The following is a 55,242-nucleotide window of genomic DNA, read 5'->3' as shown; positions in this document are numbered from 1 at the left end:
GTTACTCTCGGTCTCTGACCTTCGGACGCAGTTTTCGACCGACAGAGGCCAGGTGAAGGCAGTCGACGGCGTCGACCTCGAAGTTCGAGAGGGCGAAACCGTCGGCCTCGTCGGCGAGTCCGGGTCGGGCAAGAGCGTCACCGCGCTCTCGACGATGGGGCTCGTAGACGACCCGGGTGAGATAGTCTCCGGCTCCGTCGAACTGACCGACAGCGACCTCGCGGCGACCTTCCGCGAGCGGTACGACTCCCCCTCGTTCGTCGACGGCGACACGGTCGATCTGACCGACGCGCCGGAGGAAGCGTTGCGGTTCATCCGCGGTCAGGAGATCAGCATGATCTTCCAGGACCCGATGACGTCGCTGAACCCGTCGGTGACCGTCGGCGAACAGGTCGCAGAGAGTCTCCGGCTTCACCAGTACGGCGGCCGTCGGAAGGACTCGTGGTTCAACGCCGTCCGCGAGATTCTCCCGAAGATAAGTCGCGACATCGACGAGGACGTTCGAGAGCGGACGATAGAGGTGTTAGAGGACGTCGGCATCCCCGAACCGGGCGCTCGAATCGACGAGTATCCGCACGAGTTCTCCGGCGGGATGCGCCAGCGCGTCCTCATCGCTATCGCGCTGGCGTGCCAGCCGGACCTGCTCGTCGCCGACGAACCGACGACGGCGCTCGACGTGACGATTCAAGCGCAGATTCTCGACCTCATCGACGGCCTCCAAGAGGACCTCGGGATGTCCGTCCTGATGATCACTCACGACCTCGGCGTCGTCGCCGAGACGTGCGACCGCGTCGCGGTGATGTACGCGGGCGAGATAGTCGAGGAGGGACCGGTCGAGGAGATATTCGGCAACCCCTCGCACCCGTACACGTACACGCTGTTGGAGTCGCTCCCGTCCGAGGAGAAAGACCGGCTCACCCCCATCGAGGGGAACGTCCCGGACCTCGTCGACATGCCCGACGGCTGCCACTTCGCGCCGCGGTGTCCGTGGGCCACCGAGGAGTGCACGAGCGGCGAGATTCCGTTCCTCCAACACGGGGGGGACGACGTCGACCACCGGGCGAAATGTATCCTCGAAGACTTCGACGAGAGCGAGTACGGCTCCGAAGGGCTGGCCGCGGACGCCGACCACCGCCTGCGGGACGAACCGCTCGTCGAACTCGACGGTCTCCGGAAGTACTACGATCAAGAGGACGGGATACTCGACAGGTTCCTCGGCGGGAACGGCCGGAGCGTGAAAGCGGTCGACGGCGTCGATTTCACGGTGTACAGAGGGGAGACGCTCGGGCTGGTCGGCGAATCCGGCTGCGGGAAGTCCACCGCCGGGCGCGCGCTACTGCATCTCACCGAACCGACCGGGGGGCGCGTCCTGTTCGCCGGGACGGACCTCACCGAACTCGACGGTTCGGCGCTCCGAGACACCCGAAAGGACCTGCAGATGATCTTCCAGGACCCGCTGTCCTCGCTGGACCCGCGCCAGACGGTGGGGGCGACGGTCCGCGAACCGCTGGATATCCACGACCTGCCCGAGAGCGACCCGAGCGTCGGCACCGAAGCCGAGGTGACCGTCTCGGGAATCGCCCGCGATCGGGTCGACGTCACCGTCGGCGACGAAATCGACGCCGTCGTCGGGTCGGGCGGCGGCGTCGCCACGGCGCACGTGACGGTCACCGTCGTCGACGACGAGGTGGACGTAGAGGTGCGCGAGCATCTCGGCGTGGACGCGAGCGTCGACCGGACCGACCGCGGGGAGATAGAGCGCGTGTCGGTCACGCTGTCCGCGGGCGATACCGACCGTCTGCGTCGTCGCCGTCGCGTCCGTCAACTGCTCGAAGCGGTGGGGCTCGAAGTCGGTCAGTACGACCGCTACCCCCACGAGATGTCGGGCGGGCAGAGACAGCGGGTCGGAATCGCCCGCGCCCTCGCGGTCGACCCCGAGTTCATCGTCGCCGACGAACCGGTGTCGGCGCTCGACGTGAGCGTCCAAGCGCAGATTCTCAACCTGATGGAGGAGCTACAGGACCGGTTCGACCTGACGTACCTGTTCATCGCTCACGACCTCTCGGTCGTCCGGCACATCTCCGACCGGGTCGCGGTCATGTATCTCGGCGAAATCGTCGAGGTGGCACCGACGGACGAACTGTTCGCAGACCCCATGCATCCGTACACGCAGGCGCTTCTGTCGGCCATCCCCGAACCCGACCCGACCGCCGACACGGACGACCGAATCATCCTCGAAGGCGACGTTCCGTCGCCGACGAACCCGCCGTCGGGCTGTCACTTCCGGACGCGGTGCCCGAAGGTCATCCCCCCCGAGGAGATGGATATCGACCAGGAGGCGTACCGCGAGGTCATGGACTTCCGGCAACGGGTCGAGCGACGGTCGATAGACGTCGACACCGCGCGGGAGACGGCGGCCGGTGACGGGCGTCGGGTCGCCGAGGACGGACGAACCGCGACGACGGACGGCGGCGCGGCGTCGACGGACGCCGTCGCGGCCGCACTCCGCGAATCCCAGTTCGACCGGTTCCCCGAGGGGAAGCCCGGTGAAACCGTCGACCGCGCCCTGCGACTGGTGGCCGAGGGCGACTGGGAGGGCGCGGAGTCGCTTCTCGCCGACCGATTCACCAGCATCTGCGAGCGAGAACCGCCGACGCTCGACGGCGAGAAACACCCTGCGGCGTGCCATCTCGTCGAGTAGTTCGCCGCCGACCCTCGTGCAATTAGTTCGGCAAATTTATTTACTTTACTGAATAGCCAATATCTATGGGATCCTCTGACAATACAGTTTCGCGACGGCGGTTCCTCGCTGCCGCAGGCGGCGCGTCGGTCAGCGTCGGGCTGGCCGGTTGTACCGACGACTCCGGAAACGGCGACGGCACCGGAGACGGCGGTGCCGCGACGGAAGACGGAAGCGGGACCGAAGACGGCGGCGACGGCGAGTCGAGTCTCCTCCGCTACGGTCGCGGGAGCCACTCCTCGACGGTGGACTTCCAGAACAGCACGAGCGGCGAAGTCGCGAAGGTCACAGAACAGATCTACGACACGCTCATCAACTTCGAGCCGGGCGAGTCGACGCTGACCGAGGGGCTCGCGTCGGACTACTCGCTCGACGGCGAGACGGCGACGCTCACCCTGAAGGAGGGCGTCACGTTCCACAACGGCGAGGAGTTCACCGCACAGGACTTCGTCGCGACGTACCGTCGCTTCGTCGACTCCGACTACGAGCACTACGCCGGCGACGACTACGTCTCGGCGTACGGCCCGTTCACGCTCGGGTCGTGGATCGACGAGATTCAGGTCGACGGCGACTACGAGATGACGATTCAGCTCACGCAGACGTACGCGCCGTTCCTCCGGAACCTCGCGATGTTCGCGGCCGCGGTCCACTCCGAGGCGGCGATCGAAGAGTACGGAACCGACCTCTCTTCGAACGCGGTCGGTACCGGTCCGTTCGAACTCGATACCCTCGACGACTCCAACGAGCAGATTCGACTCAGAGCCTACGACGACTACTGGGGCGAGGGGCCGAACGTCGACGAAGTCGTGTTCGTCACGGTCGGCGAGAACTCCACGCGGGCGCAGTCGCTCGCCAGCGGCGAACTCGACATCATCGACGGCCTCGGCGCGCAGTCGTCCCAACAGGTCGAGGGCGCCGGAAACGCCGAACTCGTCCGAACCGAGGGAATCAACATCGGCTACATGGCGTTCAACATCGCCCAAGTCGAGGAGTTCCAGGACCGCCGCGTCCGGCAGGCGATCAGCCACGCGATAAACACCGAGGCGATCGTAAACGAGATATACGCCGGGTTCGCGACGCAGGCGAGCCAGCCGCTGCCCCCGAACGTGCTGGGGCACAACGAAGACCTCGACCCGTACCCGTACGACCCCGAACAGGCCCAGAGCCTCCTCGAAGAGGCCGGCTACGGCGACGGGTTCTCGTTCGAGTTGGCGACGTTCCAGAACCCGCGCGGGTACAACCCCTCGCCGATCCAGACCGCAGAGACCGTCGCGTCCAACCTCTCTGAGATCGGTATCGACGTCGAGATCAACCAGCAGTCGTTCTCGCCGTTCCTCGAATACACGGCACAGGGGCGACACGACGCGTGTTTCCTTGGCTGGTACACCGACAACGCCGACCCCGACAACTTCGCGTACGTCCTCTTGCACCCGCAGGTCGAAGAGGGCGAACTCACCGAGGGCGAAGACTGGGTTAGCTTCGACGCCGAAGGATACAACACGAGCAACCGGTCTGGCTGGGCGAATCGCGACTACATGGACGCCGTCGAAACCGGTCAGCGGACGACCGGCGAGAGCGAACGTGCCGAACTGTACAACGAGGCGATGCAGATCGCTCACGACGAGGCGCCGTGGGTCTATCTGGACTACGCCGAGGAGCTTCGGGGCGTCGCGAACCGCGTGAGCGGCTTCCAGATCGCCGCGATCAGCGGTCCGTACCTCAACCTCGTCTCGCTGGAGTAGACGAGCCACCCCACCTCTCTCCCGATGTTTCCAAAACGATTCGTACTCAAGCGGTTGCTGTTGCTGGTCCCGGTGTTGACCGGAGTGGCGACGCTGGTGTTCGCGATTCTCCACCTCTCTCCGGGGGATCCGGCGCTCACCATCGCGGGCGAGCGTGCGAGCCAGGAGTTCGTCGAACGGATCAGGGCCGACCTCGGGTTGAACCAGCCCCTCTGGCGTCAGTATCTCGACTTCCTCGTCAACGTCGCGCAGTTCGACTTCGGCGAGTCGTACATCATAAACCGGAACACGACCGTCCGGCAGGTGCTCGCCAACAAGCTTCCCGTCACGCTCGAACTCGCGATGTTCGGGCAGTTCTTCGGCATCGTGTTCGGGATTCCCCTCGGCGTGTTGAGCGCCGTCAAACAGGACACGATCACCGACCACGCCACTCGCGTCGGCGCGCTGACCGGAATCAGCGTGCCCATCTTCTGGAGCGGCCCGCTTCTCATCTTGCTGTTTGCGCAGATACTCGGGGTGCTCCCGACGAGCGGTCGGATCTCCGCGATATACAACGTCTCCGCGGTTCGCGTGACCGGACTGGTGACGGTCGACACGCTACTCGCGGGCGACTGGGAGATGTTCAAGTCGGCCGTCCGGCACATGCTGTTGCCGTCGCTCGTCATCGGCGTCTACTCGATGGCGCTCATCTCCCGGATGATGCGCTCGTCGATGCTCGAAGTCATCCGCCAAGACTACATGCGAACCGCCCGCGCGAAGGGGCAGGGAGCGAAGATCACCGTGTTGAAACACGGCTTCCGTAACGCGTTGATTCCCGTGGTCACGATCATCGGAATCCAGTTCGGGAGCCTGCTCGGCGGTGCGGTCCTGACCGAGACGGTCTTTGCCATCGGCGGAATCGGCACGCTGTTGGTCGAGGCGATCGAGGTCGGCGACTACCCCATCGTCCAAGGGACGGTCCTGACGTTCGCGTTCCTGTTCACCCTCGTGAATCTCGGCGTTGACATCACCTACTCGTATCTCGATCCGAGGATCGAACAATGAGCACCGAAACCATCTCCGAGAGCGAGACGGAGAGCCGGGGGATAGCCGCCCGCGTCCGCGCCTCGCCGTTCCTCTCACAACTGTTGTCGAACCGCCTCGCAATCGTGGGTATCGTCATCATCGTGACGATGCTCGTCGTCGCGCTGTACGCGCGGCTAACGCTCGACTTGGACGTTATCGCCCGGTCGCAGTTGGGGACGAACCCGAATCGGGCGTCGCCGAGTCTGGCGTACCCCTTCGGAACCGACGGACAGGCGCGTAACCTCCTGCCCCGCGTCGCGTACGGCGCGTGGTACGCGATGCTGTTCGGAACGGTCACGGTCGGCGCTTCGACGGTGCTCGGCGTCGGACTCGGCATCGTCGCGGCCTACTACGGAGACGTCACCGACAACGTCATCATGCGCACGATGGACGTGCTGTTGGCGTTCCCGTCGCTTCTGTTGGCGCTGGCTCTCGTCTCCATCTTCCCCGACGAACTCGGACTGTGGCGGGCGGTGGCGGCGCTGACGCTCGTGTACACGCCGCGGTTCGCCCGCGTCGTGCGCGGTGCGGCGCTGACCGTCCTCGAAAACGAGTACATCGACGCGACGGTCGCACTCGGCGCGACCAACCCGAGAGTGCTCGTCAGGCACGTCCTCCCGAACTGTCTGGCACCGATCACGGTCCAGTCGACGCTGAACTTCGGGCTCGCGATCATCGACTTGGCCGCGCTGTCGTTCCTCGGATTCGGTGCCTCGGCCGGGACGCCGTCGTGGGGGCTGATGCTCTCGAACGGCGTGAGTCAGGGGCTTCTCACCGGCGTGTGGTGGTGGTCGTTCTTCCCCGGTCTGTTCCTCGCGTTGACCGTCCTCGGGTTCAACCTGCTCGGTGACGGGATGCGCGACGCCCTCGACCCCCGGATGCGGGAGGCCGTCGACTGAGGGATGGCGTCGATACCGACGTGGCTACGCGCCCGTACCCGACTCGTCTGCGGCGCGGGCATCGTCGGTCTCCTCGCGGCACCGCTCATCGTCGCAGCGCTCGTGTTGCTCGCAGGCGCCGACCCCTTCGCCGGAGCTGAAACGGGATTCGCGTTCGGCGCGCTTTGGTTCGGGTTCGGGCTGCTCGGGTGGGCCGGGTCCGTCGCCGTCGGCGACGCCGTCGAGGCCGCACAGCGACGACTCGACACCGGAACCCGGTGGACCGAGCGCAGTTCGCGGCGCGCGATGGCGCGCGTCGGCGGGTTCGGTGCCGGACTGATGGTCGGTACGGCGACTATCGGAACGCTGATCGGAACTCTCTGAGACCGACCGCCCGACTACGGTTTCAACCGACGGAGAATCGGTATCTCGTTCATCCGTTCCTCGGTCAGAACGTCCCACTCGATCCCTTCCGGCTTGCTCGCCGGAGCGTCCGTCCGAACGCTCCGTTCGGGCGTGAACACCCACTCTATCGGTATGTCGTGCGGCGTCGTCGGAATCTCCTCGTCGACGAACTGCGTCTCGTGGAGCGTCGTCACCGTCGCCGTCTCGTCGTCGACGAGTCCGAACTCCCGGAGGATGGCGAACTCTAGGTCGCTGTACCCTTCGCCCTTTCCGACCCGCGCGCCCTCGCTGTTCACCGCGACGCTTCCCGAGACGATCAGATCGATCGATTCCATCTCCTCGGGGCCGACCTGTACGCCGACCTCCGAGGACCCGCCGATAGTCGTCGCGTGGTCGATGTCCTCGATTTCGTCGGGGTCCAATCGGAGGAAACAGTTCTCGTCCCGTAATCGAGGCACCGCCATGTAGATGGTTTTGCCCGCTCGCAACGCGGCGCGTCGCACCGGGAGTTGCGGCGAGTCCGGATTGGACTTGATCACGTCCGCTTCCCGCCACGTCTCGTTCGCCGCCAATCGCTCCGCCGCCTCGTCTGCACCGTCGAAATTGGGAATTCTCCCGTGAGGTGGATACGGAAAGCGTGCCTCTCCGCTCTCCTCTAACTCGTCCCATACCCGTTCGCGGAGGTCCTGTTTCTCCATGCCGTCAGTTGCGACGCCCCCTACTAGTACGTCGGTATCTCCGAGGCGGGAACTCGGAGGCTCCTTGCCCCCTGCGCGGCGTTTGCAGGCCCAATGCACAAGTCCACGCCCTGATACCCCTCGGTGAGGTGTGCTAGTTAATGTCCGTACAGCGAACACATCGAGAGAAGCGGCGAACCGCGGTCGAACGTCGAACGCGCGGCGGTCGAACGCGTCGTTCGACGAGAGGGAACGCCGGACGGTTCTCGCCATGATCGCTCGAATCCGGGACGCGCTGGACCGGGAGTCGGACGCCGAGACGCCGATTCCGGCCGACTTGGCCGCCGGAGACGACGTGGGGCGCGGGACGCGAATCGCCTCCGCAGTCGTCGGCGGCGCGCTTCTCGTGTTCGGCGTCAGGCGGCGGACGCTCCCGGGGACGTTCGCCGCGTTGGTCGGCGGGTGGTTGCTCCACCGAAGCGTCCCCGGTCGAAGCCCCCTCCCGGACGCGTTCGACGACGGCGACGACGCCGAAGACGGAGAAGACGAGAGCGAGGCCGCCCCCGTCGAGACGGACGTAAAACGGACCATCACCGTCGGGAAACCCGCCGACGAACTGTACGAGATGTGGCGCGACCCCGAGCAGTTGAGTCGGGTGATGGGGCACTTCGCGGACGTGTCGCCGGTGGACGAGGACCGCTTCCACTGGACCGTTTCCGGCCCGTTCGGCCGCGATATGGAGTGGAAGACTCGCTTCGTCGAGAGTCACTCGGGCGAGTTCCTGCGGTGGGAGTCGCTCGAAGACGCCGCGGTGGCCAACGAGGGGTCGGTTCGCTTCGAGTCGGCGCCGGGCGACCAGGGGACGGAAGTGACGCTCCGCCTCCGATTCGACCCGCCCGGCGGGCGACTCGGACGCGCGGCGATGGAGTTTGCGGGGTTCGTCCCCGCCGTCCTCGCGAAGAAGGCGCTGCACCGGTTCAAGAGCCTCGCGGAGACGGGCGAGATACCGACGCTCGAGAGCAATCCATCCGCTCGCGGACGCGGAGACCTGATATAGGAGCGTACGACAATGAGAGCACTCTGCTGGAACGACGTCAACGACCTGAGCGTAGAGACCGTCCCCGACCCCGAACTGGTCAACCCGCGCGACGTGGTCCTCCGCGTGACGATGACGACGGCGTGCGGTTCGGACCTCCACTTCATCGACGGCTACCTCCCGACGATGCAGGAGGGCGACGTCATCGGCCACGAGTTCATGGGCGAAGTCGCGAAGGTGGGGCGTAAAGTGGAACACCTCGAAGAGGGCGACCGGGTGGTCGTCCCCTCGTTCGTCGGGTGCGGCAGTTGCGGCTACTGTCAGGACGACCTGTGGTCGCTCTGCGACAACACGAACCCGAACGCGGAGTTACAAGAGCCCCTGCTCGGCGATTCGACCGCGGGCATCTACGGCTACACCCACGCGTTCGGCGGATACGCGGGGTCGCACGCAGAGTACGTCCGCGTGCCGCACGCCGAGGAGAACTGTTTTCACGTTCCCGACGGTCTGAGCGACGAACAGGCGCTTTTCGCCTCCGACGCGTGGCCCACCGGCTACATGGGCGCGGACTTCTGCGACATCGAACCCGGCGATATCGTCGCCGTCTGGGGCTGCGGCGGCGTCGGCCTGATGGCCCAACAGAGCGCCGCGCTGATGGGCGCGGAACGAGTCATCGGCATCGACCGCTTCCCCGAACGACTGCGGATGGCGCGGAACGAAGCGGGCTCGGAGACCATCGACTACACCGAGGTAGACAGCGTCGTCCGGACGCTGAAAGAGATGACAGGCGGGCGCGGACCGGACGCCTGCATCGACGCGGTTGGGATGGAGGCGCACGGCACCGGCGTCGCCCACGCGTACGACCGCGCGAAACAACAGTTGAAACTCCACACCGACCGCGGCGACGCGCTTCGACAGGCGGTACGCGCCTGTCGGAAGGGCGGCACGCTGTCGGTTCTCGGCGTCTACGGCGTGATGGACAAGTTCCCGATGGGCGTCGTGATGAACAAGGGCCTCACCGTCCGCACCGCACAACAGCACGGCCAGCGGTACGTGCCGCAACTGCTCGAACACGTCGAGGAAGGCGAGATGGACCCCTCGTATCTGGCGACGCACGAGTTCTCGCTTGAGGACTCGCCGCGGGGGTACGAGATGTTCAAACAGAAAGCCGACGGCTGCGTCAGACCGGTGTTCACGCCGTGAGACGGTAGACGCCGCGGCGGCGAGAACTCGCGTCGCTCCGACTACTCACCGAGACGCGCGGGTTCCTCGATGCTTCCGAGTATCTCCGCGGTGCACTCGAGCACCTTCTCCGGGTCGGCGTTGGCCGCCTCGGCGACCTGTTGGACGTGGACCGCAAGCGGCGAGAAGAGGTCGTACACCTTCCGGTCGAGGTGGTCGTCGTTGGTGTCGGCGTGGGCGTGGACGTAGTCCGTCCCGTTGCCGTACTGCATCGCCACGAAGAACGACTGCGGCCGTTCGACGTCGTCGTTCAAGAGAGCGGTCGCGTCGCGAAGCGCCTGCCGGAGTTCCTCCGGGGAGTCGCCCGGCTGAGGTCCGTTCGAGGGCTGGTCGGAAGTCCGTTGCATGTGACTCTGTCTCAGCCTACACAGCAACCGTAATAAGATTGTTGCTTAGGAAAGAGTGTTTGAAGATAGAGATGTTCTCTGTGGAGTGTCAGTTAGCAGTTTCGGGCGCGGTTCGAGAGAGCACTCCACGGAGTCGTCAACGTCAGCATTAACCGCCGCGGCGGCGTCCGTTCACACATGTTCGAAGACCGCCCGGACCGACAGGAAGTCGTCCTCGTCGGGCGTTCAAACGTCGGCAAGTCGACGCTGATGCGAGAGTTGACGGGCCACAGCAAGTTCACGACGGGCAAGAAACCCGGCGTGACGCGCAAGCCGAACCACTACGACTGGGCCCCCGAGAGTTTCATGTTCACCGACCTGCCCGGCTTCGGGTTCATGTCCGGCGTCGAGGAGAGCCGAAGCGAACAGATCGCGACGGACATCGTCCGGTACGTCGAGGCCAACGCCGACGACATCCTCGCGGGCGTCCTCGTCGTCGACGGCAAGAGCGTCGTCGACATCATCGACCGACACTCCGGTCCCGACGAGATACCGCACGACGTGGAACTGTTCCACTTTCTCCGCGAACTGGAGATTCCCACCGTCGTCGCGGTGAACAAGATGGACAAGGTAGACGACGAGGACGAACGTCTCGACGACCTGTGCGACCGACTCGGACTGCTACCGCCGTGGAGACAGTGGCAGGACACCATCGCGCCCATCTCCGCGAAGCGCGGGAACGTCGAACCGCTACTCTCGGCGCTGAAAACGCACTTTCACGACCAAAAGCGCGACGACCTGTTGAAGTTCGTCAGCTGAATCGGGCGCGGAACGCCGAGCGTCTCGCTACGGGCGGAATCAGACCGAGAACCGCAGTCGCGCGTCGTCTGTAGACGGTGGCTCGGGAGTGGTCCTCGTCACAAGGGGCTCGGAGGGGGTAACTGTCTTCACTGCCACCGAGTCGAGAGTGAGGCCGGAGCGTCAAGAATCCACTCCTCTCGGTTCCGGGCGCTTCTCGCGCCGCGACGGTCCGACGCTACCCTCCCGCGTCGTCCCACGCGGCGTTTTCGGCGTGTTCCTCGGCGATATCGCGGACGTCCGCTTCGTCAGCGAAGCCCGCTTCCGTCACGACGCCGTCGAGGAGGGTCGGGGCCGTCGCCTCGAACGTCGGCGCGAACACCGACAGCGACGCCTCGCCGTCGTAGACGTCCGCCCACCCCGACGATTCGTCGCCCACGCCGTCCTCGCCCGTCGGTCTGACCTTGTCGCACGTCGCGACGGCGTAGACGGGGACGCCCGCCTCCCGTGCGGCGAGTGCGAGTCCCGTCGTTCCGGTCTTGTTGACGACGCCTCCGTCCGGGAGGACGGCGTCCGCGCCGACGACGGCGGCGTCGACGTCGAGTCGCGAGAACGCGGCCGGAAGCGCGGCTTCGGTCGTCAGCGTGACTCGCGCGTCCGTCTCTGTCGCCGCCCACTCGGCGACGCCGACGCCCTCGCGTTCCGGGCGCGACTCGGCGACGACCACGGCGTCCGGGTCCGACTCTCGGAGCACCCGTCGGACGGTTCCGGACCGCGAGATGGTGGCGACGGCCGTCGCGTCCGAATCTGCGAGTCGATTTGTCGCCGCCGTCGTGACGCCGTCGGCGGCGTCGAACGACGCTCGGAGGAGGTCGATACACCGCTCTCGGACCGACTCGGGCGTCCGGTCGGCCGTCGCCATCGCGCGATTCACGCGGTTCGACACGGCGGCCATGCTGGGCCGGGCGTCGCGGAGTTTGCGGGCCGTTCGAGCGACCGAGTCCCAGTCGTCGGCGTCGGCGGCGTCGTCGCGCAGCACTTCGAGTGCGCGCGCCGCTATCCACGCCGACCCGTGGGTCTCGTCCTCGCGGACGTCCGCGACGGTGGGGGCGACGTGCCTCCACGCGTCCCACAGTCGAGGCACCGTCTCGCGCTCTCTCATCTCGGTCGGGTCGGCCCACGTCACCGCGGCGAGTTCCTCGTTCGTCGTCGTCGACGGACCCCGTTCGTCGGCCCGCCGGACCTCGTCCGGCGATGTCGCTCTGGTCTCCGTCTCGAACAGGAACGGGTGGACGGTGAACTCGCCCTCATCGTGGGAGACGTCCAACGGCGCGCCGACGCGGACGAGGCGCAGGTCGGACTCGGAGAGTCCGACTTCCTCTCTGAGTTCGCGCCGCGCGTCGTCGTCGGCGTCTGAGGGGTCGCCCTCTACGTACCCCGAAACGCCCGCCCACTGGTCGGCGAACGTTCCGACGCTATCGCTTCGGCGCGTCAGGAGAATCGCACCGCGGTTCCGAACGAAGCAGGTCACGACGTGGGCCATACGCCCGGTACGTCCCCCGAGACAACGGGTCTTGCGCCCGCTTTCGCCCGGGACGAACGGACGATACCGCCGTCCGAATACCGGCCGCATTCTCCAACATCTCCTCGCTTTTTACTGGCCCGTCCCCACGTCGCAGTATGGAACTATTCGCCGTCCCCGACGTGCCGGAAATCCGTCCGGGGGACGACCTGGCGGCCATCGTCCGAGACAGGGTGGACCTCCGCGAGGACGACGTCGTCTGCGTCGCCTCCACCGTCGTCTCGAAGGCCGAGGGCAGACAGGCCGACCTCTCCGAGTTCCCGGCGGGCCCGCGAGCGACGGAGATAGCCTCGACCATCGGCGCGGCGACGGGCGAGGAGAAAGACCCGCGCTTCGCACAGGCGGTCCTCGAAGAGAGCGTCGACCTGTTGATGGAGTCGCCGTTTCTCCTGACCGAGACGCGGTTCGGTCACGTCGGCGTCAACGCGGGTATCGACCGCTCGAACGTCCCCGACCACGACCTGCTTCTCCTGCCGGAGCGACCCGCAGAGAGCGCGGAGCGACTCCGTCGGGAACTACCCGCCGACCGCGTCGTCGTCACCGACACCTGCGGGCGACCGTTCCGCCACGGGCAACGCGGCGTCGCACTCGGGTGGGCCGGGTTGCAGGCGTCCCGAGACTGGCGCGGCGAGTCCGACCGCGACGGCCGAGAACTCGGCGTGACCGTAGAGAGCGTCGTCGACGAACTCGCGGCGGCCGCAAACCTCGTGGCCGGTGAGGGGGCGGGCGGCACGCCGGTCGTCGTCGTCCGCGACTTCGAGTGGGGCGACCACGGGGGAAGCGACGCCCACTTCCGCGACGTGGAGGGCGACTTCGTCCGGCAGGCCCTCAGGGGGTGGGAGTATGACGGATGAGGGGTTCTTGGGCGTCGAACTGACGCCGGAACATCCCGTTCCGGAGGTTGTCGAACGCGGCGTCCGCGCCGAGTCCGCGGGCTACGACGCGGCGTTCGTCTCCTGTCACTACAACAACCGCGACCCGTTCGCCGTCCTCGCGCGACTGGCCACAGAGACGACGGACATCCGCATCGGTCCGGGCGTCGCCAACCCCTACGAACTCCACCCGGTGACGCTGGCGTCGAAGACGGCCACCGTCGCGGAACTGTCGGCGGGCCGCGCCGTCTTCGGCATCGGCCCGGGCGACCCCTCGACGCTCCGGAATCTCGGACTCGAAGACGAACGCGGCCTGCGCTCCGTGTTGGAGTCGTTCAAAGTCGCACAGAGACTGTGGGCGGGCGAACGCGTCTCTCACGACGGGACGTTCGAGGCGACGGACGCCGGACTCAACTTCGAGGTGCCGGGCGAGATTCCCGTCTACGTCGGCGGCGAGGGGCCGCACATGTGTCGGATGGCGGGAAAGCACGCGGACGGATTGCTGTTCAACGGGTCGCACCCCGACGACGTGGCGTGGGCGCGCGAACGCGCCGCGGAGGGCGTCTCGGACCGCCCCGACGAACGCGGCGACTTCGAACTGCTCGCGTACGCGAGCGTCAGTGTCGCGAAGGACCGAGAGGCCGCCCGCGAGGCGGCCCGTCCCCCGGTGGCGTTCATCGCCGCGGGCGCGGCGCCGCCGGTACTCGACAGACACGGACTCGACCGGTCGCTGGCGGGCGATATCGGCGAGAAGATAAGCTCGGGCGCGTTCTCGGAGGCGTTCGAACTCGTGACGCCCGCGATGGTGGACGCCTTCGCGATGGCCGGAACCGAAGAAGAGGTCGCAGACCGCATGGCCGCCGTCTCGGACCACGCCGACGGCATCGTCGTCGGGTCTCCGTTGGGCCCCGACCCCGACGAGGCGATTACTCTCGCGGCCGAGGCGTACGACTCGGCGCGCTAGCCCCGAGACCGGTCGCCCAGTTCACTATCCCGCCGAGGGCGAGGAAGCCGAAGACGACGGCGGAGAACGCTATCAACGCCCCGCCGACGAGGAACGACAGTATCGTGAGGGGGTCGCCGGTGCCGAGAATCCGCAGTCCACCGGTGACGAGCAGTTCGACGGCGCTTTCGAGCAGCATCACGACGAAGTCCAGTACCGTGACCATGCGGGACCGTTCGGGTTCCCCGTATTTGTGTGTTGATGGATACCTCCCCACCGCCGGGAATCCGCTGACCGCCACCCCGAGACGGCGGTTCCCGGACCGCCCGAGAGCGGTCCTCGTTCGACGCGTCGCCTCGGAGCGATTCGAAACGGAGCGGTGACCCCAGATGGCCGTCGGACGAGATGAGACGAGGTTAAAGGCTGGCCCCCGTGGACTCGACTATGACCGAGGACCGGTCGCTCGAAGAGTTCACCGGGGAGCGTTCCGCGGACGACAACGCGGAGACCGAGGAGAGAGACGCCGAACCGTCCGACGCCGCCGACGGCGACGCGTCCGCGGCCGTCGCCACGTACCGGTGGGACCCCGAGGGCGTCGACTGCGCCGCCTGCGGGGAGTCCGTCGAACGCCTCTGGAACGCCGACGGCGGGTTCGTCTGCGAGGCGTGCAAGGAGTGGTAGGTCCGGCGGGGGCCGGGCACCAGTTCTATGCCGGTCCCACCTCACAGTTCGTTTATATGCCTGATATCGGAAACCCCGCCGGATTCGACGTCGCGACGGTCCTGACCGGGTCGGGAATCACGCTCTTGCTGTCGGCGGCGATCATGAGATACGGCGAGCGGTTTCAGTACACCGCCGCTGAACTCTACGCGGTCGGCGGCGTCGCCCTCATCACGGTCGGCTTGATCTTCGGAATCGCCCTCATCATAGCCGGGTACCGCTGAGTCGCCGATTCGGGTTCGCCGTTCCCTCCCGGTTACCCCATCCGCGTCGCCCGCCGACCGAACCCGCGCACCAACGTCTCCTCGTCGATGGTGAGGACCGTCGGACGGCCGTGCGGGCAGGCGTAGGGCCGTTCGCACTCGCCGAGCCGTTCGACCAACGCCGCCGCGTCCTCGTCTGAGAGTTCCTCGCCAGCCTTCAGCGACGGGTGACACGCGAGGTCCTTCAGCATCTCCTCGCGCCCGGCGTCGGGCGTCTCGCCGTTCGCGAGAGCGTCGAGTGCGTCGCGGACGCTCTCGGGCGACGCGGCGCGACCCATCGGCGCGGGCACCGCGGCGACGCGCACCGTCCCGCCGCCGAACGGGTCGATATCGTATCCGAGTGCCGCCAGTTCCTCGCGCCTCTCGGCCGCCGTCGCGGCGAGTGCGGGCGACAGCGACACCGTCGCCGGTGGGTCCACCGCCGCGGAGTCGGGCGCTCCCTCCGTCGCGGCCCGGAGTCGCTCGTAGTTGACCCGTTCGTGCGCGGCGTGTTGGTCCACGACGAGCAACTCGCCGTCGGACTCACAGAGCAGGTAGAGACCGCGGTACTGCCCGATGACGGTCGCGTCCTCGAACTCGGACTCCGTCTCCGAGAGCGGTTCGAGCGACCGTTCGAGGTCCAAGTCGAGTTCGCCGCTTCTCCTGAGGTCCGCCGTCGCAAGCGCCTCCGCGACGGCGTCGCGCACCGCCTCGGTAACCGCCGCTCCGGCCCGCAGTCGCACCTCGCGCTTCGCCGGGTGGACGTTGTGGTCCGCCCACGACGGCGGAAGCGAGACGCGGACGACGGCGACGGGTGCGCGGCCGTCCGGCAACAGGTCGCCGTACCCCTCGACGACGGCGCGACGAAGCGCGTTCGAGGGGAACGCCCGGCCGTTGACGGCCGTGTAGACGTGGTCGCGGCGCGCCCGCGTCACGGAGGGGTACGCGAGCAGTCCATCGACCGTAACCGTCACCGACTCCCCGTCGTCTTCGACGGTTCGTTCCGCCTCGAACGTCGTGCTCTGTCCGGCCACGTCGCGGTCGTAGACGCCGAGGACGGCGTCGGCGTCGGCCCCCGACCCGGGGGTGGTGAACACCTCGCTGCCGTCGTGAACGAGCGTGAAGGCCACCTCCGGGTGGACGAGAGCGTACCGGGAGACGGCGTCGGAGACGCGTGCGAACTCCGCGCGAGAGGAGGCGAGCGACCGCCGCCGGGCGGGCATCTCGGCGAACAGGTCGCGGACTTCGACGGTGGTGCCCCGCGCCCGCCCCGCGGCGGTGACCGTCTTCTCTCCGCCCTCGACGCGGACGCGGGTTCCGCGCGGGCCGCCGTCGTTCGTCACGAGTTCGAGCGTTCCGGCGGCGGCGATGCTCGGGAGCGCTTCGCCCCGAAATCCGAGCGTTTCGACCGTTTCGAGGGCGTCTGCGGGGTCCGACGACGCTCGGTCCGCCCCGCCGAGTTTGCTCGTCGTGTGGCGTTCGACGGCGAGGGCGGCGTCCGATTCGCTCATCCCGCGCCCGTCGTCGCGGACGCGGAGCAGGTCGGTCCCGTCGCCCTCGACGGTCACCGTCACTCGCGTCGAACCGGCGTCGATGGCGTTCTCCAGGAGTTCTACGACCGCGTCTTCGGGTCGGGTGACGACTTCGCCCGCGGCTATCCGTGCCACCGTCTCGTCGTCGAGTCGTCGGACCCCCGCTTCGGTTCCGGTCGAATCCTCAGTCATCCAGTCTTCGTTTGAGTTCGTTCAGGGTGTTCAGGGCCTCAAGCGGCGTCGTCCCCGCGACGTCGAGTTCGCGTATCTCCGCGACGACGTCGCGTTCTGCGGGCGTCGCGTCCGCGTCGTCGTCCGACGCGTCCAACCCGTCCACGTATGCGGCGAGCGTCTCGTCCGCGGGCGGTTCGTCGTCTGCGCCGGTGTCGCCGTTCGCGGACGGGCCGTCGCCGAACGCGCCGTCTTCTGCTCGGCCGTTCGTCGTCTCTTCCTCTTGGCGTTCGGCGGGGTTTTGGCTTTCGCCGGGCGACTCCGACTCCGCGCCCCGTTCTGCCTCTCGGACGTACTCTCTGGCCCGTTCGACGACGGTGTCCGGAACGCCTGCCATCTTCGCCACCTCGACGCCGTAGGACGACGAGGACGCGCCCGCCGCGACGCGGTGGAGGAACGTCACGTCGGGGCCGTCGGCGTCGTCGAGTGGTCCGCCGTCGTCGCGTTTGCTCACGGTGAAGTGGAGGTTGAACGCGTCCGGCAACTCCTCGGCGAGGGCGGTCAGGTCGTGGTAGTGCGTCGCAAACAGCGTCGTCGCGCCCACCTCGTCGTGGACGAACTCCGTCGTCGCGCGGGCGATGGCCAGACCGTCCGCCGTCGAGGTGCCGCGGCCGACTTCGTCGAGAAGGATCAGAGAGTCCTCCGTGGCGTCGTGGAGGATGTCGGTCAACTCGGCCATCTCGCGCATGAACGTGGACTGCCCGCCCGCGATGTCGTCGGACGCGCCGACGCGGGTGAACACCCGGTCGAGTATCGGCAGTTCGGCGGCGTCGGCGGGGACGAAACTCCCCGCCTGCGCGAGGATGGAGACGAGAGCTACCTGCCGCATGTACGTCGATTTCCCGGACATGTTGGGGCCGGTGATGACCGCGAGGCGGCCGTCCGTGAAGTCCGCGTCGTTCGGGACGAACTCCTCCTGTGTGCGTTCGACCACCGGGTGGCGACCCCCCTCGATTCGAACGTCCGCGGCGCCCATCTCCGGGCGGACGTAGCCGTGTCCGGCGGCGACGGCGGCGAAGGACGTCAGTACGTCCAACTCCGCGAGCGAATCCGCGAGGGCCTGCACCCTGTTCGCCTCCGCGGCGACGGCGTCCCGAACCTCGCAGAACACCTCGTACTCCAACGCGTCGGCTTTCTCCGCCGCGCCGAGAATCTCGTCTTCGCGTCGCTTCAGTTCGGGCGTGTAGAACCGCTCTGAGTTCTTCAGCGTCTGTCGTCGCGTGTAGTCGTCCGGAACCCTGTCGAGGTTCGGGTTCGTCACCTCGATGTAGTAGCCGTGGACCTGGTTGTACCCCACGTCTAAGGAGTCGATTCCGGTCCGCTCTCGTTCGCGTTCCTCCAAGTCGGCCACCCACTCGCGGCCCTCCCGTTCGGTCCCGCGTAAGTCGTCGAGTTCGTCGTCGAACCCCTCGCAGATGACGCCGCCCTCGGTTATCTCCTGTGGGGGGTCGGGTCGGACGGCGTCGCCGACGAGGCTTCGGACGTCTTCGAGTTCGTCCAGCGAGTCGCGCAGGGAGACGAGCGCGTCGCTCTCTACGTCCGACATGGCCGCTTTCACCTCGGGCACCACGTCCAGCGTCGCCTTCAGAGAGCGCAGGTCGCGGGCGTTCGCTCTGCCGCGGGAGACGCGCGCGACGAGGCGTTCGATGTCGTACACGTCCGCAAGCGCGTCTCGGACCGTCTCCCGGGCCATCGGCCGGTCCACCCACTCCGCGACGGCGTCGTGGCGGCGTTCGATGGCCGACCTTTCGACGAGGGGACGGCGAAGCCACGAGACGAGTCGCCGCCGACCCAGCGCACAGGCCGTCTCGTCTACCGCGTCCGCGAGGGTGTCTCCGCTGCGGTGACTCCGCGACTCGAACAGTTCGAGGCTTCTCAGCGCCGTCGCGTCGAGTTGAAGCGTTTTGCGCGGGTCGTACCGGCGGACCCGAGAGACGTAGTCGAGAGCGCCGTCGTTGCCCTGCGTGTACTCCGCGTAATCGAGCAGTGCGCCGCAGGCGCGCCGTTCCGTCGCGTCGGCGACGACCGCCTCGGGATTCGCGAGGTACGCGGAGAGCGTCTCAGCGGCCGCCTCGGCGTCGAACGCCGCGGGGTCGTGGTCCGTGACCATCGTCTCGAAGGCGAGCGAGTCGGTGTCGAAATCGACGCCGGGGCCGACGAGTAGTTCCGCCGGTTCGAGTCGTTCGAGTTCGTCGGCGATTCGGGGCCGGTTCGCGCTCGTCACCTGACAGTCGCCCGTCGATACGTCGAGGGCGGCGACGGCGTAGGTGTCGCCCTCGCTGGTCACCGCGCCGACGTACGTCGCCGTCGCGGCGTCGAGCAGTTCGTCCTCGACGACGGTGCCGGGGGTGACGACGTTCGTCACCGCGCGGTCCACCAACCCCGACGCCTCCTCTGCGTCTTCGACTTGGTCCGCTATCGCGACGCGGTAGCCAGCGTCGAGCAGGGGTTCGAGGTACGACGCCGCGTTGTCGATGGGGATGCCCGCCATCGGATACCGGCCGGTCGAGTCCTCGCGTTTCGTCAGCGTCACCTCGCAGACGCGAGCGACCATCTCCGCCGCCTCGCAGAACGCCTCGTAGAAGTCGCCGACCTGAAAGAGAACGACCGCCTCGGGGTGCGCCTCGCAGAGGTCGAGATACTGCGACAGCATCGGCGTCAACTCCTCGCGGTTCGAACGCAGTTTCTGCGGCGGTCCCTCGGGTCGGAGGTTCCCGTCCGACGCGCCCGCGTCCGGCGACTCTCCCCCCTCGTCCGCGCGCGTCTCGGTTCCGTCCGCGTCGTGCATGTGCTATCGAGGGCGACGAAGGGACAAAAGCAAACGGGAACCGTCGCACGGAGGCGGGCGCCGGTCGGGGACCGCTCCGGGTCCGAGAGCGTCGCCGGGCGCGGAACGCGCGGTCTCTACCCAGCAAAGTTACGGTCGTTCGGGCCTAACCGACTTGCGTGTGCGTGTGGGCCCCTCGCACGGCGAGCCGTCAGACCGGCCGCGGCGTGCGGTCCGCCCGCAGTCCTCTCTGATCCATGACTGACGCAGATGCAGTATCCGACCCGGAGATAGACCGAACAGCGTCGTTCGACGTAGCGGACGCGTCGGACCTCGTGACGCGAATCACGGAGAACGTCGAACGCGTAATCGTCGGACAGTCCGACGCGATAGACCACATCCTCGTGACCGTCCTCGCGCGCGGACATCTCCTCTTGGAGGACGTCCCCGGCGTGGGCAAGACGATGCTCGCTCGGTCCGTCGCAACGTCGCTCGACGGGTCGTTCAAGCGCGTCCAGTTCACGCCCGACTTGCTCCCCTCGGACGTGACCGGTGTCAACGTGTTCAACCAGAAGACGAACGAGTTCGAGTTCCGACCGGGTCCCATCTTCGCGAACGTCGTCCTCGGCGACGAGATAAACCGCGCGCCGCCGAAGACGCAGTCGTCGCTTCTGGAGGTCATGGAGGAAAAACAGGTCACGGTCGACGGCGAGACGCATTCGGTCCCGGAACCGTTCACGGTCATCGCGACGCAAAACGACGTGGAACCGGGGCGGACGTACGAACTCCCCGTCGCGGAAATCGACCGGTTCATGAAGAAGATACGCCTCGGCTACCCCTCGGAGACCGAAGAGACGGAACTTCTCGGGCGCGTCGCGGGCGACCACCCCATCGACTCGCTCGACTCCGTCGCGTCCACGGAGGACGTCCGGAGGGCCCAACGGGCCGTCTCGCGGGTGACCGTCCGCGAACCGGTCCGCGCGTACGTCTCCCGACTCGCGGCGTACACTCGGAAGAACGCGGAACTCGGCGTCAGTCCCCGCGGTGCCATCGCCCTCGTCCGGGCCTCGCAGGCGCGCGCCGTCCTGAACGGCCGCGACTACGTCGTCCCCGACGACGTGCAGACGGAGATTCGCTCCGTCTGGGGCCACCGCGTGCGGACCGGCGACGGAGAGAGTTCGTCGGCTCTCGTCGACGAGACGCTCGATAGGGTCGCGGTGGAGTGACCGATGCGCCTGACTCGACGCGGAGTCGCGCTCTTGGCTGTCGTCGCGTCGGGCGTCGTCCTCGCGGCGTGGTTCGGTCCCCGGTCTCTGAACGCTCTCGTTCTCCCCGCCGTCGTCGCCCTCGTCGCCGCCGCCGTACAGGTGTATCGCGCCGACCCGCCGCGCGTCGAACGCGAGACGCCCGCCGACGGCTTTCCCGACGCCACCGGAACCGTGACGCTCCATCTCGACGCGGCGCGGAGTTACCCCGCGACGGTGACCGACGCGCTTCCGGTCGGACTGGAGGGCGATTCGACCGCCGACGCCGTCGTCGGCGGCGCGCCCGTCTCCTACGAGGTGACCTACCGAACGCGCGGTGAACACGAACTCGGACCGCTCTCTCTCGTCGCACAGGACCTCCTCGGACTCGTCCGAAGCGAGACGGTCGCAGACGGCACCGACTCCGTGCTCGTCTACCCGCCCGTCCGTCACCTCACGGGGTCTGCGACGCAGGAACTCTCCGCCGTCCACGACCCCGGCCCGTCGGCCCGGCGCGACGAGTTCGACCACCTCCGCGAGTACGTCCGCGGCGACGCGCTTCGAGACGTCCACTGGAAGTCCAGCGCCAAGCGACGCGACCTCATCGTCAAAGAGTACGTCCCGGAGGCGGACACCGAAAGCGTCGCCGTCTCCGCGGGCGGCGTTCGCTCCGCGGGCGACCGGATGGCGGAGGCCGCGGCGACGTTCGCCGTCGCCCTCGTGCGGCGGGGCGTCCCGGTGACGCTCTCGACGCCCTCGGGCGTCGTCGCGGCCGAACCGGGCGAGGAGAAACCGCTCTTGGAACATCTCGCCCGCGCCGAGAGCGGTCGCATCCCCGACGCGTCGGCCGACGTGGTCGTGGACGCGGGCGAGACGACGACGACCGTCCGTCTGGGCGACCGAGAGACGACGTTCGACCGACTCGTCCGCGGTTCCGACGCCCTCGGACCCGACGACGCCGCGGGCCGAACCGCCCGACGAGAGGGGGTGACCGCGTGAGCACAGAGGCACGAGAGCGGGTCGGGTCGCTCTCGACCCGCGGCCCCGGCGCGCGCACCGTCGCACTCGTCTCCATCCTCGTTTTGACCGGCACGTACCTGAGCGTCCTCTACCGCGTGACGAACGTCGTCGGCGGGCGGACGACTTTCGTCGGCATCGTCGCCGGTGCGTTCCTGTTCGCGACGCTTTTCGGACGGCTCCTCGGCGTCCGCGCCGCCGTCCTCGTCACAGTCTCCCTCCTCCTCGGTGGGTTCGTCCTCTACGTGTACACCCTCCCGCGGAGCCAACTCGAACTGCTCACGCCCGGACGAATCGTCGCCGACACCGTCGCGCTTCTGACCGGTCTCTCCGTTCTCCGACTGACCGGGGCGGGCGTCTGGGCGATAGCCATCGCTCCCGGACCGGTGTTTCTCTCGTGGTATCTCGCCGTCAGGCGGCGGTACGTCGCGGCCGTCGCCGTCGGCGGCCTCACGCTCTGTCTGTTCGTTCTCACGGGTGACGCCGGGGAACTGACGACGCTCGTCGGCGTCGTCGCCGGAACCGTCGCCGTCGCGGCGGCCACGTTCGACCGGTACGGCGCGGGCGTCGCGCAGGTGGACGTGGTGACGATACTGCTCGCGGCGATGGTTCTCTCGGCGGCGACTGTCTCCGTCGTGCCCGGCGCGGAGGGCACGCCGCTTCTCCCGAACCGCGGGTCGCCCACGATGGAGGCGAACCTCGTCGACGCCCAAGACCGCATCAGCGTGGTGGGCAGCATCCGACTGTCGCCGAAAGTTCGCTTTACGGTCGAAAGCTCCGACGCCGACTACTGGGAGACCGCGGCGTACGACCGCTACACGGGCGACGGGTGGGTTCGAACCGGGAGCACGAACCGCTACTCGGGTCGGTTGCGCGGCCCGCCGGGGGCCGCCGAGACGGTAGAACAGACGGTGACCGCCGAAGACAGCATCTCCATCCTCCCGTCGGCGTGGCGACCGGTCGCTCTCGAAGGCGACGTCGCCTCCGACGCCGAGGTGACCCAACAGGGGAATCTCAGACCCACGCGGACGCTCCGAGAGGGCGAACAGTACACGGTCACCAGTCGCGTGCCGTTGTACACGTCAGAAGAACTCCGACGGTCCAGTACCGAGTATCCCGACGAAATCGAAGAGCGGTATCTGCAACTCCCCGACAGCACTCCGGACCGCGTCCGGCAACGAGCGAGCGAGATTGCGGGCGACGAGGACAACCCCTACGACAAGGCCGTCGCCATCGAGACGTACCTCGAAGAGAACAAGCGCTACTCGCTTTCGGTCAACCAACCGTCGGGCAACACCGCCGACGCGTTCCTCTTCGAGATGGACGCGGGCTACTGCGTTTACTACGCCACGACGATGACCGTCCTCCTCCGGTCTGAGGGCGTCCCGGCGCGGTTCGTCACAGGATACACGCCCGGAGAACAGGCCGACGACGAGACGCGCGTCGTCAGGGGACTCGACTCTCACGCGTGGGTCGAAGCGTACTTCGAGGACGTGGGCTGGGTCCGCTTCGACCCGACGCCGTCGGGGCCGCGAGAGACGGTCGAATCCACCCGCCTCACAGAAGCGCGGCAGAACGGAGAGGAGGGCATAGACACAGATGAGACGCAGACCACCGCCACGCCGACGCCGACGCCGGACCCCGAACCCACCGACGAGGAGGACGCAGACACGGAATCGGACTCGGAGACGGCGACGCCGACGCCGTCTAACGACACCGACGACTCGGGAGACGCCACGCCGCCGCCGGGCGCGGTTCCGGGCGCCGACACGACGACCGAGACGGACGAGGGGTCCTCCCTCCCGACTTTCCCGCCGGGACGGACGTTCGCTCTCGGACTCGTCGCACTCGCCGGACTCGTCGCCGGTGCCCGGCGAACGGGCGTGACCGAACGCGCGTACCGCCTGCTCTCGATTCAGTATCAGGGCGCGCGCGACGACCCTGCAGACGACGCCGTCCGGGCGTACCGGCGACTGGAGGCCCTCCTCGAACGGCGGCACAGAAGCCGACGGACGGGCGAGACGCCGCGGGCCTACGTCGAATCGCTCGCCCGAACCGGTCTGGACGACGACGCGCGCCGGGTGAGCGAGGCGTACGAACGCGCCCGGTACGGCGACGGCGTCACCCGCGAGGAAGCCGACGAAGCCGTCGCCGTCGTCGACCGCTTGGTACGCGAATCGACGCCGGTGCTGAGACGCCTCCGGCGAAACTGAGTCGGCGGGACGACGCGGTGGCCTCCGCGTCGTCGCCGACACCCCGAAATCGAGCGACCGGTTCGAGTCGCTCGACGCAGATTCCCGATACTGTTTAATATCCTCATCCTGTACCTTCAGGCTGTAATGTCTGAGGTCTGCTCGACGTGCGGGCTGCCTGAGGAACTCTGCGTCTGCGAAGACGTGGCCAAGGAGTCTCAGGAGATAGCCATCCGCATCGACGAGCGTCGCTACGGAAAAGAGGTAACGGTCATCGAAGGGTTCGACCCCAAAGACGTAGACATGGACAGTCTGTCTTCGGACCTGAAGTCGAAGTTCGCCTGCGGAGGCACCGTCGAAGACGGGTCCATCGAACTCCAAGGTAACCACACCGGCCGCGTGGAGGACTTCCTCCGCGAGAAGGGCTTCAACGTCGCGTGACCGTCCTCTAACCCAGCCCGGCGTCGAGTCGTTTTACGGATGCTACCTCCCGTGAGCGACCGCGCCGTCCGTTCTCTCGTCGCCGATTCGAACTCGGAGCGCTGCCAGCGCGGGCGTCCCGCTCAGAAGGGGGCCTGCGGCCCCTCGTCTCCGTCAGCAGTCTCGCCGCCGTCGTCGGTTTCGAGCGGTCCGCCCCACTCCGTGAGTCCGCCCGACATGCTCTCGACGCGGGCGTCGGCCGTCCCCTCGTAGGATTTGATGAGGCGGGCGGCTTGGACGCTGGCCTGTCCGTGTGGGCAGACGGTGACGATTCGGTCGGCGTCGTCGATTTCGGCGACGCGCGTCGGCAGTTCTCCGAAGGGGATGTTGAGGCTCCCCGGGATGTGTCCGCGGGCGAACTGGCCGGGAGAGCGGATGTCCACGACCCGGGGCGGTTGCTCCTCGTCGAGGAGCGTTTCGACTTCCTGTGGGTCGACTTCGCCGTCCATATCTCCGAGAAGCGCGTCGTCGGGTAAAAGTCCTCCTCTGTGCCGGGTCCACAACCGACGCCTCGGCCGTCTGCGGGACTACAGCAGTCCCTCCTCGCGGGCGAGGAGGACGCCTTCGACCGTCGCGTCGTTCGTCGGGTTCTCGCGCGCCACGTCGAGTGCGTCCGCCACGGGGACGGCGCGGACGGAGAGAAACTCGTTTTCGTCTAGCTCTCGGTCCACCGCCGAGAGACCCTCCGCGAAGACGAACGCCCGCCGGTGCCGGAGAACGCCCGTCGAACACCACAGTTCCTGCAGGAGCGACGTTGCGGACGGGTCGAACCCCGTCTCCTCGCGGAGTTCGCGGGCGGCGGCCGTGGTGTACGACTCTCCGTTTTCGACGATTCCGGCGGGCAGTTCTAGCTGCGTCTCGCGCACCGTCGGTCGGTACTGTTCGACGAAGACGACCTGCCCGTCCTCGACTGCGACGACGACGACGGCCGTCGCGAGTTCGGCCCAGTAGTAGCGTTTCGTGCTCCCGTCCGGTTGTTCGACGAGGTCGTACCCGCCGGTGAACCACCCCGTTTCGTACTCGGTCTTCGACTCCACGACCGGCCACTCGGGGTCCGCCAGCGACTCGTGTCTGCGTCCATCGTCGGCCATGCGTTGCCCCTCTGTCGGTCGCGCGAACCCTTAGTTCCACTCGCACGCGCGCCGACTCAGGCGTCGGTCGTCGCGTCGGTGTCTTCGCTCTCTCCGTCGGCGTCGCCCGACTCCTCGAACCGCGGGCGGTAGAGGCGGGAGAACGCGCGCCGTCTGAGCGTTCCGACGGCCGCCTCGCGTTCGTTCTGGAAGGTGGCGGCGACGACTTCCCCCGCGAACGGCGCGGCGTGCCAGACGACGCGTTCGACCGAGTCGCTCCCGAACTCCGTCACCTCGTACTCGGGGTTCTCCTCGCACCACGCGTCGAACTCCTCGCGACTCCCGACCGTGACGGCGAGTCGGTCCGCAAACAGCACGTTCCGCGCCGTCTCGACCACGTCGCCGGTCACCCTGTCGCGGTACTCCTCGCGGTCGAACTCCATCGCCTTCGCCACCTCGCGGACGACCGACTGGGCGGTCGGTCCGGCGGATTCGAACGCCGCTTCGGCGGTCGCCTCGCTCTCGGGTTCGAGGGTTCCCTCTGTCTCCATGCCTCTCTTTCGTCGGCGCGGTCACTAACCGCTTTCCGTCGGTCGGCGGCTACCGCTCTTCGGCGTCCTCGTCGTCGCCCGTCTCGTCGCCCTCCGAACGCTCGGCTCGCATCTGCGCCGTGAGTTCTCTCGCCTCTTGGAGGACGGACTGCGCGTCGTCGTCCATCGCCGCGTCGCCCGTCCCGGCGGCCGCCGCGTCGAACCCCGACGTCGCGTCGGGCGCGCCCTCGACGGGCGACCCGTGGTCGTGTCCCGTGCGGCCGTGTCCGCCGTGGTCGTGGACCGTGTCCTCGAACACCTCCTCGTACTCCGTCTCCTCTGCGTACTCGACGACGACCGGTCCGAGTTCCTCGGCGTTCTTCGAACTCCACGCGTCGACGCGTTCGTCGAGCCACGACTCGTGGTCGTCGTTGTGGAGCATCGCGGTGAACGCGAGGTGGTTCGCGAGGTGCTCTGCGTCTCGTTGCGGCGTGTCGCAGACCGGACAGGCGTACCCCATGGGCGTCGGTTGGCGTCCGTCGTACAAGGGCCGTGCGGTCGAACGGCGGGCGGTCGGCGTTCCGGAGGCGCGTCGGTCCGAGGCACGGTCGCGAGTGTCCGTGCCCCCGAAATGTCGTCTCAGGCCCGCCACGCGTCTACGTCCAACACCATCACCAACGCGTCCTCGCCGTCGGAGTAGTACCCGGAGATGCGACGCGCCGGTTCGAAGCCGACGTCGCGGTACAGAGAGAGGGCGGCGTCGTTGCCGACGCGAACTTCCAACTTCACGAGCGTCGCGCCCTCGATGGCGACGGCGACGAGTGCGCGTTCGAGGAGATACCGACCCAGACCCATCCCGCGCGCGTCGGGACGGACGGCGATGTCTTTGACGTGGCCGATACCGCGCCCGTGGTTCGGCATCACGTCGGCGACGACGTACCCGACGACGACCGGTCCCCGGACGGCGACGAGAAAGCCCGGTTCGTCGAGGAACGTCTCGAACGCCGAGTAAGGCCACGGCTGAGAGAACGAACGCTTCTCGATGCGGTAGACGTCGAGGAGGTCCGACCGCGTCGCCCCGCGAACGACCGTGTCACCCGGCGCGGCGTCCCCCGCGCCCGACCCGTCGGCCCGCACGCTCCGGTCGGCCGACTCGTCCCGATTCCCTGTCCTCTCGTTCACTGCCGGACCTTCGAGAGGCGTCCGCAAAAGCGCGACGACTCGGGGGCGGAGACGGCGCTAACGCTCCGGGCGGCGGTCACGACGGGCGAAAAAACGGGAACGGTAGTCTGCGAGGCGAGGCGTTCAGTCGTCCGCGGGTGCCGCGCCGCCGGACTCCTCTTCGTACTGCTGTTTCGTCAGCGACAGTTTGCCGCCGGCGGTGAGGATACGACGTTCGCGCTCGGAGGCGTCGAGCGTCGCCGTCGCCTCCCAGTCGTCGTTGATGCGGACCGTGAACTCCTCTTGGCCGGATTCGACGCCTTCCGCGACGTCGTCGACGATTGCGACGTCGTCGCCCTGCTCTATCTTCTCGTACGTCTCCTCGTCGATTGCGAGGGGGACGATACCGAAGTTGAACAGGTTGGCCTTGTGGATTCGCGCGAACGACTGCGCGAGGACGCCCTCGATACCGAGGTACATCGGGCACATCGCGGCGTGTTCGCGGGAGGACCCCTGACCGTAGTTCTCACCGGCGACGAGGAAGCCGCCGTCGGCCTCTTTCGCTCGCGTCGCGAACGACTCGTCGACGCGCGAGAGGGTGAACTCGGAGAGACGCTCGATGTTCGAGCGGAACTTGAGGATGTCCGAGGTGGCCGGGATGATGTGGTCGGTCGTGATGTTGTCGCCCATCTTCAGAATGGCCTCGCCGTCGATGTTGGCCTGGATGGGGTCTTTCAGGGGCACTTCGCCGATGTTCGGGCCCTTGATGAGTTCGTCGTCGATGGCCTCGTCGGGCGCGATGAGGTCGGCCTTCGACGCGTCGTACTTGTCGGGGAGTTCGACGCCGGGCGCGTCCAGGTCGTCGAGTTCGTCTTGGAGGTCACGCGGGTCGACGATTTCGCCCTTCAGGGCCGCCGCGGCGGCGACCTGCGGCGACGAGAGGAAGACCGAGTCGTCCTCGATGCCGGAGCGACCCTCGAAGTTGCGGTTGAACGTCCGCACGGAGACGGAGTCGGAGGCCGGCACGTGGCCGATACCGATACACGGCCCACACGTCGCCTCGGAGACGTTGACGCCGGCCGCCATCATCTCCGCGGTCCAGCCTTCGCGGGCGAGCAGTTCGCCGGCCTGCTTCGAACCGGGCGCGACGATGAGGTCCGTGCTCTTTGCGACTTCGCGGCCCTTGACCATCTTCGCGGCCGGGAGGACGTCCTCGTAGCCGCCGTTGGTACAGGAACCGACGATGACCTGGTCGACTTCGGTACCGGCGACGTCGCGGACGGGGACGACGTTGTCGGGCATCGACGGCTGTGCGATGAGGGGTTCGATCTCAGAGAGGTCGATGACGACTTCGTCGGCGTACTCGGCGTCCTCGTCTGCTTTGAGTTCGACGTACTCCTCGCCGCGGTTCTGCCGTTCGAGGTAGTCTTTCGTCTTCTCGTCGGTCTCGAAGATAGAGGAGGTGGCGCCGAGTTCCGTCCCCATGTTGGTGATGGTCGTTCGCTCGGGCACCGACAGCGACTCCGCGCCGGGGCCGGTGTACTCGAACACCTTGCCGACGCCGCCCTTCACGGAGAGGCGTCGGAGCATCTCGAGGATGACGTCCTTCGCGGAGGCCCAGTCTTGGAGTTCGCCTTCGAGGCGGACGTTCACGACCTCCGGCATCTCGACGTAGTACGCGCCGCCGCCCATGGCGACTGCGATGTCGAGACCACCGGCGCCGATGGCGAGTTCGCCGAGGCCGCCCGGTGTCGGCGTGTGAGAGTCCGAGCCGAGAAGCGTCTTGCCGGGCGCGGCGAAGTTCTCCTTGTGGACGTTGTGGCAGATACCGTTGCCCGGTCGGGAGAAGTGAGCGCCGTACGTCCCCGCGGCCGAGCGAAGGAAGCGGTGGTCGTCCGTGTTCTTGAAGTCGAACTGGTACGTCTGGTGGTCGCAGTACTGCGCCGCCAGTTCGGTCTGCTGTTCTTCGAGTCCGAGCGCCTCGAACTGGAGCCAGACCATCGTCCCCGTCGTGTCCTGCGTGAGGACCTGGTCGATTTCGATTCCGATCTCCTCGCCCGGTTCGAGTTCGCCCTCGACGAGGTGGTCGTCGAGAATTTTTTCCGTAAGCGTCTGTCCCATAACGTCCCGAAGTCGGCCGTCTACGATTATAAATCCCGCGTGTTTGAGGATAGAGGTATGTCACTTAACCACATTAATACTATATCCACGATAATCATGAACAACGCCTCAGTCTATCGATTTCCTCTGTTCTATCGACGGTCACCGGACCGCGGCGGAACAACGACAGCGCTTTTTCGCTCGGCGCGACTCTCTCGGTATGTTTCGCTCCGGAGGATTCGTCGCAGAACACATCGACCCTCTCGACGCCTCGCAGGTACAACCGAACGGGGTGGATCTGACCGCCGCCGCCGTCCTCGAACAGGTCGAACCGGGGAGAATCGGGACGGAGGGAAAACAGATCGGAGAACGACGCGAACTCGACGTCGACGAGGAGGGCGTCTACCGCCTCTCGCCCGGCGGGTACGTTCTCCAGTACGCCGAAACCATCCACATTCCGGAGGGACACGTCGGCTTTCTCTACCCCCGTTCGTCGCTGATGCGTAACTCCTGTATGCTCGATACCGCCGTCTGGGACGCCGGATACCAGGGGAAGGGGGAGGGCCTGTTGGAGGTCCACCACGAGATAGCGCTCGAACCGCGCGCGCGCGTCGCGCAGTTGGTCCTCGCGGAGGCGGACCACGAGGAGACGTACGACGGGTCGTATCAGGGCGAACGTGTCGATTGAACAAACAAAAACGCTAACAGGTGCCGGTCGAACGCTCTGTAAATGACCGAACGCTCTCTCGAACGGGGGCGTTCACCGCACTCATGACTGACCCCGAACGCTATCGGCTGACCTTCTTCGAGACGCCGAACCCGACGGTCATCACCGACGAGAACCTCCAAATCGTCGACGTCAACCGGGCCTGCGTGGAGTTTACGGGCTACTCGCGCGAGGAACTTCTCGGGTCGCCGCCGTCGTTTCTGGTGAACGACTCGGAGACGTACCGAGAGATTACGCGGGCGTTGGCCGACAGGCGCGCGTGGGAGGGGGAAGTCGAGGCGGTGACGAAGTCGGGCGACCGAGCGTTCGGGTACGGCGCGACGTTTCCCATCGTCGCCGACGGCGAACTGCGCGGGTACGGCGGCATCTTCGTGGACCTGAGCGACCGACGACGGTACACTCGAACGATACAGGTGTTGAATCGCCTCCTCCGACACAACATCCGCAACGACGTCAACGTCGTCGCGGGCGTTCTCGAGACGATTCGACCGGCGCTGGAACGACCCGAACGTGACCTCCTCGACCGGGCGATGCGGCGCGTCGATCGACTCCTCGACCGGGCGGAGACGGCCCGCGAACTGAACGCCCTCCTCGCGAAGGAGGACGCCGAAGACGCCGCGCTCTCGCCCGTTCGCCTCGACGAGGTCGCGCGGATGACCGTTCGGAGCCTCCCCCCAACCGACGCGGACGTGACGCTCGAACTCCCCGACGACCCGGTGTACGTCCTCGCCGACGGGGCGGTCCAACGGGCCGTCGCCGCTCTCGTCGAGAACGGTATCGAACACGCCGACACGCCCCGTCCGTGGGTCGGCGTCAGCATCGAACGGACGGCCGACCGGGTCTTTCTGACCGTCGAGGACGACGGACCCGGCATCGACGCCGACCGGGCGGACCTACTGTTCGGTCGCAGAGAGGAGACGCCGTTGCAACACGGCCAGGGCCTCAGCCTCTTTTTCGTCGACCGGTTGATGGACCTCTACGGCGGGGCGGTGGAGTACCGCCCCCGCGACCCGACGGGGAGCGTCTTCGAGTTGGAGTTCCGCCGGGTCGCCGACGGCGCGGACGCCTGAGTCCCGCACGGCGCGTTGCGCGCCCCGAGAGTTGTAGATTCCCCGCTCTCCGGCCCTTTCGCGCGCGAAACGGAAGTCGCGAACGATTCGGGATACCCAAAGGCACATTTACGCGCGACTCGTAGGGCGTACAACTGATGTCCAGAAGCCCCTCTCTCCCTGACCGCCCCCGTCTGGACCTCGACCCAGAGATGTCCGAGGCCGAACGCCTGTCGGCTATCCGGCAGCACTTCGAGCGCCTCGTCGCGGTGAACGACGAACTGGACGACCGCCTTTCGGAGGCGCTCGACCGCCGCGAAGAGCTCAAAGGCGAAGTCGACCAGTTGAAAGACCGAAACGAGGCGCTGAAGACCTCGTCGCTGTACGTCGCCACGGTCGAGGAAGTGACGGACGACGGCGTCGTCATCAAACAGCACGGCAACAACCAGGAGGTACTCACCGACGCCTCCCCGCATCTCGACACCGAAATCGAGAACGGCGACCGAGTGGCCATCAACGACTCGTTCGCCATCCAGACGCTCCTCGACGACGAGACGGACTCGCGCGCGCAAGCGATGGAAGTCGACGCCTCTCCGGAGGTCCGGTACGAGGATATCGGCGGCATCGACGAGCAGGTTCGGGAGGTCCGCGAGGCGGTCGAAGACCCCCTCACGAACCCCGAGATGTTCGCGGAAGTCGGCGTCGACCCGCCGTCGGGCGTCCTCCTCTACGGTCCGCCGGGCACCGGCAAGACGATGCTGGCGAAGGCCGTCGCAAACGAGACGGACGCGACGTTCATCAAGATGGCCGGGTCGGAACTCGTCCGGAAGTTCATCGGCGAGGGCTCTCGTCTCGTCCGCGACCTGTTCGAACTGGCCGCGGACCGCGAACCCGCAGTCATCTTCATCGACGAGATAGACGCCGTCGCATCCAAGCGGACGGACTCGAAGACGTCCGGCGACGCCGAGGTTCAGCGGACGATGATGCAACTGCTCTCGGAGATGGACGGCTTCGACGACAGAGGCGAGATTCGCATCATGGCCGCGACGAACCGCTTCGACATGCTCGACGAGGCCATCCTCCGCCCCGGCCGGTTCGACCGCCTCATCGAGGTTCCCAAGCCCGCACCCGAGGGCCGCCAGAAGATTCTGGAGATTCACACCCGCGACATGAACGTCGCGGACGACGTGGACTTCGCCGACTTCGCCGAGCAACTCGACGACTACTCCGGCGCGGACATCGCCTCTCTGGCCACCGAGGCCGGGATGTTCGCCATCCGAGACGAACGCACCGAAGTCACTCGCGCGGACTTCGACGCCGCCTTCGAGAAACTCGAATCCACGGACGAGAAGACGGTACTGCCCGGTCACACGGACTACCAGTACTGACGCTCGACGCCGCGCTTTCGTAACGCCTTATTCCCCGCGTCGCCGTTCTTCGACGATGAGCACCATCTACGTGGTCCGCGGCGTGGGCACTGCCCCCACCGAGATGGCGTCTTACGACGCCGCCTTGGCCGCGGCGAACGTGCACAACTACAACCTCGTCTCCGTCTCCTCTATCGTCCCCGCGGGAGCGACAGTCGAGGAAGTCGACACCGCGCCGAATCTCGGCCCGGCCGGGAACCGCCTGACCGTCGTCGAAGCGCGGGAGACGACGGCCGAGGCGGGCACCGTCGCCGCCGGACTCGGGTGGGCGACCGGACCGGGGCCGGGCCTGTTCTACGAGGCGTCGGGCGAGGACCCCGAAGCCGTCCGACGGGCGGTCGAAGCGGGGTTGGCGGCGGGGCGCGGACTCCGCGAGTGGGAGTTCGACGACGAACGCGCCGTCGTCACGACCGCGGAGGCCGACGGCGAGGGGTACACGACGGCCGTCACCCTCGCGGCCTACGGCGAGAGCGAGCCGATACTGTGAGAACGTTTCGCACCGTTCGACGGCTTTATCAGCGTACTACGCTTATGAAGAGTGACTTATCCTCATGAACGGAAACAACCCCTACGCGGGTTCCCCCGGCGTCGTCGATGCGGGCCACCCGAACCAAGAGGACCTCTCGACGGAACAGGTCCGGACGCTGCGCGAGGCCGTCGCGGGAATCGTCTCTCGCACGCAGTCGTACCTTCCGGAGGGATACGCTATCGGATCGGAACTCTCCAACGGAGCGAACGGTCCGGAGGCGACGGTGGCCGTCCGCCCGCCCGTCGGCCGACCGGTCAGCGCCGGGTTCGCGCCCGACGGGAACGACCTGGAGTCGGGACTCACAGACGACGACCGAGACGAAGTCGCTCGCGGACTCGCGGCCTCCGCGGCGTTTCAGGTCATGAGCGCCGTCGGCGACGAACTCACTCCGACCGCTCGGTAACCGAACCCGACCCTCCTCGCGGAACGTGCCGCTTTTCGCCGCAGTCTTCGAGACGATAGTCCGATAGCCGCGGGGACGGTCACCGACTCGACCGGCCGGGCGTCGGCGGTTCGACGAACAGACCGTACGCGAGCAACGCCGCAGACGGCAGACCGCCGACGCCCGCACCGACCGCAACCGGCGCGGACGTGAGCACGGCACCGACGACGCCGAGTAGCAAGGGAAGCGGAAGCAACAACAGGAGGGCGTCGTACCACGTCCCGAACGTCGGTCGGATGGCGTCTCCGGTCGGTGTCTGTCTCGTGCTCATCGTCGCTCACCTCCGTGGTAACGTACGAGCGTATCCGTAGTAAACATTACTCCGAACTGCGATAGCCCATCGTCCGAACGTCGGTATAACTTATGAGTGTCCGGAAGCCGCCGACGGGCGTTCCTGTAACCGACCATTCGACCCGTCAGTCGTCCCCGTCGAGTCCGTCGACGATAGCCAACGGAAAGAGGACGCCGACGACGATGACGACGGCGAGTAACAACCACGTGTTCCACCAAGCGAACTGCGTGCCCACGGCCACGAGGAGCAACGCCAACACTCCGAACCCGAGGATTATCTTGTTCTCGCGAGAGACCATGCGCTCTCGTTCGCGCGGAACTCACAAAAACGGGGCCGTCCGTTAGGCCGTCACTTCCCCCAGAAGGGGTCGCGTTGACGCTGTTTGTCGAGGTAGCCCGTAAGCGCCTCCAGTTCGTCCGCCGGGATGTCGTCGGACAGTTCCTGTTCGAGAATCTTCGCGTGTTTCTCGGGGAGTTCGACCCACAGTTCGTCGCCCTCCTCTATCTGGCGGCCCACCGTCGGGCCGTCGATGGCGACGGAGACGCGCTTGCCCGCGCGGGCCTTCGAGACGTCTTCTCCCTGTTCTTGGATGCCGGAGAGTTGCCCGACCCGGTTCGGTTCGTTCCCGTCCCACTTTGCGATGTTCGTGTTGTTCTTCAGGGTGCCCGAGAGCACTTCGACGCCGACGACGGCGGGACTCGACTGCCGGAAGACGTGGTCTTCGAGGATGCGGAACCGGCAGGGCCGGATTATCTTGTCCAGAACCGTCTCCTGTTGGGCGCGCTTGCGTTCCTCGACGAACTCCTCGTACTCCTCTATGAGTTGGTAGATGACGTCGTCGTCGAACAGGCGCACGTCGCTCTGTTCGAGTTCCTCCTTCGCGTTCGGGAGGACGTCGACGTTGAAGCCGAGGATGACTTTGTTCTCGTCCTCTCGGGCCGTCGAGGCGACGGCCACGTCCCGCGGCGCGATATCGCCGACTTCCGCGCGGAGGACGGGCACCTCCGCCTCTTTGAGGGCGTTTGCCATCGCTTCGAGACTGCCGAGGGTGTCCGCCTTCACGACGACGCCCTCCTCTTCGGTATCGACCTCTATCTCCGCGAGTTCGGCTTCGACTTCGGCGATAACCTCGTCTAAGTTCCGGTCGCGGACGACGCGAATCGGCGCGCCCGCCATCGCGAGTTCGAGATCGGGGGCGGCGATTTTGATACCGGAGGCGGCGGTGACGGATTCGACCTTGTCGAAGCGTTTCTCCGTCCGTATCTCGGCGTTCGGGCGCGGTTGCAAGAGTGCGCGCACGTCGGTCACGATGGGGCCGTCCATCCCGCCGACGACGATGGTGTCGTCCTCGCTCACGGTGCCGTCGTACAGCACCACGTCGAGTGTCGTCCCGAACCCGCGTTCGTCTTTGACTTCGAGTACCGTCCCCGCGCCGGGCCCGGAGACGTCTATCTCCATCTGCTCTTTCATGTACCGCTGGGAGAGACCCATGAGCACCGCGAGCAGGTCGGGAATCCCCTCGCTCGTGATGGCCGAGATGGGGACGACGCCGACGTTCTTCTGGAAGTTCTGGACGCGCCAGTAGAGGTCAGCGGAAAAGCCCTCGTCCGAGAGGTTGCCGATTATCTCGTAGAGGTTCGAGTCGAGTCGCTGGCTGGCGTTCTGCGACTGCGCATCGTACGTCTTCTGGATGGGCGACCCCTCCTGTGGGTTCCATCCGGGCGTCGTGTCTATCTTGTTGGCGGCGACGACGAACGGCGTCCCCGTCCGCCGGAGGATGTCGAGCGCCTCTATCGTCTGCGGTTGGAAGCCGTCGTTTACGTCGACGACGACGATGGCGATGTCCGCGAGTGCGCCGCCGCGAGAGCGAAGCGTCGTAAAGGAGTGGTGTCCCGGCGTGTCGATGAAAAGCAGTCCCGGCAGGTCGAAGTCGTCTGGGTCCACGAGACTGCCCGCCATCTCGGACACCGTCTCTAAGGGGACGGCGGTAGCGCCGATGTGTTGGGTGATAGCGCCGGCTTCGCCCTCGCTGACGGCGGAGCCGCGTATCTTGTCGAGCAAGGTGGTTTTCCCGTGGTCGACGTGCCCGAGAACGGCGACGATGGGGGTGCGTAACGTGTTCGGTTCTGTGGCTGAGTTCGCGTCGGCGTCGGAGTCTGTGTCAGACATGAAGAATCACCCCGGAGAAGTTCTCTTGTCCGTAACCTGTTCGGGATTGCAGTTAAGTCCATCGTCACGTCCGGAGCGCCGCTCTCCCGCGAGCGGCGTCTTCGGCGGCTACGGCCCCGGATAGTACGGTCCGGCCGTCTCGGTCGTCCGACGCGGCGGTTCCGAAACCGGTCGGTCGCTCGTCGGACGGCCCCGTGGCGTTTATGTGGGCCCACACGGTACCCACCTGCATGGCCGACATACTCGCCGAAAACCTCTCGGGGAAGGCCGTCATGGGTTCGGACGGAACCGAACTCGGGCAGTTGTACAACATCACCATGGACCTGAAGACCGGGGCGCTTCACGACCTTCTCGTCTCCCCGCACGAGGAGGTTCGCTCGGGACAGTTCGCCTTCGAACAGGACGACCGAGGCCGATTCCGTGTCCCCGTCACCCGCGTTCAGGCGGTCAAGGACTACATCGTCATCCAACGCTAATCGACGCCGATGCACATCCTCGATTCTTCTGCGTTCATAAACGAGTACCACACCTCAGAACAGACGGCCTCTATCCCCATGGTCAACGACGAACTCGAAGGGGAGGCGTCGTTCCGCTTCGACGCCATGGAGGGCTCCGGGATGCACATCCACATCCCCGCCTCGGGCACCGTCGAGAAAGTCCGCCGCGCGGCGGGCGAGACGGGCGACAGAGAGACGCTCTCCGACACCGACATCCGCCTTCTGGCGGCCGCGTTCGAACTCGACGGCGTCCTCGTGACCGACGACTACGCGATGCAGAACGTCGCCGAGAAACTCAACGTGCAGGTCGACGTCATCGCACAGGACGGCATCACGGAGCAACGTGACTGGAAGTACCAGTGTCAGGGCTGCGGCCGCGAGTTCGACGAACACAAAGACCGCTGTCCCATCTGCGGGATGGACCTCGCGCGAAAGAACCCGGCGTAGCGCCGCCGTTTTCCCGGGGCCTCTCGCGCGGCGGAAGCGGGTTCGACCCCCGTCCGAACGTGTGAACCGACTGCCGCGACCGTCTCAGTCGCGGTACGTCTCCAACGCCCAGTCGTACTGTGCGGGGAACTCAACCGGTTCGACCGAGAACGCCTCTCGAACGGCCTCGGGGCCGTCTCTCCGTTCGACCTCCGCGAGGAGGGCGCATCCCACGCGGTAGGGTAACCGCGACCCTCCGAAGAGGCGAGACGCCAGTTCGTCGGGGGACACCGATTCGCGACGGAGCGTTTCGCGGAACGAATCGTACTCGCGCACGAGGCCGCGGAGTCGGTCGCGGTCCGAGAGCACGGCGTAATCTTCGCAGACGGGGTGGTCCGTCTCGCCGAGGGCTCCGTCCGACCGGCGGAGTTCGAGGGGAGCGTACGTCGCGAACGCTTCCGTGTGAAACACGGTGTTCCAGACCGCTCGTCGGTTCTCGGACTGTAACGGGTCGGGACCGAATCTGTCGAGCGAGCGGTGCGCCCGTTCGTAGAGGACGTGTGAACTCTCGTGGACGCAGACGTAGAGCAGTTGTCGAGGCTCCCGGAGGAACAGCGGTTCGTTCAGGTTGACGTACGCACCGTTCCGGACGCCGATTCCCGTCTCGTACCCGACGCCGAGATAGACCGTCACGTCCGACGTGTCCGCGTTCGGGACGATTCGCTCGAGTCGCCGTTCGATTTCGTCGGTCCACTCTCTTTCTTTGGACCGAACCCGGTCGAGAAGTCGAGCGATTCGCCTCCGGTTCTCAGAGAGACCCTCCAGTTCCGGAAACGGGTTCCGCTCGCCGTCGACCGTCTCTGCAACGTCTTCGCGTCTCACCGTCCGCCCGAGGACGGCCGCGTGTTCTCTGACGACGTCGTAGCCGGGGTGACTCCACACCCGCGAGAGCGGTTCGTCGCCGTCGACGTACGAGAGAAATCGCTCCGCGAGGGACCAGTCTATCTGCACGTGACCCACCTCGCGTCGCTCGGTCTAATCAGTTTGGCTCGGAGACGCCCGGAGTCACCGCCCGCGTCCGGCGCACGCCGACGAGGGCCGAGAGCGGACTCCGTCAGAGCAGACCCGTCGCCGCCACGTACGCGTAGACGAACTGGGTGGTGTTGAACAGGCCGTGGACCGCGGCGGGGACGACGAGGTTCTCCGTCTTCTCGTACAACGCGCCGAGTGTCGCCCCGAGGAGGAGGATGACGCCGAGGGTGACGAACCGGCCGCTTCCCGAGTAGGAACTCCAGTGGATGACCGCGAAGATGGCGCTCGCGGCGGCGATGGCGACGGCGGGGCCGTAGGCGCGGCGGAACGTCCCCTGTGCGACGCCGCGGAAGACGAGTTCCTCCGCCGGTCCGACGAGTAAGACGGTAACGGGCACGAGGTAGAGGTAGTACAGCGGTTCGTCTTGTCCCTGCGCGATGAGGTTGCTGTCCGCACCCTCGATGCCGAGAGCCTCCATCCCTAATACCGTCGCGAGGTAGAGGCCGACGAGTCCGAGCAATCCGCCGACCACCCACGCCGCGTCGCGGGCCGTCGGCGCGCGGACGGACACCAACTCGCGTTGGTCCGTCACGACGAGATACCCCACCGCTCCGACGCCCAGTCCGACGAACTGCGCCGCACTCGTCAGTGCCCGGCCGAGTGCGCTGTCGGGCGCGACGCCGAACGCCTCGATGACGGGTCGTCCGAGAGCGACGAAGATGGCGGCCACGAGGAAGGCGAGAGCGACGACGAAGACGGCGCCGCCGAACGCCCGGAGATGCGTCCGCACGTCGCTCGACGACGAGGAAGACTGAGGATCGGTAGCCATGGCGGATACGGCAGTCGGTAGGCCGCCGCGCCGGATAGAATCTCCGGTTCGCCTACTCGACGACGAGCGTCGTCTTCTCCGCGACGGCGTCCGCCTCCTCGAAGTCGCCGCCGCCGAGCAGTCCGCGGGCGGCGCGCTTGCCCCACTCGACCGCGGGTTGGGTGAACGTCGAGACGTCCGCGAGTTCGCCGTAGAGGACGCAGGCGGCCTCCATCCCGTAGAGCAGCTCGCCCAGTCCGCGCTCGTCGACTCGGTCTATCTCCACGCGGACGTTCGGGACGCCCGCGGCGGCGAGACTCGCCTCCGTCGCCTCGAACTCCGCGCTCAACAGTTCGCCGAGCGACGACCCGCCGAGATACGAGAGCCCCTCCAACTCCGTCTCGGGAATCGCTCTGTCCTCGCGTTCGCGCGGGCGGACGAGCGTCACGAGTTTGTCCCGCGGCCCGGCGCGGTAGAGTTGGAGTTGCGAGTGTTGGTCCGTCGCGCCGAGGGCGCGGGCGGGCGTCTGACCGACGCCGTCCTTTCCGAGGCTCTCTGCCCACAGTTGCGCGAACCACTCGGCGAAGTACTCCAACGACTCCGCGTAGGGCATCATCGCGTTCGTCAGTGCGCCGCGTTGCGCGAGGGCGTACGTCGTCGCCCCGTAGGCGTACGCCGGCGATTCGAAGAGCGACCCCGAGAGTCGGTCCGCTTCGTCCGCCGCCCCCGCCAGTAAGGCGTCCAAGTCGTGGCCCTGAATCGCCGCCACGGCCATCCCCACCGTCGAGAGCGCGGAGAACCGGCCGGGGACGCCGTCGGGCACGTCCAACGCGGGCAGGTCGTGTTTCTCCGCGAGGCTTCGCAGGTTGCCCTCTCGGCCCGTCGTGACGAACGTCCGGTCGGTCCAATCGACGCCCGCGTCGTCCATCGCCTCGCGGACCACGAGGAAGTTCGAGAGCGTCTCGGCCGTCGTCCCGGACCGCGAGACGACGTTCACGACGGTGTCCGAAAGCGAGAGCGATTCGACGAGCGCGGAGACGCGTTCGGGGTCGACGTTGTCCAGATAGTACGCGTCCGGGTCGCTCTCGTCCGCCAGCGCCTCGGTCAACGTCGCCGCGCCGAGGGCGCTTCCGCCGATGCCGACCGTGACGACGGCCTCGGGGTCACCGAACGGTTCGACGGCGGCCCGAATCTCGTCGGCATCCGCCGTCTCGGGCAGGTTCAGCGCCGCGTAGCCGTGTTCGGCGTCAGCGCGGCCGGACTCGATGCGTTCGTGCGCCGCGGCCACCGACTCGTCCATCCGTTCGAGCGCGTCACGCGAGACGCCGGGCGTCCCGTCGAGGACGTTCCCGATATCGACGTACATACCACAACAGGCGACGGCGGCGGGCAAAAAGATGGGCTTCGACGGCGGACGCTGACTCCGGTCGGCGCGGTCCGAAGACGCGGACGCGGACCGGTTCGCTTAATCGGGGCCGAACCCTATCGCCACTAATGGCGGACGGCTACAACGGCGTCTTCGGCGCGTTCCCCTACGCGTTCCGGTCGAGTCGGTCGCTTCTCTTCAAGTCGTACGTGCTCGTGAGTGCCGCGGCCGTCTCGCTCGTCTCGCTTCTCGTGGTGATAGGCGTCGTCGTGCTCGTCGGCAACACCGCCGCCGTCCAAGGCGGGTCGCTGACGCTCTCGCGGGCGTTCTACATCGTCGTCGGACTGCTCGTCGTCCTCCCCGCAATCGCCCCGACACTCGTCGTCGCGCGACGGCACCGACGTGATATCGAGTCGAGAGACGGGTACGAGACGGCACTCGCAGTCGCGGGCTTTCTGTTCTTGCTCTCTCTGTACCTCGGTCTCGTGGCGTCGATGCCCGAGACGTTCGTCCTCGACGGCGAGACGGTCACGCGCCCCGCGCCCGCGGGCGTTTTCGCGCCCGTCGTCGCCGCTCTCTACGCGATTCCGCCGGCGTTCTCGTGGGTCGTCCCACTCGCCGGTGCCCTCCTCGTGGGGGCCGTCCACCGCATCCTCGGGTGACGGTGAACGCCCCCGGCGCCGGACAAACGCTCGGGGGCGCGGCGTCCGCCGATGACGAAACCCGGAAGGGTGCGCGCGCCGTACCTCTCGGCGATGACCGACGAAGAACGGGTCGAAGGCACGTTTCTCGTGACCGCCGCGGACGAGGATTCGGCAGTCCTGAAAGACGTCGATACGGGGCAGGTCCACACGCTCTCGTCGAACCCCGGCGTCGAACGCCACGACGCCGTCTCCGGCGTCGTCTCCCCGGACCCGCCGATGAACGTCTCCTACCAACTCGTGGAGATGCGAAGTCGCACACCGCTCTCTCTGGAAGTCAGCGACGAGTCGCCGACGACGCACGCCCGAGACATCGCCGCCGACCAACCGGTGGGCGAACTGACGCGCGAAGAACGGGCGGGGACGGGCGAACTGCACGTCATCACTGTCCCCGAGGAGACGACGGCGGAAGCCGTCTCCGACGTCGCGGACGACGAGGAGGAGACGCTCTCTCGCGCCGCGCGTCTGGGCGTCAACCGCGTGGAGATTCGCTCCGAACCGGGCGTCGTCGTCGTGCGATATATGCCCTGAACGCCGGATTCGACGGCGGACGAGGCTGACCGAGAAACGGTTATCCGACCGACGAGAGACCCATCGGCATGGAGCGACAGCGAATCGTCGCGTTCGTCTACGCCGTCACGGGCCTGTACTTCGCGGCCCGGGGCACGTCAGACCTCCTCGCGTCGGGCGTCTCCGTTTGGCCGGTTCTCTCGGCGGCGTGCGGACTGCTGATGCTCGTCGCTCTCGCGCGAAGCGTCGCGCGCGGCGACATCGACGACGAGTTCGACGCGATTGTCGAGAACGACGCCCTGTTTTGGTCTCTCGTCGCCGCGGGCGTCCTCTACGCCGCTCTCGTACTCTTCGACGTGTTCGGATCCGTCCCCGTGCTCTCCTGACGCCGCCGTCAACGCTCGCCGTCGCGCGCCGTCCCCGTCGTCGCGCCCGGCCCGCCTTCGCTCTGTACCTGCCATCCGCCCGCTATCTCGTCGGGTTCGGTGTCGCGGGGCGCGTACGCTATCTCCGTCTCCGGTCCCATCTTCGACGGCCCGTCCACGGACTCGATTCGGAGGGGCACGTCCAAGGAGTCGCCGCAACAGCCCGTATCGACGAACTCCTCGAACTCGTCGCCGACGCTCGGGTTCTCCACGACGCGGCGGAGGTACGACCTGAAACGGTCGGTCTCCAGTTGGTCGCGCCCCCACGCGCTGAGTTCGTCCGGATACGAGACGACGACTTTGCTGGCGGTTTCGGGACTCATGCGAACGGATACGGGCTCGACGCGGAAGTCTCTCGCGCTCGTATTCGCGGGGACGAGGCCCTCCGCGGGTCGCCAACGTATAAGAAGGCTTATTCGGCGGCCATTACCAACGCCTTCCATGGTCGAGTTCACTGTACCGGAGGTAGATTACACCCGGTACACGAATCGCCAACTCGCGGCGGTCCCACTCGCGGTTCTCGTGGTCGCTCTCCTCGTTATCGCGGGCTGGTACGTCGCGACCGGTGCACCGGTGAACCAAGGCATAGAGTTCACCGGCGGCACCGAGATACAGGTCGCGGTCGATGCACCGCCGGCGCAAGCCGAAGAACAGATACAGCAGGCGTTCTCCGTCGAACCCGAGTCCATCCGCTCGGTTCCGACCGAGAGCACCTACATCGTGACGTTCCAGTCCGACGACGGGTCGTCGGTCAACCCATCGATGCTCGAACAGCAAGCCGAAGACGCGGGCTTCGAAATCCGCGCCATCTCCTCGGTTTCGCCGAGTTTCGGCGGCGACACGCAGACGCTCGCTCTCGGCGGCGTGGTGGCGGCGTTCCTCGGGATGAGCCTCCTCGTGTTCGCGATGTTCCGGACGTTCGTCCCCTCTATCGCCGTGGTCATCTCGGCGTTCTCGGACATCGTCATCCCGCTTGCGATGATGAACGTCCTCGGAATCGAACTCTCCTTGGGGACGGTCGCCGCACTCTTGATGCTCATCGGGTACTCCGTCGACTCGGACATCCTGTTGAACAACCACGTTCTCCGGCGGTCGGGTGACTTCTACGAGTCCACCTACCGCGCGATGCGGACGGGTGTGACGATGACGCTCACCTCCATCGCGGCGATGATAGTGATGACCGTGACTGCCACTATCTTCGGCATCCAACTGCTCGCGGCCATCGGGACGGTTCTCGTCTTCGGACTGGCCGTCGACCTGATGAACACCTACATGTTGAATCTGAGCCTCCTTCGCTGGTACAAGTACGAGGGGGTGGCCCGCTGATGGCCTCGATCCGCGACAACTGGCGCATCGTCCTGCTCGTGGTGTTCGTGCTCATCTCGACGTTCGCGCTGTTCTCGCCGACGCTCGCGCCGGACGACGGCGGCGGTTCTGACGGCGCCGTGGCCGGCGAGGGCGGGATGACGAACCTCCAGTACGGCCTGCAACTCTCCGGCGGGACGCGCGTGCGCGCGCCCCTCGTCGGAATCACCGCAGAGGAGGTGCAGTTCGGCAGCGACCAACCGCGGGCGGTCGAACGGAACGTCGCCTCCGGCCTGTCGAACGCGACACCGTCGGACGTCATCGCGCGACCGACCGGCGAGAACGTCGGTACGGTCGAGGTGACCGTCGAGAACACCTCCCAGACCGAACTCGAAGCCGCACTCGGCGACGCGGGTTACGGATACGGAACCGTCCGCGACGGCGTCACCGAGACGACGCGAGGGGACGCCGTCTCCGTCCTCGAAAACAAGATCAACGAGGCCGGTCTCTCGGGCGGTACCGTCCAACAGGTGCGGACGGCGACGGGCGAGCATTTCATCCTCATCGAAGTGCCGAACCGCGACCGCTCGGAAGTCCTCGACCTCGTGAGCGAACGCGGGACGGTCACCATCCAAGCGTACTACGCCGCCGAGAACGGAAGCGGGTACGAATCGCGCGAGATTCTCCAACAGGACGACTTCCAGAGCATCGGGACCGCCTCCGAGAGTCAGACCTCCGGGGGAGCGTTCGTCCCGGTGACCGTCAAAGAGTCCGCGGCCGGCGGGTTCCAACAGGCGACGGTCGAGACGGGCATCTCCCAACCCGGCGGCACGACCTGTACGTACAGGGAGAACCCGAACGGCACCGAACCGTGTCTGCTCCTCGTCGTCAACGGCGAAGTCGTCAACGCGTTCGGGATGAGTCCCGGCCTCGCACAGGGGATGCGTTCGGGCGAGTGGGCGAACGCGCCGGAGTTCCAACTCCAGACGCGAAACCTCTCTGAGGCCCAAGACGTCGCCATCAACCTCCGCGCCGGCGCGCTTCCGGCGAAACTCGACCTCACGGGTCCGGACGGAGGGACCTCGTCGTACGTCTCACCGAGTCAGGGCGCTGACTTCAAGTCGAACTCGCTTCTGACCGGCCTCGTCGCCGTCTTCGCCGTCGCGGGCGTGGTGTTCCTCCGCTACAAGAAGGCTCGCGTCGCCGCGCCGATGATCGTCACGGCGCTTTCGGAGGTGGTCATCCTCCTCGGATTCGCCGCCGGTATCGGCTATCCGCTCGACCTGTCTGTCATCGCCGGCTTCATCGCTGTCATCGGGACGGGGGTGGACGACCTGATAATCATCGCCGACGAGGTGATGGCCGAGGGCCAGATAGACTCTCGGCGCGTCTTCCAGTCGCGATTCAAGAAGGCGTTCTGGGTCATCGGTGCCGCCGCCGCGACGACGATAATCGCCATGTCACCGCTCGCGGTGTTGTCGCTCGGTGACCTCCAGGGCTTTGCCATCTTCACCATCCTCGGCGTCCTCGTCGGCGTCTTGGTGACGCGCCCGGCGTACGGCGACATCCTGCGCGCTCTCACGACGAAGGACCGCTGAGACCCCCGACTTTCGGGCCTGTTACACCTGCCGGTTACATATCGATTCGTGTCCAGATTCGACGGACCGTCACGCCCGTTTTCGACGCTTCTCTCCGTGTTTCGAGCTATCTCCGTCCGTTTCGTCCGGCCAGGGGGGCGTTCCCGAAATCGTGGAATCGGCCGCCACATAAATAGGTCCTCGACGGGATACTATCGACCGCACCGCGAGACGACCAAAGCCGCCCCTCGTCGGTTCCGCACGGGGGCCAAAGATACAACGATGGATACAAATCGGCATCTCACGGCTGACATCATCGACGCGACGAACGACGCCGCGTTCGCGGCACCGGCCCGTCCCGACTCTCGAATCGGGGGCCCGGTGTCGCCGCCAGACTACGAAGCCACCGTCGTCTCGTACGACGACGAACCCGACGAGTGCACAATCTACCCCGCGGACGCCACCGAAGACGAGTTGGTGACGACGTGGATATCCGCGAAGTCGGGTTCGTACGTCTCTCTCGCCGACGCGCGCTGATTCGGGCCCCCGTTCGACTGCCCGTCGGGGCTCCGGTTCGGGCTGGGATGGGCGTCTCGGTCAGAACTGGTCGAGTGACGACTGCGCCGCCGCCGCGAGAACGTCGTCGCACGTCGACCACGAGGCGCGCGCGCACTCGGGGAGTTCGCCCGTCCGGTCGACGTACTCGCGGAGGAACTCGCGCGTCGTCCCGTCGCTCGGATATCCGCTTCCGACGGGTCCGTACTCCGCGTACTCCGCGTCGATAGCATCGACGCGCGCGTCGCGTTCCACCTTCGCGACGATGCTCGCCGCGCCGACGAGTGCGTACGACTCGTCGCCGCCGTGTTCGGCGTGGACGCGCACCTCGACGCCGTCGGTGCCGACGCTCGACGCCACGCGACGTCCGAACCGCGCTTCGTTCACGTCGCCCGCGTCCGCGACGACGGCGTCGCCGTCTCGCGCCGCGGCGGCGACCGCCTCCGCCTGTGCGGCGACGGTCAGAGAGTTCATGTCCGTCTCCGGGTCGTCGATTCGAGACGGCGAGACGACGGCGACGCCGACGGTCACCGCCCCGTCCTCGCGGAGGAACGCGGCGATTTCCGCCCGTCTCTCGGGGGCGATACGCTTCGAATCGTCGACGTCGTCGGGGAGAGCGTCGGGTTCTGCGCGCACCGCGGCGGCGACCATCGGCCCCAGAACAGGTCCCTTCCCCGCCTCGTCGCATCCCACGCGGAACGTCTCCTCGTCGCGTTCTCCGCCGTGACCCTCTCTCATGTACGGCGCAGGACGCGGCGAGGACTAATCGGTTGCGGTGTACCGCGTCTCGGTCTGCACTCAGACGCCGCTAAACGCCCCTCGTGACGGGATAAACTCGTAGTTAACGCCCTATATGAGACTCATTCTTAATTCAGTCTAGAATGAACTATCAGATATCGATACAGACGGTGACCCGGTCCGGTCGCCGTCTCTGTCGAGAACCTAACCGATGGTACACGATACCCAGAATCTGTCGAACGATTCCGACAGAACCGTCTCGACGTACAGCAGACTGAACGCGTGGGCGAGAAGCGTCGGCGAACGGGGGCGAAACACGCTCGTCTACAGTTCGGCGTACCTCGCTCTCATCGCGGTGGCGGAGGTGGCCATCGCGATGGTCATCCTGTCGATTCCGCCGAACGCCGCACCGGTCGTCGTCGGCCTCGTCACCTTCGCCGTCTACGTGAACGACCGCCTCGCCGACGCCGACACCGACGCGGTGTCGAATCCGAAGCAAGCGGCGTTCGCCCGCCGCCACCGCGACGTTCTCTATCTGCTCGCGTCCCTCGGATACGGCCTCGCCGTCGCGCTTTCGATGCTCGGTGGTCCGGTCGCACTCACGATTACCGTCCTCCCCGGGGCCTTTTGGGTCCTCTACGCCTCCGATTGGGTGCCGGACGTCGGCCTCCGATTCCAGCGTCTCAAAGAGATTCTCGTCGTCAACTCCGCCGTCGTCGCGTTCGCGTGGGCGGTGACGGTGACGTTCCTCCCTTTGGCCTTCGCGGACGCGGCGTTGACGCCGACCGCGGGCGTCGTCTTCGCGTACTTCTTTCTCGCGACGTTCGTCAACACCGAGATTCCGAACGTACGCGACGTCGAGGGTGACCAGGCGATCGGCGTCTCGACGCTTCCCGTCGTCTTCGGCGTTCGACGGACGCGTCACGCCCTGTACGGGGTGAACCTTCTGGCGGCGGCCCTCATCGGATACGCGGCGGTCGCAGGACTCGTCTCCGCCGCGGCGACGGTCGCCCTCCTCGCGGGTCTCGGCTACTCGGTGGGCGTCACGTCGTTCGTCGGCCGGGTCGAAGACCAGACGCGACTCGTGTTGGCCGCCGAGTACGGATTCCTCGTCGTCGCTCTCGTCTTGGCCCTCTCTTCCGCGGTTCTCTGAAACTCCCGACTGCGCCGTTCGTTCTCTTTTATCGTACTTTCACCGGTCAGTTAATATGCGATGCCGCACATTCTGACCAGTATCGGTGCTCTCAGTCACACTCCTTCCGCCGGTGTTGCTGGTGACAGTCGCCGTCGGGACGACGGCGGCGTTTCTCGCCTGGCGTGAACGCCCGGAACCGGGCGTCGTCCCTCTGGTGGCGATGCTGGCGGGCCAGTGTTGGTGGTCTGCGTGTCTGATATTCCAAGTGCAGGCGACGACGCTCGAATCGAAGGTGTTCTGGGTGAACCTCTCGTGGATCGGCGTCGTCGTCATCCCCGTCGCGTGGTTGCTGTTCGCCCTGCAGTACACGGGACGCGACCAGTACGTCCGCCCGCGGTACGTGGCGCTTCTCTCTTTGATTCCGGTCGCCACCGTCGTCATCGCGCTGACGAGTCAGTCCCACGACCTGTTGTACACGGAGTCGACGCTCGTCCTCCAGAACGGAAATCTACGGCTCGTTCAGGGCGTCGGTTCGTGGTTCTGGGTCATCACGGGGTACACCTATCTGCTCGGTCTGTTCGGGTCGGTTCCGCTGTTGGGCCTCGTCCGGAGCGACTCGCTCCCGTTCCGCGGCCAGAGCATCGCCCTCCTCGTCGGCACCTTGGCGCCGTGGGCGAGCAACGCCCTGTTTCTCGTCGGCATCGTCCCCCTCAAGGGGCTCGACCCGACGCCTATCTCGTTCGCCGTCTCCGGCGTCGCCTACCTCGGCGCTCTCACGCGGTTTCGGCTCCTCGGGACGAACCCCTCTCCGAACCGGCGGGCGCGCCGCCTCGTGTTTCAACGGATGCAGGAAGCCGCCATCGTGGTCGATAGCCACGACTACGTCGTGGACGTAAACGAGAGCGCCGCCGAAACGCTCGGCGTGACGCCGCGCGAGATTCTCGGGTCGCCGGCGCAGACGTTCGTACCGGGGTACGACGACCTCCCGGAGGACGGGTCGGCGTCGAGTCAGATCACCCTCGACGGGACGAACAGGGAGTCGCGGTACGACGCCACGGTGACTCAGATCAACGACTTCCGCGGTCGGGTCATCGGCCGGGTCATCACGCTCCACGACATCAGCGAACACATCCGACAACAGCAGCGTCTCGAAGTGCTGAACCGGGTCCTCAGACACAACATCCGCACGGAGACGAACCTCATCGCCGGGTACGCGGACCTCATGGAGGGAGACGACAACGACCCCCGCGCCACGACGGTCAAAGAACACGCGGCCAACATCGCCGAGATGGGCGAGAAGGCGCGGGAGATTTCGAACATCTTCGAACGGGGGCGCGAACCGACCGAGGGGACGTTGCTGTCGGCTCTCCTCCGCGAGAGCGTAGCGGCCGTCAGGGAGGCGCACCCCGACGCCGTTATCGAGTGTGAGCCGATTCCCGAAGGCGTCTACGTCGCCACCGTCCTCGACCCCGTCTTCTCGAATCTCGTCGAGAACGCCGCCGAACACAACCCCGGCGACCACCCGCACGTCCGGGTCACGGTCGAGACGAACGACGATTGGGTTCGCGTCGCAGTCGCGGACGACGGCCCCGGAATCGACGAGTACGAGCGTTCGGTGTTAGAACGGGGCGCGGAGTCCCCGTTGATGCACGGGAGCGGACTCGGTCTCTGGTTGGTCACGTGGGCGACCGGTATCGCGGGCGGACGGGTGTCGTTCGAGACGAACGACCCCACGGGGTCGGTGGTCTCCGTCCGCGTGCCCAGACTCTCCCCGTCGGACCGGACCACCGGCGAGACGCCGCCCTCCTGACGCCGCCGTGGACTCCTCTCTCGACGCACCGGTTCGGAGTACGTCTCCGACACCAACCTCCCGGTTCAGTCGTCCGCGGGCGGCGCGTCGGGGTCGGTCTGATCTGTCCGAGGTTCCTCTTCGTCTCCGGTCTCCTCGCGGCGCGCGTTGTGCGCCTTCCGGACGAGCATCTCCCACTCGCCCGTCGATTCGTAGTGGTGACCACATGGTACCTCTCCTCGTGGACGAATTGCGGTCGCGGTTGCAAAAACGTTGTGCGAACGCAGGAGAGACGGCGGGGCGTTACTCGCGGAAGTAGTCGTCGTCCTCGAACGGTTCCTCGACGCCTTCGACGGCGACGACGTCGAGGGCAGTCACCTCCGCGCCGACGTCGAGCAACCCGGCCAGACTCGGTTCCGTCCGCCCCTCGTCGCCGGAGACGAGTTCCTTGATGTACAGTCCGCCCGCGCCGTGAACCTCGACGGTGGCGTGGCGCGCGTCGTCGAGTTCGCCCGTCGCCTCGTACACGTCGCGAGTACGCGTGAGATTCGCCCGTCGGTGGTCGACCCGGTGGGGCGTGTACTGCTCTATCGTCGCGCCTTCGAGTTCGTCGAGTGCGGCGTCGAGTTCCGCCTCGGTCACGTCGGCGTCGAACTCCACCGCGGCGCGGTACCGCTTGCTCGCGTCGAGTTTCTTCACGCGTTCGACCATCTCGTAGTCCGCGAGGTGGAGGCCCTCGACTTCGACTTTCCCGTCGGCGAAGGCGTTGATGTCGCCCTCCAGTCGGTCGGTATCCACGTCCCGGCGGCGCGGTTCGACTATCTCGATGACGAACGGGCGACCCGTCCCGAGCATCAACGCGTCGACGTCTTCGCGGCCCGCGCCGTGGAACTTCGCGCCCGTGCCGTCCATCACGTCGCGGACGACGGGCGCGGTGAGTCCCTCGACGCTCTCCTCGTAGAGGTAGCCCGACCCGCCGCATTTGTCGCAGGTCTGTTTGCCGACGTAGCCCGACCCGTCGCACCTGTTGCAGGGCCACTCGGTCTGGGGGATGTCGCGTTCGAGTTTCCGGTAGCGCCCGTAGACGAACGCCGAGTGAACGTCCACCTCGACGCTGTCGTCCTCGATGTCGAGGAGGAACATCACGTCCGGTCTCCCGAAGTCGACGTCCGTCTCGGTCAGCCGACCGAACCGCTTTCCGACTTCGCGGTTGAACTCCGATTTGAACAGCTCTCCGGCGTCCTCGGGGAGTCCGGCCCCCTCGCGGAGGAGAACCTCGTTCTCCTCGACGAGAGGCGGCGCGCGGGTTCCGACCTGGTAGGTGTCGAACTCCACGCCTTCGACGGCGTCGGCGCAGCGTTCGGCCCACTCGTCGAAGCGGGCGATTTCGCCTTCGCAGACCCAACAGTCGTCGGCGTCCGTCGCCTCGAACGCCTCGTCGTCGTCGAGTGCGGCGGCGACGCGGAGGCTCCGCCCTCGCTCTGCGTTCGTCAGTCCGAAACTCCGGTCGGCGAAGACGCGACCCAGACAGGAGTCGCAGACGGGGCCGCTCTCCGCCAACGCTCGGGCGTCCTCGAGGATGCTCATACCCCCTCGTGGCGCGGACTGGGTTTCTGTCTTGCCTTTTCAGAACAGTTCCGCCGCCACGCTCGGCGGCGACGCCCGCCGCCCCGGCGCTACCGCAGTCGGACGCTCTCGACGGTTTTCACGCCGAACCCGTCAGAGAGCGACGCCGACGCTCGTTCGGCGTCGTCCGGCGGCACGTCGACGAGGAGTTCCGCGTCGACGTCGACGCGCAGGTCGTTCAACGCGGGGCGGAGGCCGCAGATTTCGACCGACTCGACGGCGTCAACGCTGTCTATGGCCGCGAGACGCTCTCGGACGCCGTCGGACAGGTCGCCGTCGACGTCGCGCGTGACGAGAACCGTCAGCGACGCGCGGACGGCGGCCGGACGGTCGGGTTCGGATTCGGTCTGATCTGGCTGGTAAACTGCCATGAAGCTCCCGGCGCGAGTCGAACGCGCGTCGAAGGCGACTGCCGACACGGGAGCGGTCCGGTCGCTCCGCGGCGGCGCGGCGTGGCGACACGCGAGAAGAGCGAGGGCCGATTCCGTGCCGTGTGGGTGGAATCGGGTTCCCCGACCCCGCCCGCGCGGCGCGACGTTACGCGCCGAACGCGGACCGGACGCGGAGGACGCCGGATACGGTGACTCTCCCTGCACCGAGTACACCGGCGTAGCCGACGACCGGGCACCGAGAGTCGTCGCTGGATGCGGACGCCGCGCGGGACGCGGGTGCCGCGAGAGGTGTGCGACGAGTGGTGGTGTGGTCGGTCATCGGATGTTCCGCCCGCAAGGTCGCGGGACTCGGTCGATGCGTCACCCGGTCGGTACTTAACGATTGTCCGGGCGTGATACTTCGTGCCACGGTAGGGAGGGACGGTCGGCTCGTCGCCGCGCCCGCCTCAGTCGTCGCTCTCTATCGGCGAGGACTCCTCCTCGGAGAAGCCCTCGGAGTTCTCGATGCGCTCTTGGGCCTCTCTGTCGAACCGCATCTCCGTCTCTTGGTAGTCTTGGACGAACGAGAGTTCGTGGTGGGACTCCGTCGGGTGGCCGATGTAGCGGTCTTCGAGGTCGAACTGCGCCTGTTCGTCGGATTCGGCGATGTTGCTGAGGTCCTCGTAGACGGCGTGTGCGCCCGAGTGGAGGCCGTAGAGGGTGATGAAGATGTAGTCGTAGCCCAGATCACCGAGTTCCTCGAACGTCAGCGGGTCGTCCTCTTCGGACCACGCGAACGACGACGAGTAGTTGAACGCGAGCGAGAGGTCCGGATGCGTCTCGTGGATGGTTTCGGCGTACTCCGTCGCGTCCTCTCGGGAGGGGTCCGGCATCTCCGGCCAGACCAAGTCGACCCCGGCGTCGGCGTAGATGCGGCCGCGTTCGAGGTGTTCCTCCCAGTCGCCGTTGGCAGAGCCGTACGCGTCGGTCCGCGCGATGATGACCGTGTCCTCGGACTGCTTTGCGTCCACGGCCGCCTCGAACCGGGCGCGGGCCTTGTCGCGAGAGACTATCTGCTTGCCCGCGATGTGGCCGCACCGCTTCGGCGTCGTCTGGTCTTCGATGTGGATGGCGGCGACACCGGCCTTCTCGTACTCGCGGACGGCGCGGCGGACGTTGTGGATGCCGCCGTAGCCCGTGTCGCAGTCGGCGACGACGGGCAGGTTCGTCGCCTCGACCATCCGCTTTGCGTTCTCGACCATCTCGGTCATCGTGACCATCTCCAGGTCGGGGAAGCCGAACTGACCGAGGACGGTCGAATAGCCGCTCATGTACGCCGCGTCGAGTCCGGCCAGTTCCGCGAGGCGGGCGTCCAGAGCGTGGTAGATGCCCGGCGCGAAGGTGAAGTTCTGCTCGTCCAGAAGGCGGCGGAACTCCCGTCCGGCGGGGTTGTCGACGTCGCGGGTGAACGTCTCCTCTGCGCCCATCGACTCGCCGCCGATGGTGCCGTCGTCGCTCATCGCGTCCCTCCCAGCGTCGCTTCGATGCGGTTCAACTGCGACTTCAGGTCGGCTATCTCTCTTCGGACGTCGGGGGACCTCTCACCGGTGTCGATGACGGGGACCAACGGCGCTTCCGCGTCCTCTTCGTCGGTCGGTCGTCGGGTCCGTTCGGTTCGGTCGAACTGTCGGGTGGGCGTGTCGATAAGGGGAACCAATGGCGCTTCCATCTCTTCTTCGTCGGTCGGTCGTCGGGCCTGTTCGCCGGGTCGAGTCTGGGTGGTTCGTCGGGTCATGTGATGTCGCGTATCGGTCGGTCGGGTCGGTCTGTCGTCGGTGTCGTCGCGTTCGTCCGTTTGTGCGCGCCTGCGTGGGATACTGTGGTGCGTACGTGCATTCGTCGTCGCCTCACTCTCAGTGAAGACCATCACACGAATAAACATAATGATTGATAGTGATAATATTGTTTAATGGCCTTAATGGCGGGGGGCGGCTTCAAGGGGGTTTCAGTGAGACGGTGTCGCACGGCCGCGTCGCCTATCGGCCGCAGACCGCGCGCAGTGGGGCTTGCTACGGGATACCACCCGCTTCCGGGGTCGGTGCGCTTAATCCCGTCCGTCGCCGACTGACGGTAGTGCCTCCTGCGATAGAGATACGCGATTTAGAGAAGTCGTACGGCGACGTCCACGCTCTCGCGGGCGTGAACCTCGACGTTCCCGAGGGCTCTTTCTTCGGCTTACTGGGACCGAACGGCGCGGGGAAGACGACGTTCATCAACATCCTCGTCGGACTGGTCCGGAAGTCCGGCGGGTCCGCGCGCGTCTTCGGACACGACGTAGAGGACGACTACCGCGAGGCGCGAGACAGAATCGGACTCGCGCCGCAGGAGTTCAACGTCGACCGCTTCTTCCCGATTCGAGAGGTGTTGGCGACGAAAGCAGGCTACCACGGCGTCCCTCGGGACGTGGCCCGCGAACGCGCCGACGAGGTGCTCAAACGCGTCGGCATCTACGACAAACGCGACACGCGGTTCGATTGGCTCTCGGGCGGGATGAAGCGCCGATTCATGCTCGCGCGCGCCCTCATCACCGAACCGGACCTGCTCATCCTCGACGAACCGACGGCGGGCGTGGACGTGCAACTCCGACACGACCTCTGGGAGACCATCGTCGACCTCAACGACCACGGGACGACCATCCTCCTGACGACACACTACATAGAGGAGGCCGAACGCCTCTGTGACGAGGTGGCTATCTTGGACTCCGGTCGAATCGTGGACGTGGCGAGTCCGGACGAACTCATGGACCGCGGCACCGACCGCATCGCCGTCTCGCTTCGCGACCCGCCGTCTTCGGTGCCGGACCTCTCGGCTCTCGACGGGCAGTACGAGGCCGCGGAACTCACGGAGGCGGGTCTGGCCGTCACGGCCCAGCAGGGAGGATTAGTCGCCCCGGACCTCGTTCGCGCCCTCGACAGGGCGGGCCACGAGATAGTGGACCTCGAAATCACGCGCACCTCCCTCGAAGAGGTGTTCGTCGAGATGACGAGACAGGACGACAGAGAGGAGATGGAGGTGTCGAACTGATGTCGAGCGTCGATATGACCGGGTTCGTCTCCCTCCTGCGCCGCGAAATCCTCCGGTTCGTCCGCCGCCCCCGAAACACGTTCGTCCCGCCGTTCATCACGAACGTGCTGTACTTCTCGGTCTTCGGCGTCATCCTCGGCGAGCGAATCAACGAAATCGCGGGCGTCCCCTACATCCTGTTTATCCTGCCGGGTCTCATCGTCCTCGGAGCCATCTCGAACGCCTTCGAGAACGCCTCCTTTTCCATCTTCCACGGCCGGTGGAATCGGTACATAGAGGAAGCGCTCACCTCGCCGCTCTCGTACTCCGCTATGGTGTGGGCGTACATCCTCTCGTCTGCGCTCCGTGGCGTCATCGTCGGCACCCTCGTCGCTCTCATCGGCGCGTTCTTCACGACGGTGGGCGTCACCCATCCGTTCTATCTGGTCGCGTTCATGCTCGTCATCACCCTGCTTTTCGCGAGTCTCGGCGTTCTCGGCGGCCTGTGGGCCGAGGACTTCGACGACCTGACGATGCTGAACCAGTTTATCCTCAGACCGCTGGTGTTCTTCGGCGGCGTCTTCTACTCCATCGCGGAGTTACCGCAGACGCTCCAACAGGTGTCGCTCGTGAATCCGATGGTCTACATGGTCAACGGCGTCAGATACGGTTTCCTCGGCGTCAGCGAGGTAGACCCGAACGCGTCGCTCGCCGTCCTCGTCGTCCTCACCGCCGTCGTCACCGCACTCAACATCGCACTGTTCCGTCGCGGGTACGGACTGACTGACTGACTGACGAGTATTACCTCGCCGCCGAGAGCCGATTTAGGACTCCTTTTTCCCGCGTCGAAGCGCCCAGACGACGAAGGCTACCCCTTCGACTCGCGCGGCCGTGTACACCCACGGCCGGAGTTCGACGTCCGACCCCGACTCGGTTGCGACGTCCATCCAGAAGTCCACGATCTGTTTCGGCGCGAGCAGTTCCACGACGCCCAGTAGCAGCAGTATCGTTCGGAGAGCCATACTCGAGAGTACGCCTCTGACGAGGGTACCTGTGCCGGTGATTCTCGGATAGCGGGGCGCAGGATGCGC

General features: G+C 66.6%; 58 protein-coding genes (1 of these 58 only partly in view). 33 read left to right on the top strand and 25 right to left on the bottom strand.

Features of this window, described 5'->3' with window-relative positions:
- From BM167_RS12050 to BM167_RS12030, 5 genes are all read left to right on the top strand, one after another.
- Positions 1-2,701: the 3' portion of an ABC transporter ATP-binding protein gene (locus BM167_RS12050; protein WP_092892774.1), read on the top strand. It extends 8 nt beyond the left edge of the window; 2,701 of the gene's 2,709 nt are visible here — the last part of the coding sequence; the start codon falls outside the window, past its left edge; the stop codon is at positions 2,699-2,701.
- 65 nt (positions 2,702-2,766) lie between these two features.
- The gene (locus BM167_RS12045; protein WP_092892772.1) at positions 2,767-4,482 is read left to right on the top strand and encodes an ABC transporter substrate-binding protein; all 1,716 of its coding nucleotides are present in this window, start codon (positions 2,767-2,769) and stop codon (positions 4,480-4,482) included.
- Between the two features lie 24 nt (positions 4,483-4,506).
- Complete coding sequence (locus tag BM167_RS12040; RefSeq protein WP_092892770.1) at positions 4,507-5,526, top strand: ABC transporter permease; 1,020 nt, start codon at positions 4,507-4,509, stop codon at positions 5,524-5,526.
- On the top strand, positions 5,523-6,446 hold the full coding sequence (locus BM167_RS12035; protein ID WP_092892768.1) for an ABC transporter permease: 924 nt from the start codon (positions 5,523-5,525) through the stop codon (positions 6,444-6,446). Before BM167_RS12040 ends, BM167_RS12035 begins: the two co-directional genes overlap by 4 nt.
- A gap of 3 nt (positions 6,447-6,449) precedes the next feature.
- Positions 6,450-6,809, top strand: a complete 360-nt coding sequence (locus BM167_RS12030; RefSeq protein WP_092892766.1) for a DUF7268 family protein — start codon at positions 6,450-6,452, stop codon at positions 6,807-6,809.
- A 14-nt stretch (positions 6,810-6,823) separates the two neighbouring features.
- Here BM167_RS12030 and BM167_RS12025 read toward each other — a convergent pair whose 3' ends face one another.
- Complete coding sequence (locus tag BM167_RS12025) at positions 6,824-7,528, bottom strand: 5-formyltetrahydrofolate cyclo-ligase (protein WP_092892764.1); 705 nt, start codon at positions 7,526-7,528, stop codon at positions 6,824-6,826.
- Between the two features lie 250 nt (positions 7,529-7,778).
- On the opposite strand from BM167_RS12025, the gene BM167_RS12020 reads away from it, so the two are divergent.
- A complete protein-coding gene (locus BM167_RS12020) occupies positions 7,779-8,564 on the top strand; it encodes an SRPBCC family protein (RefSeq protein WP_092892762.1) in 786 nt (261 codons plus the stop codon).
- Between the two features lie 12 nt (positions 8,565-8,576).
- Entirely contained in the window at positions 8,577-9,746 is a 1,170-nt protein-coding gene (locus BM167_RS12015) for a zinc-dependent alcohol dehydrogenase (protein WP_092892760.1), read from the top strand.
- A gap of 41 nt (positions 9,747-9,787) precedes the next feature.
- Here BM167_RS12015 and BM167_RS12010 read toward each other — a convergent pair whose 3' ends face one another.
- Positions 9,788-10,132: a hypothetical protein gene (locus BM167_RS12010; RefSeq protein WP_092892758.1), complete on the bottom strand. Its 345-nt coding sequence runs from the start codon at positions 10,130-10,132 to the stop codon at positions 9,788-9,790.
- Between the two features lie 177 nt (positions 10,133-10,309).
- Here BM167_RS12010 and engB point away from each other — a divergent pair, with 177 nt between their 5' ends.
- A complete protein-coding gene (engB, locus tag BM167_RS12005; RefSeq protein WP_092892756.1) occupies positions 10,310-10,930 on the top strand; it encodes a GTP-binding protein EngB in 621 nt (206 codons plus the stop codon).
- A gap of 217 nt (positions 10,931-11,147) precedes the next feature.
- Here engB and BM167_RS12000 read toward each other — a convergent pair whose 3' ends face one another.
- Positions 11,148-12,452, bottom strand: a complete 1,305-nt coding sequence (locus BM167_RS12000) for an eIF2B alpha/beta/delta subunit family protein (RefSeq protein WP_092892754.1) — start codon at positions 12,450-12,452, stop codon at positions 11,148-11,150.
- 137 nt (positions 12,453-12,589) lie between these two features.
- On the opposite strand from BM167_RS12000, the gene BM167_RS11995 reads away from it, so the two are divergent.
- Both BM167_RS11995 and BM167_RS11990 read left to right on the top strand, forming a co-directional pair.
- Complete coding sequence (locus tag BM167_RS11995; protein ID WP_092892752.1) at positions 12,590-13,345, top strand: coenzyme F420-0:L-glutamate ligase; 756 nt, start codon at positions 12,590-12,592, stop codon at positions 13,343-13,345.
- A complete protein-coding gene (locus BM167_RS11990; RefSeq protein ID WP_092892750.1) occupies positions 13,335-14,327 on the top strand; it encodes a 5,10-methylenetetrahydromethanopterin reductase in 993 nt (330 codons plus the stop codon). Before BM167_RS11995 ends, BM167_RS11990 begins: the two co-directional genes overlap by 11 nt.
- Here BM167_RS11990 and BM167_RS11985 read toward each other — a convergent pair.
- Entirely contained in the window at positions 14,290-14,532 is a 243-nt protein-coding gene (locus BM167_RS11985) for a DUF8024 family protein (RefSeq protein ID WP_092892748.1), read from the bottom strand. The genes BM167_RS11990 and BM167_RS11985 overlap by 38 nt on opposite strands.
- A 218-nt stretch (positions 14,533-14,750) precedes the next feature.
- On the opposite strand from BM167_RS11985, the gene BM167_RS11980 reads away from it, so the two are divergent.
- Together BM167_RS11980 and BM167_RS11975 are read left to right on the top strand one after the other, a co-directional pair.
- On the top strand, positions 14,751-14,987 hold the full coding sequence (locus BM167_RS11980; protein WP_092892746.1) for a DUF7573 domain-containing protein: 237 nt from the start codon (positions 14,751-14,753) through the stop codon (positions 14,985-14,987).
- A gap of 56 nt (positions 14,988-15,043) precedes the next feature.
- A complete protein-coding gene (locus tag BM167_RS11975; protein WP_092892744.1) occupies positions 15,044-15,250 on the top strand; it encodes a hypothetical protein in 207 nt (68 codons plus the stop codon).
- 32 nt (positions 15,251-15,282) lie between these two features.
- Here BM167_RS11975 and mutL read toward each other — a convergent pair whose 3' ends face one another.
- Together mutL and mutS are read right to left on the bottom strand one after the other, a co-directional pair.
- A complete protein-coding gene (mutL, locus tag BM167_RS11970; RefSeq protein WP_092892742.1) occupies positions 15,283-16,992 on the bottom strand; it encodes a DNA mismatch repair endonuclease MutL in 1,710 nt (569 codons plus the stop codon).
- Positions 16,985-19,819 carry a DNA mismatch repair protein MutS gene (gene mutS, locus BM167_RS11965; protein WP_092892740.1) on the bottom strand — a complete coding sequence of 945 codons (2,835 nt, stop codon included), beginning with the start codon at positions 19,817-19,819 and terminating at the stop codon, positions 16,985-16,987. The genes mutL and mutS overlap by 8 nt, the downstream gene beginning before the upstream one ends.
- Before the next feature lie 236 nt (positions 19,820-20,055).
- Between mutS and BM167_RS11960 the strand changes: the two genes are divergently transcribed.
- The 4 genes from BM167_RS11960 (at position 20,056) to yciH (ending at position 24,692) form a co-directional block, all read left to right on the top strand.
- The gene (locus tag BM167_RS11960; RefSeq protein WP_092892738.1) at positions 20,056-21,024 is read left to right on the top strand and encodes an AAA family ATPase; all 969 of its coding nucleotides are present in this window, start codon (positions 20,056-20,058) and stop codon (positions 21,022-21,024) included.
- A gap of 3 nt (positions 21,025-21,027) precedes the next feature.
- Positions 21,028-22,041 (top strand): DUF58 domain-containing protein, encoded by a 1,014-nt coding sequence (locus BM167_RS11955; protein ID WP_092892736.1) that lies wholly within the window; start codon positions 21,028-21,030, stop codon positions 22,039-22,041.
- A complete protein-coding gene (locus BM167_RS11950; RefSeq protein ID WP_092892734.1) occupies positions 22,038-24,272 on the top strand; it encodes a transglutaminase TgpA family protein in 2,235 nt (744 codons plus the stop codon). The genes BM167_RS11955 and BM167_RS11950 overlap by 4 nt, the downstream gene beginning before the upstream one ends.
- A 126-nt stretch (positions 24,273-24,398) precedes the next feature.
- Complete coding sequence (gene yciH, locus BM167_RS11945; RefSeq protein WP_092531796.1) at positions 24,399-24,692, top strand: stress response translation initiation inhibitor YciH; 294 nt, start codon at positions 24,399-24,401, stop codon at positions 24,690-24,692.
- Between the two features lie 122 nt (positions 24,693-24,814).
- Here the strand turns inward: yciH and BM167_RS11940 are convergent, their stop codons facing one another.
- The 6 genes from BM167_RS11940 to BM167_RS11915 form a co-directional block, all read right to left on the bottom strand.
- A complete protein-coding gene (locus tag BM167_RS11940) occupies positions 24,815-25,180 on the bottom strand; it encodes a rhodanese-like domain-containing protein (protein ID WP_092892732.1) in 366 nt (121 codons plus the stop codon).
- 78 nt (positions 25,181-25,258) lie between these two features.
- Positions 25,259-25,822: an NUDIX hydrolase gene (locus BM167_RS11935; RefSeq protein ID WP_092892730.1), complete on the bottom strand. Its 564-nt coding sequence runs from the start codon at positions 25,820-25,822 to the stop codon at positions 25,259-25,261.
- 56 nt (positions 25,823-25,878) lie between these two features.
- A complete protein-coding gene (locus BM167_RS11930; protein ID WP_092892728.1) occupies positions 25,879-26,352 on the bottom strand; it encodes a DUF5809 family protein in 474 nt (157 codons plus the stop codon).
- Positions 26,353-26,401: 49 nt separating this feature from the next.
- Complete coding sequence (locus BM167_RS11925) at positions 26,402-26,878, bottom strand: DUF5810 domain-containing protein (RefSeq protein ID WP_342708168.1); 477 nt, start codon at positions 26,876-26,878, stop codon at positions 26,402-26,404.
- Between the two features lie 92 nt (positions 26,879-26,970).
- Positions 26,971-27,468 (bottom strand): ribosomal protein S18-alanine N-acetyltransferase, encoded by a 498-nt coding sequence (rimI, locus tag BM167_RS11920; protein WP_092893093.1) that lies wholly within the window; start codon positions 27,466-27,468, stop codon positions 26,971-26,973.
- A gap of 168 nt (positions 27,469-27,636) precedes the next feature.
- Positions 27,637-29,613: an aconitate hydratase gene (locus BM167_RS11915; protein ID WP_092892724.1), complete on the bottom strand. Its 1,977-nt coding sequence runs from the start codon at positions 29,611-29,613 to the stop codon at positions 27,637-27,639.
- 115 nt (positions 29,614-29,728) lie between these two features.
- Here BM167_RS11915 and BM167_RS11910 point away from each other — a divergent pair, with 115 nt between their 5' ends.
- The 5 genes from BM167_RS11910 to BM167_RS11890 all read left to right on the top strand — a co-directional run bounded on the left by BM167_RS11910 (position 29,729) and on the right by BM167_RS11890 (position 33,727).
- Complete coding sequence (locus tag BM167_RS11910; RefSeq protein WP_342708172.1) at positions 29,729-30,280, top strand: deoxyuridine 5'-triphosphate nucleotidohydrolase; 552 nt, start codon at positions 29,729-29,731, stop codon at positions 30,278-30,280.
- Positions 30,281-30,363: 83 nt separating this feature from the next.
- A complete protein-coding gene (locus BM167_RS11905) occupies positions 30,364-31,389 on the top strand; it encodes a PAS domain S-box protein (protein WP_092893092.1) in 1,026 nt (341 codons plus the stop codon).
- Between the two features lie 137 nt (positions 31,390-31,526).
- Positions 31,527-32,756: a proteasome-activating nucleotidase Pan2 gene (gene pan2 / locus BM167_RS11900; protein ID WP_092892720.1), complete on the top strand. Its 1,230-nt coding sequence runs from the start codon at positions 31,527-31,529 to the stop codon at positions 32,754-32,756.
- A gap of 55 nt (positions 32,757-32,811) precedes the next feature.
- Complete coding sequence (locus BM167_RS11895) at positions 32,812-33,282, top strand: pyruvoyl-dependent arginine decarboxylase (protein WP_092892718.1); 471 nt, start codon at positions 32,812-32,814, stop codon at positions 33,280-33,282.
- Positions 33,283-33,346: 64 nt separating this feature from the next.
- Positions 33,347-33,727 (top strand): DUF5811 family protein, encoded by a 381-nt coding sequence (locus BM167_RS11890; RefSeq protein WP_092892716.1) that lies wholly within the window; start codon positions 33,347-33,349, stop codon positions 33,725-33,727.
- Positions 33,728-33,806: 79 nt separating this feature from the next.
- Here the strand turns inward: BM167_RS11890 and BM167_RS11885 are convergent, their stop codons facing one another.
- From BM167_RS11885 to infB, 3 genes are all read right to left on the bottom strand, one after another.
- Complete coding sequence (locus BM167_RS11885; protein ID WP_092892714.1) at positions 33,807-34,037, bottom strand: DUF8015 family protein; 231 nt, start codon at positions 34,035-34,037, stop codon at positions 33,807-33,809.
- Between the two features lie 145 nt (positions 34,038-34,182).
- Positions 34,183-34,356, bottom strand: a complete 174-nt coding sequence (locus BM167_RS18525; protein WP_177213346.1) for a DUF7987 family protein — start codon at positions 34,354-34,356, stop codon at positions 34,183-34,185.
- A gap of 50 nt (positions 34,357-34,406) precedes the next feature.
- A complete protein-coding gene (gene infB / locus BM167_RS11880; RefSeq protein ID WP_092892712.1) occupies positions 34,407-36,227 on the bottom strand; it encodes a translation initiation factor IF-2 in 1,821 nt (606 codons plus the stop codon).
- A 230-nt stretch (positions 36,228-36,457) separates the two neighbouring features.
- On the opposite strand from infB, the gene BM167_RS11875 reads away from it, so the two are divergent.
- Both BM167_RS11875 and BM167_RS11870 read left to right on the top strand, forming a co-directional pair.
- A complete protein-coding gene (locus tag BM167_RS11875) occupies positions 36,458-36,703 on the top strand; it encodes a PRC-barrel domain-containing protein (protein WP_092892710.1) in 246 nt (81 codons plus the stop codon).
- A gap of 9 nt (positions 36,704-36,712) precedes the next feature.
- Positions 36,713-37,171, top strand: a complete 459-nt coding sequence (locus tag BM167_RS11870) for an NOB1 family endonuclease (protein WP_092892708.1) — start codon at positions 36,713-36,715, stop codon at positions 37,169-37,171.
- 84 nt (positions 37,172-37,255) lie between these two features.
- Here the strand turns inward: BM167_RS11870 and BM167_RS11865 are convergent, their stop codons facing one another.
- The 3 genes from BM167_RS11865 to BM167_RS11855 form a co-directional block, all read right to left on the bottom strand.
- Positions 37,256-38,161, bottom strand: a complete 906-nt coding sequence (locus tag BM167_RS11865; RefSeq protein ID WP_092892706.1) for a hypothetical protein — start codon at positions 38,159-38,161, stop codon at positions 37,256-37,258.
- A 103-nt stretch (positions 38,162-38,264) separates the two neighbouring features.
- Positions 38,265-39,011: a CPBP family intramembrane glutamic endopeptidase gene (locus tag BM167_RS11860; protein ID WP_092892704.1), complete on the bottom strand. Its 747-nt coding sequence runs from the start codon at positions 39,009-39,011 to the stop codon at positions 38,265-38,267.
- Between the two features lie 52 nt (positions 39,012-39,063).
- Positions 39,064-40,356 (bottom strand): hypothetical protein, encoded by a 1,293-nt coding sequence (locus BM167_RS11855; protein WP_092892702.1) that lies wholly within the window; start codon positions 40,354-40,356, stop codon positions 39,064-39,066.
- 128 nt (positions 40,357-40,484) lie between these two features.
- Here BM167_RS11855 and BM167_RS11850 point away from each other — a divergent pair, with 128 nt between their 5' ends.
- The 3 genes from BM167_RS11850 to BM167_RS11840 all read left to right on the top strand — a co-directional run bounded on the left by BM167_RS11850 (position 40,485) and on the right by BM167_RS11840 (position 41,953).
- Positions 40,485-41,018, top strand: a complete 534-nt coding sequence (locus BM167_RS11850; protein ID WP_092892700.1) for a DUF8056 family protein — start codon at positions 40,485-40,487, stop codon at positions 41,016-41,018.
- 93 nt (positions 41,019-41,111) lie between these two features.
- Positions 41,112-41,588, top strand: a complete 477-nt coding sequence (locus BM167_RS11845; RefSeq protein WP_092893091.1) for a DUF5812 family protein — start codon at positions 41,112-41,114, stop codon at positions 41,586-41,588.
- A gap of 68 nt (positions 41,589-41,656) precedes the next feature.
- Positions 41,657-41,953, top strand: a complete 297-nt coding sequence (locus BM167_RS11840) for a hypothetical protein (RefSeq protein WP_092892698.1) — start codon at positions 41,657-41,659, stop codon at positions 41,951-41,953.
- 8 nt (positions 41,954-41,961) lie between these two features.
- Here BM167_RS11840 and BM167_RS11835 read toward each other — a convergent pair whose 3' ends face one another.
- Entirely contained in the window at positions 41,962-42,315 is a 354-nt protein-coding gene (locus BM167_RS11835) for a DUF7968 family protein (RefSeq protein ID WP_092892696.1), read from the bottom strand.
- Between the two features lie 118 nt (positions 42,316-42,433).
- Here BM167_RS11835 and secF point away from each other — a divergent pair, with 118 nt between their 5' ends.
- From secF to BM167_RS11820, 3 genes are all read left to right on the top strand, one after another.
- The gene (secF, locus tag BM167_RS11830) at positions 42,434-43,318 is read left to right on the top strand and encodes a protein translocase subunit SecF (RefSeq protein ID WP_092892694.1); all 885 of its coding nucleotides are present in this window, start codon (positions 42,434-42,436) and stop codon (positions 43,316-43,318) included.
- Positions 43,318-44,895 (top strand): preprotein translocase subunit SecD, encoded by a 1,578-nt coding sequence (locus tag BM167_RS11825; RefSeq protein ID WP_092892692.1) that lies wholly within the window; start codon positions 43,318-43,320, stop codon positions 44,893-44,895. The genes secF and BM167_RS11825 overlap by 1 nt, the downstream gene beginning before the upstream one ends.
- A gap of 261 nt (positions 44,896-45,156) precedes the next feature.
- On the top strand, positions 45,157-45,411 hold the full coding sequence (locus BM167_RS11820; protein WP_092892690.1) for a DUF7511 domain-containing protein: 255 nt from the start codon (positions 45,157-45,159) through the stop codon (positions 45,409-45,411).
- A 60-nt stretch (positions 45,412-45,471) separates the two neighbouring features.
- Here BM167_RS11820 and rnhB read toward each other — a convergent pair whose 3' ends face one another.
- Positions 45,472-46,167 carry a ribonuclease HII gene (rnhB, locus tag BM167_RS11815; RefSeq protein WP_092892688.1) on the bottom strand — a complete coding sequence of 232 codons (696 nt, stop codon included), beginning with the start codon at positions 46,165-46,167 and terminating at the stop codon, positions 45,472-45,474.
- Between the two features lie 211 nt (positions 46,168-46,378).
- Between rnhB and BM167_RS11810 the strand changes: the two genes are divergently transcribed.
- Together BM167_RS11810 and BM167_RS11805 are read left to right on the top strand one after the other, a co-directional pair.
- Positions 46,379-47,320, top strand: a complete 942-nt coding sequence (locus BM167_RS11810; protein WP_092892686.1) for a UbiA family prenyltransferase — start codon at positions 46,379-46,381, stop codon at positions 47,318-47,320.
- A gap of 85 nt (positions 47,321-47,405) precedes the next feature.
- Positions 47,406-49,112, top strand: a complete 1,707-nt coding sequence (locus BM167_RS11805; protein WP_092892684.1) for a histidine kinase N-terminal 7TM domain-containing protein — start codon at positions 47,406-47,408, stop codon at positions 49,110-49,112.
- Positions 49,113-49,394: 282 nt separating this feature from the next.
- Here BM167_RS11805 and BM167_RS11800 read toward each other — a convergent pair whose 3' ends face one another.
- The 4 genes from BM167_RS11800 to BM167_RS11785 all read right to left on the bottom strand — a co-directional run bounded on the left by BM167_RS11800 (position 49,395) and on the right by BM167_RS11785 (position 52,883).
- On the bottom strand, positions 49,395-50,678 hold the full coding sequence (locus BM167_RS11800; protein ID WP_092892682.1) for a tRNA pseudouridine(54/55) synthase Pus10: 1,284 nt from the start codon (positions 50,676-50,678) through the stop codon (positions 49,395-49,397).
- Between the two features lie 89 nt (positions 50,679-50,767).
- Positions 50,768-51,088, bottom strand: a complete 321-nt coding sequence (locus BM167_RS11795; RefSeq protein ID WP_092893090.1) for a hypothetical protein — start codon at positions 51,086-51,088, stop codon at positions 50,768-50,770.
- 467 nt (positions 51,089-51,555) lie between these two features.
- On the bottom strand, positions 51,556-52,575 hold the full coding sequence (aceA, locus tag BM167_RS11790) for an isocitrate lyase (RefSeq protein ID WP_092893089.1): 1,020 nt from the start codon (positions 52,573-52,575) through the stop codon (positions 51,556-51,558).
- Positions 52,576-52,604: 29 nt separating this feature from the next.
- Positions 52,605-52,883, bottom strand: a complete 279-nt coding sequence (locus BM167_RS11785; RefSeq protein WP_143095500.1) for a hypothetical protein — start codon at positions 52,881-52,883, stop codon at positions 52,605-52,607.
- A 338-nt stretch (positions 52,884-53,221) separates the two neighbouring features.
- On the opposite strand from BM167_RS11785, the gene BM167_RS11780 reads away from it, so the two are divergent.
- Both BM167_RS11780 and BM167_RS11775 read left to right on the top strand, forming a co-directional pair.
- Entirely contained in the window at positions 53,222-54,172 is a 951-nt protein-coding gene (locus BM167_RS11780; protein ID WP_092892678.1) for an ABC transporter ATP-binding protein, read from the top strand.
- Positions 54,172-54,942: an ABC transporter permease gene (locus BM167_RS11775; RefSeq protein WP_092892676.1), complete on the top strand. Its 771-nt coding sequence runs from the start codon at positions 54,172-54,174 to the stop codon at positions 54,940-54,942. The genes BM167_RS11780 and BM167_RS11775 overlap by 1 nt, the downstream gene beginning before the upstream one ends.
- A 33-nt stretch (positions 54,943-54,975) precedes the next feature.
- Here BM167_RS11775 and BM167_RS11770 read toward each other — a convergent pair whose 3' ends face one another.
- A complete protein-coding gene (locus BM167_RS11770) occupies positions 54,976-55,173 on the bottom strand; it encodes a hypothetical protein (RefSeq protein ID WP_092892674.1) in 198 nt (65 codons plus the stop codon).
- Positions 55,174-55,242 lie beyond the last annotated feature (69 nt).

This window comes from Halopelagius inordinatus (genome assembly GCF_900113245.1).
Classification (GTDB): Archaea; Halobacteriota; Halobacteria; order Halobacteriales; family Haloferacaceae; genus Halopelagius; species Halopelagius inordinatus.
Note: the sequence above shows the minus strand (reverse complement) of the source record. Positions and strands in the feature narration are given on the sequence as shown.

Coding starts and splice junctions, on each gene's coding strand:
- BM167_RS11960 (WP_092892738.1), top strand. CDS start 20,056: ATGACTGACGCAGATGCAGTATCCGACCCGGAGATAGACCGAACAGCG.
- BM167_RS11930 (WP_092892728.1), bottom strand. CDS start 26,352: ATGGAGACAGAGGGAACCCTCGAACCCGAGAGCGAGGCGACCGCCGAA.
- BM167_RS11820 (WP_092892690.1), top strand. CDS start 45,157: ATGGATACAAATCGGCATCTCACGGCTGACATCATCGACGCGACGAAC.
- BM167_RS11975 (WP_092892744.1), top strand. CDS start 15,044: ATGCCTGATATCGGAAACCCCGCCGGATTCGACGTCGCGACGGTCCTG.
- BM167_RS11835 (WP_092892696.1), bottom strand. CDS start 42,315: ATGAGTCCCGAAACCGCCAGCAAAGTCGTCGTCTCGTATCCGGACGAA.
- BM167_RS11870 (WP_092892708.1), top strand. CDS start 36,713: ATGCACATCCTCGATTCTTCTGCGTTCATAAACGAGTACCACACCTCA.
- BM167_RS11875 (WP_092892710.1), top strand. CDS start 36,458: ATGGCCGACATACTCGCCGAAAACCTCTCGGGGAAGGCCGTCATGGGT.
- BM167_RS12025 (WP_092892764.1), bottom strand. CDS start 7,528: ATGGAGAAACAGGACCTCCGCGAACGGGTATGGGACGAGTTAGAGGAG.
- BM167_RS11915 (WP_092892724.1), bottom strand. CDS start 29,613: ATGGGACAGACGCTTACGGAAAAAATTCTCGACGACCACCTCGTCGAG.
- BM167_RS11985 (WP_092892748.1), bottom strand. CDS start 14,532: ATGGTCACGGTACTGGACTTCGTCGTGATGCTGCTCGAAAGCGCCGTC.
- BM167_RS11890 (WP_092892716.1), top strand. CDS start 33,347: ATGAACGGAAACAACCCCTACGCGGGTTCCCCCGGCGTCGTCGATGCG.
- BM167_RS18525 (WP_177213346.1), bottom strand. CDS start 34,356: ATGGTCTCTCGCGAGAACAAGATAATCCTCGGGTTCGGAGTGTTGGCG.
- mutS (WP_092892740.1), bottom strand. CDS start 19,819: ATGCACGACGCGGACGGAACCGAGACGCGCGCGGACGAGGGGGGAGAG.
- BM167_RS11995 (WP_092892752.1), top strand. CDS start 12,590: ATGGAACTATTCGCCGTCCCCGACGTGCCGGAAATCCGTCCGGGGGAC.
- BM167_RS11980 (WP_092892746.1), top strand. CDS start 14,751: ATGACCGAGGACCGGTCGCTCGAAGAGTTCACCGGGGAGCGTTCCGCG.
- infB (WP_092892712.1), bottom strand. CDS start 36,227: ATGTCTGACACAGACTCCGACGCCGACGCGAACTCAGCCACAGAACCG.
- BM167_RS12040 (WP_092892770.1), top strand. CDS start 4,507: ATGTTTCCAAAACGATTCGTACTCAAGCGGTTGCTGTTGCTGGTCCCG.
- engB (WP_092892756.1), top strand. CDS start 10,310: ATGTTCGAAGACCGCCCGGACCGACAGGAAGTCGTCCTCGTCGGGCGT.
- BM167_RS11940 (WP_092892732.1), bottom strand. CDS start 25,180: ATGGACGGCGAAGTCGACCCACAGGAAGTCGAAACGCTCCTCGACGAG.
- BM167_RS11770 (WP_092892674.1), bottom strand. CDS start 55,173: ATGGCTCTCCGAACGATACTGCTGCTACTGGGCGTCGTGGAACTGCTC.
- BM167_RS12035 (WP_092892768.1), top strand. CDS start 5,523: ATGAGCACCGAAACCATCTCCGAGAGCGAGACGGAGAGCCGGGGGATA.
- yciH (WP_092531796.1), top strand. CDS start 24,399: ATGTCTGAGGTCTGCTCGACGTGCGGGCTGCCTGAGGAACTCTGCGTC.
- BM167_RS12020 (WP_092892762.1), top strand. CDS start 7,779: ATGATCGCTCGAATCCGGGACGCGCTGGACCGGGAGTCGGACGCCGAG.
- BM167_RS12000 (WP_092892754.1), bottom strand. CDS start 12,452: ATGGCCCACGTCGTGACCTGCTTCGTTCGGAACCGCGGTGCGATTCTC.
- BM167_RS12045 (WP_092892772.1), top strand. CDS start 2,767: ATGGGATCCTCTGACAATACAGTTTCGCGACGGCGGTTCCTCGCTGCC.
- aceA (WP_092893089.1), bottom strand. CDS start 52,575: ATGGGCGCAGAGGAGACGTTCACCCGCGACGTCGACAACCCCGCCGGA.
- BM167_RS11800 (WP_092892682.1), bottom strand. CDS start 50,678: ATGAGCATCCTCGAGGACGCCCGAGCGTTGGCGGAGAGCGGCCCCGTC.
- pan2 (WP_092892720.1), top strand. CDS start 31,527: ATGTCCAGAAGCCCCTCTCTCCCTGACCGCCCCCGTCTGGACCTCGAC.
- BM167_RS11860 (WP_092892704.1), bottom strand. CDS start 39,011: ATGGCTACCGATCCTCAGTCTTCCTCGTCGTCGAGCGACGTGCGGACG.
- BM167_RS11935 (WP_092892730.1), bottom strand. CDS start 25,822: ATGGCCGACGATGGACGCAGACACGAGTCGCTGGCGGACCCCGAGTGG.
- BM167_RS11795 (WP_092893090.1), bottom strand. CDS start 51,088: ATGGCAGTTTACCAGCCAGATCAGACCGAATCCGAACCCGACCGTCCG.
- mutL (WP_092892742.1), bottom strand. CDS start 16,992: ATGACTGAGGATTCGACCGGAACCGAAGCGGGGGTCCGACGACTCGAC.
- BM167_RS11785 (WP_143095500.1), bottom strand. CDS start 52,883: ATGACCCGACGAACCACCCAGACTCGACCCGGCGAACAGGCCCGACGA.
- BM167_RS11810 (WP_092892686.1), top strand. CDS start 46,379: ATGGTACACGATACCCAGAATCTGTCGAACGATTCCGACAGAACCGTC.
- BM167_RS11775 (WP_092892676.1), top strand. CDS start 54,172: ATGTCGAGCGTCGATATGACCGGGTTCGTCTCCCTCCTGCGCCGCGAA.
- BM167_RS11905 (WP_092893092.1), top strand. CDS start 30,364: ATGACTGACCCCGAACGCTATCGGCTGACCTTCTTCGAGACGCCGAAC.
- BM167_RS11990 (WP_092892750.1), top strand. CDS start 13,335: ATGACGGATGAGGGGTTCTTGGGCGTCGAACTGACGCCGGAACATCCC.
- secF (WP_092892694.1), top strand. CDS start 42,434: ATGGTCGAGTTCACTGTACCGGAGGTAGATTACACCCGGTACACGAAT.
- rnhB (WP_092892688.1), bottom strand. CDS start 46,167: ATGAGAGAGGGTCACGGCGGAGAACGCGACGAGGAGACGTTCCGCGTG.
- BM167_RS11955 (WP_092892736.1), top strand. CDS start 21,028: ATGCGCCTGACTCGACGCGGAGTCGCGCTCTTGGCTGTCGTCGCGTCG.
- BM167_RS12015 (WP_092892760.1), top strand. CDS start 8,577: ATGAGAGCACTCTGCTGGAACGACGTCAACGACCTGAGCGTAGAGACC.
- BM167_RS11845 (WP_092893091.1), top strand. CDS start 41,112: ATGACCGACGAAGAACGGGTCGAAGGCACGTTTCTCGTGACCGCCGCG.
- BM167_RS12030 (WP_092892766.1), top strand. CDS start 6,450: ATGGCGTCGATACCGACGTGGCTACGCGCCCGTACCCGACTCGTCTGC.
- BM167_RS11850 (WP_092892700.1), top strand. CDS start 40,485: ATGGCGGACGGCTACAACGGCGTCTTCGGCGCGTTCCCCTACGCGTTC.
- BM167_RS11825 (WP_092892692.1), top strand. CDS start 43,318: ATGGCCTCGATCCGCGACAACTGGCGCATCGTCCTGCTCGTGGTGTTC.
- BM167_RS12010 (WP_092892758.1), bottom strand. CDS start 10,132: ATGCAACGGACTTCCGACCAGCCCTCGAACGGACCTCAGCCGGGCGAC.
- BM167_RS11895 (WP_092892718.1), top strand. CDS start 32,812: ATGAGCACCATCTACGTGGTCCGCGGCGTGGGCACTGCCCCCACCGAG.
- BM167_RS11885 (WP_092892714.1), bottom strand. CDS start 34,037: ATGAGCACGAGACAGACACCGACCGGAGACGCCATCCGACCGACGTTC.
- BM167_RS11855 (WP_092892702.1), bottom strand. CDS start 40,356: ATGTACGTCGATATCGGGAACGTCCTCGACGGGACGCCCGGCGTCTCG.
- BM167_RS11840 (WP_092892698.1), top strand. CDS start 41,657: ATGGAGCGACAGCGAATCGTCGCGTTCGTCTACGCCGTCACGGGCCTG.